General features: G+C 60.1%; 52 protein-coding genes, 2 tRNA genes and 1 pseudogene. 12 read left to right on the top strand and 43 right to left on the bottom strand.

All coding sequences use genetic code 11. The features are described from left to right. Positions 1-253: 253 nt before the first annotated feature. From DFK10_RS15055 to DFK10_RS15125, 15 genes are all read right to left on the bottom strand, one after another. Positions 254-424, bottom strand: coding sequence for a ParB N-terminal domain-containing protein (locus tag DFK10_RS15055; RefSeq protein ID WP_109389861.1), 171 nt, complete (start codon positions 422-424; stop codon positions 254-256). Between the two features lie 511 nt (positions 425-935). After that, positions 936-1361 carry a DUF6362 family protein gene (locus DFK10_RS15060; RefSeq protein WP_109389862.1) on the bottom strand — a complete coding sequence of 142 codons (426 nt, stop codon included), beginning with the start codon at positions 1359-1361 and terminating at the stop codon, positions 936-938. Beyond that, positions 1351-1563, bottom strand: coding sequence for a hypothetical protein (locus tag DFK10_RS15065; RefSeq protein WP_456238784.1), 213 nt, complete (start codon positions 1561-1563; stop codon positions 1351-1353). Before DFK10_RS15065 ends, DFK10_RS15060 begins: the two co-directional genes overlap by 11 nt. Continuing rightward, positions 1560-2096, bottom strand: coding sequence for a crossover junction endodeoxyribonuclease RuvC (locus tag DFK10_RS15070; RefSeq protein ID WP_109389863.1), 537 nt, complete (start codon positions 2094-2096; stop codon positions 1560-1562). The genes DFK10_RS15065 and DFK10_RS15070 overlap by 4 nt, the downstream gene beginning before the upstream one ends. Positions 2097-2564: 468 nt before the next feature. Beyond that, on the bottom strand, positions 2565-4973 hold the full coding sequence (locus tag DFK10_RS15075) for an AAA family ATPase (RefSeq protein ID WP_109389913.1): 2409 nt from the start codon (positions 4971-4973) through the stop codon (positions 2565-2567). After that, positions 4970-5737, bottom strand: coding sequence for a hypothetical protein (locus DFK10_RS15080; protein ID WP_109389864.1), 768 nt, complete (start codon positions 5735-5737; stop codon positions 4970-4972). Before DFK10_RS15080 ends, DFK10_RS15075 begins: the two co-directional genes overlap by 4 nt. Continuing rightward, positions 5737-5937, bottom strand: coding sequence for a DUF6511 domain-containing protein (locus tag DFK10_RS15085; protein WP_109389865.1), 201 nt, complete (start codon positions 5935-5937; stop codon positions 5737-5739). Before DFK10_RS15085 ends, DFK10_RS15080 begins: the two co-directional genes overlap by 1 nt. 224 nt (positions 5938-6161) lie before the next feature. Continuing rightward, complete coding sequence (locus DFK10_RS15090) at positions 6162-7853, bottom strand: DEAD/DEAH box helicase (protein ID WP_109389866.1); 1692 nt, start codon at positions 7851-7853, stop codon at positions 6162-6164. Positions 7854-7864: 11 nt separating this feature from the next. Continuing rightward, positions 7865-8527: a hypothetical protein gene (locus DFK10_RS15095; RefSeq protein ID WP_235866863.1), complete on the bottom strand. Its 663-nt coding sequence runs from the start codon at positions 8525-8527 to the stop codon at positions 7865-7867. A 13-nt stretch (positions 8528-8540) separates the two neighbouring features. Next, entirely contained in the window at positions 8541-9434 is an 894-nt protein-coding gene (locus DFK10_RS15100) for an ATP-binding protein (RefSeq protein ID WP_109389867.1), read from the bottom strand. Further along, positions 9431-9919 carry a hypothetical protein gene (locus tag DFK10_RS15105; RefSeq protein ID WP_109389868.1) on the bottom strand — a complete coding sequence of 163 codons (489 nt, stop codon included), beginning with the start codon at positions 9917-9919 and terminating at the stop codon, positions 9431-9433. The genes DFK10_RS15100 and DFK10_RS15105 overlap by 4 nt, the downstream gene beginning before the upstream one ends. 25 nt (positions 9920-9944) lie before the next feature. Then, positions 9945-10280, bottom strand: a complete 336-nt coding sequence (locus DFK10_RS15110; RefSeq protein WP_109389869.1) for a hypothetical protein — start codon at positions 10278-10280, stop codon at positions 9945-9947. Positions 10281-10308: 28 nt separating this feature from the next. Next, positions 10309-10902, bottom strand: a complete 594-nt coding sequence (locus DFK10_RS15115; RefSeq protein ID WP_109389870.1) for a sigma factor — start codon at positions 10900-10902, stop codon at positions 10309-10311. A 108-nt stretch (positions 10903-11010) separates the two neighbouring features. Further along, positions 11011-11952, bottom strand: a complete 942-nt coding sequence (locus DFK10_RS15120; RefSeq protein ID WP_109389871.1) for a hypothetical protein — start codon at positions 11950-11952, stop codon at positions 11011-11013. Further along, the gene (locus tag DFK10_RS15125) at positions 11918-13153 is read right to left on the bottom strand and encodes a hypothetical protein (RefSeq protein WP_109389872.1); all 1236 of its coding nucleotides are present in this window, start codon (positions 13151-13153) and stop codon (positions 11918-11920) included. The genes DFK10_RS15120 and DFK10_RS15125 overlap by 35 nt, the downstream gene beginning before the upstream one ends. A gap of 335 nt (positions 13154-13488) precedes the next feature. On the opposite strand from DFK10_RS15125, the gene DFK10_RS15135 reads away from it, so the two are divergent. The 5 genes from DFK10_RS15135 to DFK10_RS16770 all read left to right on the top strand — a co-directional run bounded on the left by DFK10_RS15135 (position 13489) and on the right by DFK10_RS16770 (position 17214). Beyond that, complete coding sequence (locus tag DFK10_RS15135; RefSeq protein WP_109389874.1) at positions 13489-13941, top strand: DUF2924 domain-containing protein; 453 nt, start codon at positions 13489-13491, stop codon at positions 13939-13941. Then, complete coding sequence (locus DFK10_RS15140; protein WP_109389875.1) at positions 13938-15254, top strand: recombinase family protein; 1317 nt, start codon at positions 13938-13940, stop codon at positions 15252-15254. Before DFK10_RS15135 ends, DFK10_RS15140 begins: the two co-directional genes overlap by 4 nt. After that, complete coding sequence (locus tag DFK10_RS15145) at positions 15251-15643, top strand: hypothetical protein (RefSeq protein ID WP_109389876.1); 393 nt, start codon at positions 15251-15253, stop codon at positions 15641-15643. The genes DFK10_RS15140 and DFK10_RS15145 overlap by 4 nt, the downstream gene beginning before the upstream one ends. 48 nt (positions 15644-15691) lie before the next feature. Next, entirely contained in the window at positions 15692-16579 is an 888-nt protein-coding gene (locus tag DFK10_RS15150) for a competence protein CoiA (protein ID WP_109389877.1), read from the top strand. Positions 16580-17070: 491 nt separating this feature from the next. Beyond that, positions 17071-17214: a hypothetical protein gene (locus DFK10_RS16770; protein WP_109389878.1), complete on the top strand. Its 144-nt coding sequence runs from the start codon at positions 17071-17073 to the stop codon at positions 17212-17214. A 1087-nt stretch (positions 17215-18301) separates the two neighbouring features. On the opposite strand, the gene DFK10_RS16545 is transcribed toward DFK10_RS16770, so the two are convergent. Beyond that, positions 18302-18457: a hypothetical protein gene (locus tag DFK10_RS16545; protein ID WP_217810179.1), complete on the bottom strand. Its 156-nt coding sequence runs from the start codon at positions 18455-18457 to the stop codon at positions 18302-18304. A gap of 425 nt (positions 18458-18882) precedes the next feature. Further along, positions 18883-20012, bottom strand: a protein-coding gene (locus DFK10_RS15165; RefSeq protein WP_408005598.1) for an IS3 family transposase whose coding sequence is annotated in 2 segments (ribosomal slippage) — positions 18883-19778 and positions 19778-20012 — 1131 coding nt in all. Because the reading frame shifts where the segments join, the coding sequence is not laid out codon by codon here. A gap of 111 nt (positions 20013-20123) precedes the next feature. On the opposite strand from DFK10_RS15165, the gene DFK10_RS15170 reads away from it, so the two are divergent. Then, on the top strand, positions 20124-21083 hold the full coding sequence (locus DFK10_RS15170; RefSeq protein WP_109389881.1) for an IS110 family RNA-guided transposase: 960 nt from the start codon (positions 20124-20126) through the stop codon (positions 21081-21083). 31 nt (positions 21084-21114) lie between these two features. On the opposite strand, the gene DFK10_RS15175 is transcribed toward DFK10_RS15170, so the two are convergent. From DFK10_RS15175 to DFK10_RS15210, 6 genes and pseudogenes are all read right to left on the bottom strand, one after another. Next, positions 21115-21507: a hypothetical protein gene (locus tag DFK10_RS15175; RefSeq protein ID WP_109389882.1), complete on the bottom strand. Its 393-nt coding sequence runs from the start codon at positions 21505-21507 to the stop codon at positions 21115-21117. 555 nt (positions 21508-22062) lie between these two features. Next, positions 22063-28083, bottom strand: coding sequence for a DEAD/DEAH box helicase (locus DFK10_RS15180; RefSeq protein WP_109389883.1), 6021 nt, complete (start codon positions 28081-28083; stop codon positions 22063-22065). Beyond that, the gene (locus DFK10_RS16340; RefSeq protein ID WP_146193281.1) at positions 28080-31220 is read right to left on the bottom strand and encodes an STY4851/ECs_5259 family protein; all 3141 of its coding nucleotides are present in this window, start codon (positions 31218-31220) and stop codon (positions 28080-28082) included. Before DFK10_RS16340 ends, DFK10_RS15180 begins: the two co-directional genes overlap by 4 nt. Positions 31221-31518: 298 nt before the next feature. Continuing rightward, positions 31519-32451: pseudogene (locus tag DFK10_RS15200) on the bottom strand (IS5 family transposase). 1033 nt (positions 32452-33484) lie between these two features. Further along, entirely contained in the window at positions 33485-33859 is a 375-nt protein-coding gene (locus DFK10_RS15205; RefSeq protein WP_109389887.1) for a hypothetical protein, read from the bottom strand. A 539-nt stretch (positions 33860-34398) separates the two neighbouring features. Beyond that, the gene (locus DFK10_RS15210; RefSeq protein ID WP_109389888.1) at positions 34399-34944 is read right to left on the bottom strand and encodes a YecA/YgfB family protein; all 546 of its coding nucleotides are present in this window, start codon (positions 34942-34944) and stop codon (positions 34399-34401) included. A gap of 439 nt (positions 34945-35383) precedes the next feature. Between DFK10_RS15210 and DFK10_RS16550 the strand changes: the two genes are divergently transcribed. Together DFK10_RS16550 and DFK10_RS15215 are read left to right on the top strand one after the other, a co-directional pair. Next, the gene (locus DFK10_RS16550; RefSeq protein WP_217810180.1) at positions 35384-35545 is read left to right on the top strand and encodes a hypothetical protein; all 162 of its coding nucleotides are present in this window, start codon (positions 35384-35386) and stop codon (positions 35543-35545) included. Between the two features lie 207 nt (positions 35546-35752). Beyond that, entirely contained in the window at positions 35753-36703 is a 951-nt protein-coding gene (locus DFK10_RS15215; protein ID WP_109389889.1) for an IS630 family transposase, read from the top strand. A gap of 103 nt (positions 36704-36806) precedes the next feature. Here DFK10_RS15215 and DFK10_RS15220 read toward each other — a convergent pair whose 3' ends face one another. The 13 genes from DFK10_RS15220 to DFK10_RS15285 all read right to left on the bottom strand — a co-directional run bounded on the left by DFK10_RS15220 (position 36807) and on the right by DFK10_RS15285 (position 46241). After that, entirely contained in the window at positions 36807-37472 is a 666-nt protein-coding gene (locus tag DFK10_RS15220) for a hypothetical protein (RefSeq protein WP_146193282.1), read from the bottom strand. Between the two features lie 502 nt (positions 37473-37974). Further along, positions 37975-38757: a hypothetical protein gene (locus DFK10_RS15230; RefSeq protein WP_109389892.1), complete on the bottom strand. Its 783-nt coding sequence runs from the start codon at positions 38755-38757 to the stop codon at positions 37975-37977. Between the two features lie 3 nt (positions 38758-38760). Continuing rightward, positions 38761-39051: a hypothetical protein gene (locus DFK10_RS15235; protein WP_109389893.1), complete on the bottom strand. Its 291-nt coding sequence runs from the start codon at positions 39049-39051 to the stop codon at positions 38761-38763. A 54-nt stretch (positions 39052-39105) separates the two neighbouring features. After that, complete coding sequence (locus tag DFK10_RS15240; RefSeq protein WP_109389894.1) at positions 39106-40221, bottom strand: phage tail fiber repeat family protein; 1116 nt, start codon at positions 40219-40221, stop codon at positions 39106-39108. Continuing rightward, a complete protein-coding gene (locus DFK10_RS15245) occupies positions 40221-40427 on the bottom strand; it encodes a hypothetical protein (RefSeq protein WP_109389895.1) in 207 nt (68 codons plus the stop codon). Before DFK10_RS15245 ends, DFK10_RS15240 begins: the two co-directional genes overlap by 1 nt. Further along, positions 40424-40777 carry a hypothetical protein gene (locus DFK10_RS15250; RefSeq protein ID WP_109389914.1) on the bottom strand — a complete coding sequence of 118 codons (354 nt, stop codon included), beginning with the start codon at positions 40775-40777 and terminating at the stop codon, positions 40424-40426. Before DFK10_RS15250 ends, DFK10_RS15245 begins: the two co-directional genes overlap by 4 nt. A 135-nt stretch (positions 40778-40912) precedes the next feature. Then, positions 40913-41173 carry a hypothetical protein gene (locus DFK10_RS16345; protein ID WP_146193283.1) on the bottom strand — a complete coding sequence of 87 codons (261 nt, stop codon included), beginning with the start codon at positions 41171-41173 and terminating at the stop codon, positions 40913-40915. Next, positions 41170-42102: a C40 family peptidase gene (locus DFK10_RS15260; protein WP_109389897.1), complete on the bottom strand. Its 933-nt coding sequence runs from the start codon at positions 42100-42102 to the stop codon at positions 41170-41172. Before DFK10_RS15260 ends, DFK10_RS16345 begins: the two co-directional genes overlap by 4 nt. A gap of 99 nt (positions 42103-42201) precedes the next feature. Beyond that, complete coding sequence (locus DFK10_RS15265) at positions 42202-42429, bottom strand: hypothetical protein (RefSeq protein WP_109389898.1); 228 nt, start codon at positions 42427-42429, stop codon at positions 42202-42204. 86 nt (positions 42430-42515) lie between these two features. Further along, on the bottom strand, positions 42516-42827 hold the full coding sequence (locus DFK10_RS15270; protein ID WP_109389899.1) for a phage holin family protein: 312 nt from the start codon (positions 42825-42827) through the stop codon (positions 42516-42518). A 38-nt stretch (positions 42828-42865) separates the two neighbouring features. Next, positions 42866-43096, bottom strand: coding sequence for a hypothetical protein (locus DFK10_RS15275; RefSeq protein ID WP_109389900.1), 231 nt, complete (start codon positions 43094-43096; stop codon positions 42866-42868). A gap of 97 nt (positions 43097-43193) precedes the next feature. Next, entirely contained in the window at positions 43194-45788 is a 2595-nt protein-coding gene (locus tag DFK10_RS15280) for a host specificity protein J (protein WP_109389901.1), read from the bottom strand. Between the two features lie 3 nt (positions 45789-45791). Beyond that, positions 45792-46241 (bottom strand): DUF6950 family protein, encoded by a 450-nt coding sequence (locus tag DFK10_RS15285; protein WP_109389902.1) that lies wholly within the window; start codon positions 46239-46241, stop codon positions 45792-45794. 27 nt (positions 46242-46268) lie between these two features. Between DFK10_RS15285 and DFK10_RS15290 the strand changes: the two genes are divergently transcribed. Next, complete coding sequence (locus tag DFK10_RS15290; RefSeq protein WP_109389903.1) at positions 46269-46496, top strand: AbrB/MazE/SpoVT family DNA-binding domain-containing protein; 228 nt, start codon at positions 46269-46271, stop codon at positions 46494-46496. A gap of 393 nt (positions 46497-46889) precedes the next feature. Here DFK10_RS15290 and DFK10_RS15300 read toward each other — a convergent pair whose 3' ends face one another. The 5 genes from DFK10_RS15300 to DFK10_RS15320 all read right to left on the bottom strand — a co-directional run bounded on the left by DFK10_RS15300 (position 46890) and on the right by DFK10_RS15320 (position 51215). After that, on the bottom strand, positions 46890-47441 hold the full coding sequence (locus tag DFK10_RS15300; protein WP_235866864.1) for a hypothetical protein: 552 nt from the start codon (positions 47439-47441) through the stop codon (positions 46890-46892). An 8-nt stretch (positions 47442-47449) separates the two neighbouring features. Continuing rightward, positions 47450-48049: a hypothetical protein gene (locus tag DFK10_RS15305; protein ID WP_109389905.1), complete on the bottom strand. Its 600-nt coding sequence runs from the start codon at positions 48047-48049 to the stop codon at positions 47450-47452. Beyond that, positions 48046-50514 (bottom strand): phage tail tape measure C-terminal domain-containing protein, encoded by a 2469-nt coding sequence (locus DFK10_RS15310; RefSeq protein WP_109389906.1) that lies wholly within the window; start codon positions 50512-50514, stop codon positions 48046-48048. The genes DFK10_RS15305 and DFK10_RS15310 overlap by 4 nt, the downstream gene beginning before the upstream one ends. Further along, on the bottom strand, positions 50507-50707 hold the full coding sequence (locus DFK10_RS15315) for a DUF7697 family protein (protein ID WP_109389907.1): 201 nt from the start codon (positions 50705-50707) through the stop codon (positions 50507-50509). Before DFK10_RS15315 ends, DFK10_RS15310 begins: the two co-directional genes overlap by 8 nt. Before the next feature lie 112 nt (positions 50708-50819). Beyond that, positions 50820-51215: a hypothetical protein gene (locus tag DFK10_RS15320; RefSeq protein ID WP_109389908.1), complete on the bottom strand. Its 396-nt coding sequence runs from the start codon at positions 51213-51215 to the stop codon at positions 50820-50822. 123 nt (positions 51216-51338) lie between these two features. Between DFK10_RS15320 and DFK10_RS15325 the strand changes: the two genes are divergently transcribed. Beyond that, positions 51339-51632, top strand: coding sequence for a hypothetical protein (locus tag DFK10_RS15325; protein ID WP_109389909.1), 294 nt, complete (start codon positions 51339-51341; stop codon positions 51630-51632). Between the two features lie 20 nt (positions 51633-51652). Here DFK10_RS15325 and DFK10_RS15330 read toward each other — a convergent pair whose 3' ends face one another. Both DFK10_RS15330 and DFK10_RS15335 read right to left on the bottom strand, forming a co-directional pair. Continuing rightward, a complete protein-coding gene (locus DFK10_RS15330; protein WP_109389910.1) occupies positions 51653-52594 on the bottom strand; it encodes a phage tail tube protein in 942 nt (313 codons plus the stop codon). Positions 52595-52625: 31 nt separating this feature from the next. Further along, complete coding sequence (locus tag DFK10_RS15335; protein ID WP_109389911.1) at positions 52626-53051, bottom strand: acyl-CoA transferase; 426 nt, start codon at positions 53049-53051, stop codon at positions 52626-52628. A gap of 43 nt (positions 53052-53094) precedes the next feature. On the opposite strand from DFK10_RS15335, the gene DFK10_RS15340 reads away from it, so the two are divergent. Both DFK10_RS15340 and DFK10_RS15345 read left to right on the top strand, forming a co-directional pair. Beyond that, a tRNA-Ile gene (locus DFK10_RS15340) sits at positions 53095-53171 on the top strand. A gap of 2 nt (positions 53172-53173) precedes the next feature. Then, positions 53174-53260 (top strand) — tRNA-Leu (locus DFK10_RS15345). Position 53261 lies beyond the last annotated feature (1 nt).

Genomic DNA, 53261 nt, shown 5'->3' on the forward strand with positions numbered 1-53261 from the left:
ACTGGAGGATGTGGTAGTCGTCTTCATGGTGTTGCTTCCTTTTTGGTTTGATCACCCCGAGCCTACGGCTCAGGGGAAGCAACGCCACCCTTTTTCAAAGTTTCAACATCCGTCGGGACATCCCCCGGTTACCGAAACTCGTTCCTGTAATGGCTCGACGGCAGCGCCAGGGCGCTAACCTAATCGTCGTTTTTTGCTCTCAGTACTACTGCCTGTTTACACCTCCAGGCACCAGAGTTCTAAGAGATTTAAATTAAAACGAAAGCATGTCTGCCAGCACAACCATCGCCTCGTCCACGACGATCGGCTGGCGCCAGCCAAACTCCTGGATCGAGGCCGCGACCGTTGCGATGGCCTCGGCGTTGTTCCGCGGGTTGCGCGCGTAGGGGATGATCTGCTCGAGCGGCAGGTCGGTGACGTCCATGGCGGTGTCCTTGGGAAGGCTTGATGCGCGAACCAGAGGTCCACGAAACAAAACGGCTCTGGCCCGAAAGCGAAATGGGTCTGCTGCGCGAAGCGAAATGGGGTCAGACCCCCGTTTCGGTTCAGGCGGGGTTTGTCAGGCCGTCAGGCCCTTGTTTCTTTGGGGTTGCGCGCAAAGCGAAACGAAACGGGTGTTTTTGCGGGTGTGACTGGGAAAGCCTCGCGCTGAGCCCCCCCATATACGTCTGCGAACAGGAAGGACCCGTTCAATATCAATGGGTAAGATGTCTCACAAAATCGACCAGAGACAGTTGCACCCTCCAAACTGGTCCACAGTCACAACCTTTTAATCCGGTCAAACCGACGCGGCCCGCTCAACCGCACTTCGATCATCTTATCGCTGTTATAGCCCCTCGAGCGGGATCTGTCACAGGTTTCCGTGTCTCACCAAAAAGCGTCCCGCCGGCACGAGAGGGGTTGACAGGGCGGCCACAAATTGGCCGCCCCAACGCTCACACCGTCTGACCAATGACATAGGCCATCGATCGTTTGCGCGGCACCGTTCGTCCATTCAACTTCCAGACGATCACAGCCAGCCCGTAGTCGTGTCGGCGGTTCGCTGTGGCCCGACTGATTCCGTGGTGCCAGGTGATCCGTTTCCACGGCTTGCGGTTGGCGCGCGCCCAGAGGATCTGGCCGATATCCTTGTCGACCCACCGCAGCCAGAGCATCGCCTCATCGGCTTGCGTGATCATCCGCGGCGATGGCAGCGGCTTTTTCATCCGTGGCTCCTGTCCCACCTGATCGGCAAAGGTGGAGAGGTATTCCGGCCAGGCGCTGACATAGCCCTGCGGGCGCACCGGCGGCATGGCGCGCATGACGTCGGCCGCGAGGTCCAGCCGGTCCGCGACCATGGCGCGGGTCCAGTTATCGGCCATTGCGCACCTCCCTCACGGCTGGAAGCTTGCCATAGAGCTTCTCGCCCAGTTGGCGGACGAGCTCACGCTCGGGCCAAGTGAGCCGCTCGTCATCGACCGAGACGGCGAGCACGCCCTGTTCGCGCCAGCCCTCGCGCTTGACCTGCTGGGGGTCGCGGCGGTGGCCGCCATAGCCTTTCGGTGTGAACTGCATCCCGGTCATGCCACACCTCCCTGCGTCTCGATCGCCCAGAGCAGGATGGCGATGGCATCGGCCTCGTTGTCGTCGGCGGGCGAGAACCCGCGGTCGCGCGCCGCGTCGATCATCGCCTGCTTGTTGGCGTTGCCGCGACCGGTTGCGTGACGCTTGATGGTGCCGACAGGCACGCCCTCGTAGGGCAGGCCGCGCAGCTCGGCCCACGCGGTCAGCGTGGCCATCAGACCGCCATAGACGTGGCTCGCGTCAGTGCCCGCGTGCCGGCGGACCTCCTCGAAGTAGATGGTGGCGATCGGCCCGGACAGCAGGTCGAGCTCGGTCAGCCAGTTGGTGAAGCGCAGGTAGCGCATGCCGCCACCGTCGAAGCGGCCGGGGCGGAAGCTGGCGGTGCCGCTGGTGATCAAGCCATCGAAGCCACGGATGGCCCAGCCGGTGGTGGTGCCCAGATCAAGGGCTAGGATGGTGCGCCCGGTCTCGGGCGGGATGCGCGTTTCAGGGGTTGCGCCGAGTGCGGCGCTGGACAGAGTCATCTCAGCCATGGGTGGTCTCCTTTTCTGGTTGGCTGCTCGGGTGGAAGACGACGGCGGTTGATGCTTGGCGGTACCGGCCGCCGTCGTCGGATTGAGAAGTGAGGGTTGAGAAAGGCCACGCGCGCGGAACCCCCTGGGGGTGGGAGTGGGAGAACACGCCTTGCGGCGTTCTCCCCCACCCCCGAAGGGGGTGGTTCACACCACCCAACTCATATGATGTGGTCAAGCCATTGACATGGCTTAATATTTTCAAGTTTCGGGCGCCCGAAACTGCCAGTTCAGCCCAAACTGGTTGCAGCGTATGGATTGCGGTTCCTGCGCAATTCTGCAGGGGCAGTTTCGGCAATGACCCGAAACTGGTTACAACTGGACAGTGCGTAGTTCTGCGGGCGGATGGCGAGGCAGTTTCGGCAACGCCCCCAATCTGGTTTAAACTGGCCTGCGCGAGATTCTGCGGGAAGCATTCGGCGGGAATGTTCATGACCGCTCCCCCTCAGGATAGACCCATTCGTTCGGGTTCTCGACCTCGAGAATGGCGCCGGTTTGCGCCGATTTGAAGTGGGTGGGCAGCACGGGCACGCTGATCGGGAATACCTCACCGGTATCCGGATCCACGTGCTCTCCCTCCATGGGCATGACCATGCCTTCGACACAGAGGAAGCCGAAGCGGGATCGCGACACCCCGTATCCATAGGGTGAACCGTCGCGCACGAACTTGATGAAACCCTTGGTGGTCTGCACACCAATCCGGTTGCGGATCGCGTCCTTTCCCCCGAGACCGGCCTTATTCTCGAAGGATTCAGCGAACTGGTTGATGGTATAGAGCCGCCCCTTGGCCGCTTCATCGAGGAGAAGGCCAAGGATGACATCCTGTTTGCGGACGCGTTCCGCATCGAACTTGGTCCCAGCCTCGGCCCTCACCAGCCGCTCGTTCATCGGGTTCAGTTCGACCCATTCGCCGCCGCGCTTGTCGATGAGCTTGGGCTCGAGTGCCGGGCCGTTGCGCAGCTCGATCTCCAGCTTGCGCTCCGAGGCATCCTCGTCGGGGCGGTGCAGGATCAGGCCGGAGGTGTAGAAGCCGCGCAGCGCACTGGCGCCCGACAGGGCCAGAAACGGGTCCTCCTTGACCTGGTGCTTGGACAGCTTGCGGGTGTGGTGGACCAGGATCACCCCGCAATCGGGATCGATATGATCGCGCAGCACCTCCACCCGGTCCTTGAGGAAGAACATCATGGCGGTGTTGTCGTTCTCCCCGCCGCCCTCGGGGCCACCGTCGAAGAGGTTGCGGATCGGATCGACGCAGATGATGTCTGGCGGCGCCTCCGGGAAGGCGGTCTGGATCGCCCGGGCAGCCTGCACGCTGCCCTCGTCGTCGAGCAGCAGCTTCAGTTTTGGGGTGGTGACGAATGTGTCGCGGGCCGCTTTCAGCATGTCCGGCGGCAGGGTGATCTGGCGCAGACGCTCGCGTAGGTAGTGATACTGGATCTCGGCCTGCAGATAAAAGATGCGTAGCGGCCGCGGCGGTGTGAAGCCGAGGAAGGGTTGACCGGCGGCCATGTGCACGAGCCAGGAAATCAGTAGATCGCTCTTGCCCACCTTCGGCGCGCCGCCCAGCACCAGCAGGCCACCGGGCGTGAGCACGCGCGGCGCGATGATATCCTCGGGCATAGGGCTGGCGTCGTCGAGCAGCGCGCCGAGGCTGAACGCGGGCAACTCGTCCGGTGATGGCGCGCCGCTGTCGAGCCGCACAAGCGGGGGGCCATTGTTTTCGACATGCAGAGCCCAGAGCCGCTCGGACTCGCGCTTGAGCCGTTCCACGGACCACGCAGGGCGCAGCATGGCGGCGTTGTAGCCACAGATGCCTTCCCAGCCCTCATCCTTCGACATGCGGCCCTCATGGACCATGCGGATAAAATGCCCGATGGCCGCCGAGGCCCCCTCGAAGCGCGACCAGTCATCGGCGGCGCCCTCGCGCACCGGGGTGACCAGCACATCGTCGACGGCAGGTTTGTCGGGATGGGCGAACTCGGGCTGCAGCGACACGCCCGGCGCGGGCGGCATCTCGGTGACCGCCTCGATCAACTCGTTCAGGTCGCGCTCGTGATCTTCGTTCAGCTCAACGATGCGGACCTGTGTCTTGAGGTTGTTCTTGTAGTAAACTGAGCCCGCCACCCGGATCGGTTGGTGCGCCGAGCGGAAATGCATGTCGCCGCCGGCCTTGGCCGCGATGTCGCCGCGCAGACGGGTCACACGGGCTATGTCGCTGCCCTCGGCGGGCTCGGTCAGTTTCCACCAGACATGGGCCTTGCGCTGGCCCTCGGGCGTCACACCGCCGCTCTCGACCACCATGGTGGGTGCGCCAAGATGGCGTTCGAGATGGGCGCGCTTGGCGGCGATATCGCCGGTATCGAGATCGACCACCACGGTCTGCATCTGCAGGATCTCTGCAGCGCGGGCCTGGCCGGGTTCAGCCACGGTGCCGGGGATCACATAGACCGCCGCCCCCTCGCGCGCGGCCCAGGTTGCGAAGGTGGCCATCTTGTCGGCCACAGCCTCGTTGGCCTCGATCCAGATGTTGTGCGGGCGCCCATCGATGCCCTGACCCTTGTCAATAAAGCTGCGCACCGGGATCAGCCCCTCCGAGTAGCCGAAGACCACCTCCATGAATTGCGCGATCTGCTCAGGGTCAGGCTCGTCGCCGAACACATCGATCTGCGGTGCCGCGTCGTTGAAATCGCGCCACGGGTTGAAATGGACCAGGTTTTCTTCGGGCGCGCTCTCGTCGCTGTCCATATTGCTCTCGTTTGGGCTGTCGTCATCCTTCGCCATGTCGGCCTCCTTTCGCGTGTCGTCTGTCTCGGGCGGGTCGTCGGGAGCGTCCGTCATGTCGGCATCCCCCAGCAGCGCTCCGCCCACGGACAAAAGCGGCACTCGAAGAAATCGCGGTTTTGCGCCACGCGGGGCAGCAACTCGCCCGCATCCGTGGTTTGCAGGATGCGCACGCCGCGATCGGACATGCGCTGCGCGAGGTCGGCGTCGAAGGACACAAGCTCATGGTGCAGCTCGGCCGTATCCTTGTTGATCGCGGTAAAGAGCGCGGGCGCAGCGGAAATGCCAGGCACCGAAGGCTCCATGTATGCCTGGTAGACCGCGATCTGAGCGGCGTAGACCGGCTTGGCCTTGGTCACGCCGTCCTTGACGCAGGCGCGCCAGTTCTTCGCGTTCATGGTTTTGCATTCCCAGAGCGCGGGCACGGCCAGGCCGAAGCCTTCGGGTCCGGCGGCCATGATGCCGTCGACATGGCCGCGGATACGGCCGCCCGCGACCGAAAAGCCAAACTGGCCACCGTCTGGCCGGTCGCCCTTGCGGGTATAGAGGTCAAACCCGGCCTGCCGCAGCCAGGCGACCGCCAGATCCTCGAGCACATGGCCGATGGCAAAGATGCGCAGCAGCTGGCCCGAGAACTCCTGGCCTTCGTCCTTCGGCGTGGCCGTGAACTCGAATTGCAGGGCGCGTTCGCAAGCCTGCCCGAGACGGGAGCCGCCGAGATAGTCGCGGGGCGTTCTTGCCGTATTCTCGGCGGTCAGGGCCGCATCGATGGTCTCGTTGACGCGCTCGCCGAAGCTGGGCCGGTGGTTGTAATCCAGCATCAGAAGGGGACCTCCGACTGGCTGGTGATCTCGCCCATGGCTTCACGAAATTCCTGCACCGCTGTTTCGATCAGCCAAAGCACCTGCACTTCCGTGAGCTCCGATAGACGGGTGTCCCAGCCATAGGTCTCCATCTGTCGCGCCACGGGCTTGAGGCTGGCGAGGATCGCCATGTGCTCCTCTTCGGTTATCTCTGCCATTTTCAGTCCTTTCTTGGCTTTGCGTGTGAAGGCCGACTGGCACGGCATCGAGCAGAACCAGCGGTATGTGCGCTTTGCGCGGGGTTGGTGGGGATCGAACCAGCCAAAACCGCGGGTGCGGGAGGTGCAGACCGCGCAGAGCGCGCCACGGGGGTGCCAGAGCTGGTCACGGCCCAATGGGTCCGCAGCCTCTGCGGGCGCGGGCGAGATTTGCGCGACATGGCTCACGCGGCCTCCCGCGCGGTCGGGGCCGCGCTCAGGATCAGCTGCCGGATCGCGCGCTTGTTGAACCCGAAAGTCATGAGGGCCGAGGCGCGGTAGCGCGTGAGCCCGAAATCGCTCCGCGCCTCGGGCGAGAGATATTTCAGCTGCTTTTCGGTGGCGGGCTGGATCAGCCATCCGCGCGTCTTGAAGGCGCTCTCGTCGGTCTCATGATCGTTGAGCCAGTCGTCGGCTTGCGCCAGGCACACGGACCGCTCGCCGATCCCTAGAAGTTGGGGCTGCGCACCGCGCGTGCCGCCGATGGCGTACCAGAGCCCGTCGAGCCAGAAGACGCCGCCCCAGGCCACAAATCCCGTGGCCAGCAGCGCATCCTCGGTGCCGAAGAGATCGACCCATGCGAAGCTGGATCGCTCGAGCAGGTCGATCTCGGTCATCAGGAAGTCCGAGAGCGCTCCGTTCGGGTTTCCATCGGATGTCGCGTCCTCGGGCTCCACCAGCGCCTCGCCGCAGATCGGGCATTCACAGGTGGCCAGCGGAATGTCGGCATGGCAGGACGGACAGGTCTTCGAGGGCGCCTCGCCGTTGCCTGTCTTGCCGTCGAGATGGACATCCTGTTCCAGCGTGCCGTGGGTCAGGCTCGACGAGCCGAAATCCAGCACCACGCAGTCTGTCTTGACCACGCCGGGATGGTCCGCCGGGTCGATCGTGCGCAAGCCGCGCCCGACCATCTGGATCATCGTTGACTTGTAAGAGCTGGGCCGCAGCAGCACGACACAGGATGTGGGCGGGTGGTCCCAGCCCTCGGTGAGCACGGCCACGTTTGTAATGACGCGGATCTCGCCCTTCGCGAAGGCGGAGAGGATATTACGGCGTTCTTCGCCAGGCAGGTCGCCATGGATCAGGCCGGTGGGGATGCCGGTGGCGTTGAAGGCCTCGGCGACATGGCCAGCATGGGCCACGGTCGAGCAGAACACCACCGTGGGCCGATCGGCGGCCTTCTCCTGCCAGTTGCGCACCACTTCGTCGGTGATCGGCGCGCGGTCCATGATCTCGGCCACCTCAGACATGTCGAAATCCGACGCCGTCTTGCGCACCGCATTGAGCTTGTCCTGCACGCCCACATCGATGACGAAGGTGCGCGGCGGCACCAGGTGGCCTGACGCGATCAGCTCGCCCAGCCGCACCTGGTCGGCGACATTGTCGAAGACCGCGCGCAGCCCCTTGCGATCGCCGCGATTGGGCGTGGCCGTGACCCCGAAGATCCGAGCCTCCGGGTTGGCGTCCCGGACGTGGTCGATGATGCGCCGGTAGCTGTCGGCGGCGGCATGATGCGCCTCATCGATGACCAGCAGGTCCAGCCTAGGCATGGCGGCCAGATTGGCCTCGCGCGCCAGCGTGGGCACCATGGCAAAAGTGACCTGGCCGCCCCAGGACTTGGTGCTGGCATCCAGCACCGAGGTGGTCACGTCCGGGTTGACCCGAGCGAACTTGTCGCGGTTCTGCGCGGTCAGCTCGTCGCGATGTGCGAGCACGCAGGCCTTGGCGGCGCTGCCGCCAATCCTTTCTCCGGTGACCGCCGAGAGCATGATCGTCTTGCCAGCACCGGTTGGCGCGATCCCGAGCGTGTTGTCTCGGGGGCCGAGCGCAGCCAGGCTGCGCTCGACGAAAAGTTTCTGACGGGGACGGAGGCGCATGGCGGTACCCCTCACTCCGCCCAGCTGGGACGGCCGGAAAAGCCGGGCCCGGCAGGCGTCTGGTCGGGCTGTGCGTCCTGAGCCGGCGTCTGGGGCTGTTGCGCCGGTGCGCCGGGTTGCGGTGCCGCGGGTGCAGATTGAGACGCATAGGCCGTCCGCGGTACCCTCGGCGCAGTTCCATGGCCCATGAGCTTCGCGTAATCGCGATGATCGGGCATGACCGCACTCTTGATCTCGTTGCGGTCCTCTCCGCTCGTGTCCTTGCCGACATCGATCCGGGCGAGAAACTCGATCCCGTCGAGATCGGCAAACCCGTTTATGCGCCGCGCGGCCTGCGCCTCTGGCGAATTGTCCTTGTCGGAAATCCCGCGCGACGAGTTCAGCATGCCCCGCACGAGGCTGCGGCCCATATTGGCCCAGTTCGGGCCGTTGGGGCTGTAGAGCCCGATCAGCGACCAGATCTTGCGCTTGGCATAGGGCCCTTCGAGCACCGTGTATTCGGCATCGAGATAAACCGCGCCGGTGGAGGACCGCTTGGCATAGCCGCCGGTCCAGCCCTGCGCGGCATCGTCGAACCCGCCGGGGCGGATTGTCATGCGCACCTTGGCCAGCGTGCCCTTGGGGATGACGTTGGTGTTGGTTTGCGCATCGTTGAAATCGTTCCAGAGAGACATTGGTGGGGTCCTTTCAGTTGGTGGGATTGGAGTTGGGGGCTGCCCGCGCCTTGGGCGGCGCCGGAAGCTCTGGGGCCTGGTAGGTCAGCCGGCGTTCTTCGGGCACGAGCGGGCCGCGGATCTTGTCCATCAGCCGACCCAGATGGGGCGCCTCGAGCATCTCGAGCCGCCCGGAGCGGTCCTTGGCCGGATAGCCCCAGGGGTTCAGCGTCTGGCAGACAAAGCCGCGCTGCAGGCTGCGGTCCTCGGCGTTGAACTCGGCCATAGTGATGACCTGGTCGACGATGCCCGGTAGTTCGAGCCCGGTCTTGGACCCGTCGATCTGCGGCTGGAATACCGGGCGATTGAAGTCGTCGAGTTTCTGGTCGAGGATCCCGACGAACCAGACATTCTTCGCCCGCGTGTGCTGCAGATGCGTGAGCCAGGCGATCATCTCGCGGCCGTGCAGGCCGTAGGCGCCACGCACATCCGGTTTGCCGGTCTTTTCCGAGTGGGCCTCGGGCTGGCCCTTGCACCAGCCAAAGCAGAGCCGCCCCGCCACAGTGATCGAGTCGATGAACACCGTGTCGTACTTTTCCAGCACGGCCCGGTTGCCGAACTTGGCGCAGACCGCGTCAAAATGCGCCTGGCTGTAGGGCTGCTCGCCGCGCAGCGCCGGGTTGGGCCCGCCGATGAACACTGCGAAATCCCGGCATTCCGCCCATGTCCGCGGGCGGATCACATCCACGCCCAGCCCTTCGATGGCCAGATCCCCGGCCTCCAGATCGAAAAACAGCGTGGTCGCGTTTTTCAGCGTCCAGAGCAGGCTGGTCTTGCCAATCCCTGAGGGGCCGAAAATCACACCCTTGATGCCGCGGGTTTCCGCCAGCCGCTCGTCGGCGGTGATGATGGGAAGCGCGTCGGTCATTGCGCGGCCTCGTTCGGCTCGAGAGTGACCTTGAGCGTGCCAACCTTGACCGTGCGCGCCGGCTTGAGCCCCTTGCGCCAAGCCTCGGGCAGCGCGCCGTATTTGCGCTCAGAGACTGTCAGCTTCGTGTCGATGAACTCGGCCGGGTCCTCGCCGCTGTGCGTGATCTTGGCGGCCATCTGCGTAAGTTTGTCCTGATCCCAGTCGACGCGCTTGGGCAGATCGGCCACCACGGTGTAGGCGCCATCGGCCAGCCTCACGGTGCCCGTGTCCTTGCCACAGGCGCTGCGGGCCTCTGCGGCCCGGGTGGCATAACGCGCCTCCAGCGCGGTGTTGAAACGCGCGGTTGCGGCGCGCAACTGCTTGTTGGCATGGGCCAGTTCGGCCTGCAGGCTGGCGAGCAACTCAACCGGCAGCTGCGCCAGCTCGCCGGCCGGCATGTTGAGCATGTCATCCACGCTCGGGGTATTTTCAGGGTAAGTCACAGGGTCTCCTTTCGAGGTGAATGAGTTACGCAGCATCAGCGAGTTGCTTCACGGCGTCGGCTGATCCGCGCGGCTTGGGACGGGCGATGGCGAGATAGGAAAACAGATCCGGCCCGAGGCGCTCCTGGACCAGATGGACCAGGCCCTGCGCTTCGGTCCAAAAGGCCCGCGAGCCCAAAAGGCTCAGCTCTTTGCGCTCATTGTCTCCAAGCTTGGAAAGCCCTGGAAAAGCGTCGAGCACCAGGAAGCCGCGATGGTATTCCAGCCGATCGCCTGGTAGGGCCTGAGCGACCCAGGCACAGAACTGAATTTCCGTGAGCGGTGCCTTGGGCCGGGTTGTGGTGATGGTTTCTGTGGTCATGATGCTGGCCTCCTCATCTTGTTTCTACTCACGCGGTCGCAAAATCGTCCCAGCACGGGCCAAGCCCATAGGCGGTGAGCACCGGACGGAGGGCTGCGATCCGGCGATAAAGCGTCGAGCGTTTGACGGCGCCGTGGGCGACCAGGTCAGAGGCGGGAAGACGCGACAAAGCACGGCAAAGGTGGCGATCATCATCCCGTAGGCGTGCCAGGGCACATGCGGCCGCAAGCCTCGCATTCAGCGTATCCACGCCGGTGGGGCGTTGGCCGTGCCAGCTGGCCAAGCCATCCTCTTCAAGCAACAGATCCTTCAGGGGCTCGCTGGAGCCAGCCATCGGAACATCAAGCGAGGACGTCCAGCCATCATGCGAGCGTCGCTCGCGCTGAACCCGGATCGCGATGCGCGACGACTGATTGCGCAGGACGATGTTTGCGAATGCACCGATACTGCCGCGGGTCGCGTCGAACGCAGGCAAGCGACAAATCAGATCCAGCAGCAGGTCCTGAGACAGGTCCTCGATATCCGCTGTCGACAGATGCAATTTGCGCTGAAGGCGGCGCGCCGAGCGGTTGGCCTCTTCAATCAGCGTGGCGACGTCGGCGGCGGAGAGTTTGGTGGGCATGGCTGGGGTCCTCGGAGCTTGATTGCGATTGCTCCGAGCTTGGCCGACCGGGCCCCACCCTTGGTGTGTTTGTGGTGTGTGTTTGGTGTGAGAAAAGTGGGCGCGGTCCTACCCGATGATCTCGATCTCCTCGCGAGCCAACGCCAAGCGATAGCCAATGCCCCGAACCGAAACGAATAATTCGTCCACCTGCGCCCGTGTCAGGCCGCAGCTCATCAGAGCACCGCGCAAATCACGCATGAGTTCTTTGGCCTCGCGGCCAGTGTCGATCTCGATTTCCTGCTTTTTCAACCTCGGGTCAGACCGCAAAGCTTGCTCGGCGAACAAGCGAAGCAGGGCTATCATTTGCAATGGCAAATCCAGAATCTGGCCGTCCAGCGTCGCGACTTGTCGCCCACGATCCATGACCAACCGGACGCGGTCGCGTGGCGGCAGCAAGGCGTCGAAGGAAATTTCTTCATCGCCTTTCTCGTTTGGCCGGACGATCTCATCGAGTTCGTGCACATCGATTTCCATGTCGCGCAGGCTGATGCCGCTGTTGGTGTCGATCTGCTCGCAAATCACGATCGGAGGCATGGCGCCCGCCATCGATTTCACAAGCATTGAAATCCCGGGAACAAAGACATCTTCGGGCGTCCGGCACATGAAAATGCGACGCCCGGTTCCTGAACGGCCCAGAAACCAGATCCCGGCGGCAATCTCCGCGGGACTGCCTTTCATCCGACCTGCGGCTGCAATCGCGGTGACAAGCTTGTCCGCATCGACGCGATACCTCTTCAGATCGCAGGGTTCGAGCAGAACGTCCTGACTGGAATCGAGCGGGCAGCAGGCTATCAGGCGGCCGTCGATTTCCTCGACCAAACGGACCTCGTAGCCACAGTCGCAATGCGCGCAGGTGCCCCAGGTATCGACTTTCCGGTCCTCGATCAGGATGCGCGCCTTGAGCAGCCTGGCAACCTCGGCCGCTGGAAACCGGCGCAAGAGACGACCGGAAACTTCGGGGCGCACGCCGGTCTTACTGAGCCGCGTCCACAACCAGATCCAGATCATGATCTTTCTCCAGCCCGTTGCGCGCGATCAGAGTATGGATGGATTTCTCGAACCGCGTGCGGCGGAAGGCCAACGTGCCGGGCGGCTTTAGCCGAACAGTCGATTGGGCCGGTTTCTTCTTGCCCACGTTGAAGAACACCCGAAAGGTGATTTCTCCAAGCCGCCAGCCGCGCCTGAATTGCACCTCGCTGTCGGCAAAGTTCCGCAAGGCACCACTCGCGTCCTTGATGACCCAGCTGCGCAGGTGCCGTGACACCTGCGCGTCGTCATCCCATTCAAACAGATCCGCGACCGCAGAAATGATCGTCACGCTGTGGATGGTTTCATCGTAGAGGTGGTCAAACACAAAGTGAGGACCGCCCTCGGAAATCGGCTCGAGCGTGTATAGGTCACGCGCATGCTCACCGGCAAAAAAGCCGGGTCGCCCCAGGACATGGGTCGCAAAAAGTTCGGCCAAAGCGGTCTGCTGGGATTTCAGGACGCTGCCGATCAACAGCCGCCCCTCCGTCGCATTATATCGCAGGGCCGCGTATTTGATGGCGCGCACCGTGATGATTTCTTCGCGATCGTCGGCAACGACGGGCGTGGTTTTCACCGGGGCACCGTGGCTCAGGACCAGATTGAATTCATCGTCTTCATCGTAAGGTGCGAGGCGACAGTACCCACCTTGAAGGTCCTGCGAAAACAACGCCGCCGCGGCCGCCTCAAAGCTGGCCGCCGCGTGCTCTGTCAGATCCGCCGGCACATCGCGTTCGGGCCCACGAAACTCTGCCATCGCCGTCGGTGCCCGCAACGCCATTTGATCGGCGGCGACCTCGAAAACCGCATGATGGTGCAGATAAACATACAGCGCGACATGCTTGGGGTCATGGCCGACTGGTGCGTCCTCTGACGCATCCACACCTATGTCGGTGAAGAGTATGATGTTGTGGCGCCGCGCCGCGTTGAGGATAGCATTCAGGCCGTGCGAGGTACCAACCTCAGCAATGCGATGCAGGTCAGCGACCAAGCCCTGAGACCATTCGCTGACAGGTTGCTCAAAATACTCGGCCAGAAGGCCCCTGACGTCCGTCGTCGCGTTGTCGAACGCGATTGGCTGACTGCCACCGGGGAAGTGGCGGTCGAACAACTGCCGCATCAATGTCGGCTCGATAGTCTTAATGAAGCGCGGGTTCACGAATTTCTTCAGATTGCCAGCCATGGCGAATCCTTTCTCTAAACGGCTAAGATGTTCATGATACGTTCCTGCAACAATAGGTCAATCCGCGCGTGGCGCTGGGACGATTTTCGCCGGGCATGAGTAGAAACAGGGTGAGAGAGCAGCCCGAGATATCCAATGAAATCGCCCAACCCCGTATCCCCCGACCTGATGACACCCCGTGAGCGGCGTGCCGAAATCTGCCAGATCCTGGCCTTGGGTTTCGTTCGAATGAACTCACGGCGACGCGGTCAACCCTCTGACAGAAATAGAGAAAGTTCTCTACACTTTCCGCCCGAGTGGAGCGTTCATGCGGACCCAACTCACAAGGAGGTTCCATGACCAAAGACGATCCGATCTACGCCCGTGTCGCCGCCCTGAAGATCAAGACGCCGACGGAGTTGCGCGAGCTATGGCGTGACCTGATGGGCACCGAGCCGCCCCCCTTCACTCGACGGTATCTGGAGACCCGCCTCGGCTACCGTATCCAGGAGCTCGCCTACGGCGGCCTGAAACCCGAGACCGTCAAGCGCCTTGAAAAACTCGGCGAGCAGCTTGACGGCGGTGACTACATGAAACGCCGCATCCGCACCGATCTCAAACCCATTACCGGCACCCGCCTGGTTCGCGAGTGGCAGGGGGTCGAATACGTCGTGACCGTCACCACCGATGGCTACGAATGGGAGGGGCGGCCGTACCAATCTCTCTCCTCCATCGCGCGCGCCATCACCGGGACGCGCTGGAGCGGCCCGGTGTTTTTCGGCCTTAACAACTACAGGAGGCGCAAATGAGCAAACCGGCCCCGAGAAAACTTCGCTGCGCCATCTACACGCGCAAATCCAGCGAAGAAGGTCTTGAGCAGGCGTTCAACAGTCTGCATGCGCAGCGTGAAGCCTGCGAAGCCTACATCGCCAGCCAACGCTCCGAGGGTTGGGTGACCGTGCGCGAGCAATATAATGACGGCGGCGTTTCCGGCGGCACGCTGGAGCGGCCGGGGCTTCAGCAACTGCTGTCAGATATCAAGGATGGTCTGGTTGACGTCGTGGTCGTCTACAAGATCGACCGGCTATCGCGATCGCTTCCCGATTTCGCAAAGATGGTCGACATCTTCGACAGCAACGACGTGACCTTCATTTCGGTGACCCAGTCCTTCAACACGACAACCTCGATGGGCCGCCTGACGCTGAACATCCTGCTCAGCTTCGCACAGTTCGAGCGGGAGGTGACCGCCGAGCGCATCCGCGACAAGGTGGCCGCATCGAAGAAGAAAGGCATGTGGATGGGCGGCGTGTCACCTTACGGCTTCTACGTCGAAAACCGGAGGTTGCTGATCCACGAGGAACGCGCCGCCAATGTGCGCTGGATTTTTTCCCGTTTCATCAAGGTGGGCTCCTGTACAATCGTGGCGCGGGATCTGGAAAAACGCGGGATCCGAACGCCGAAGGGCAATCTTATCGATAAGAAATACCTCTATCGCATGCTGAGAAATCGCGCCTACATCGGAGAAGTTGTCCACAAGGACGAAAGCTACCCTGGCAAGCACAAGGCGATCATCGACCGAAAAACGTGGGACAAGGTTCAGGCCATCATCAAAGAAAACCCACGCATACGCGCCGCGCGGACTCGTAACAGTGTACCGGCCTTGCTGAGCGGACTTCTCCATGGGCCAGATGGCGCCGCTTTCTCGCCCACCTACACCAAGAAGGGCGGCAGGCTCTATCGGTACTATGTCAGCCAAACCATCCTCAAGCATGGCGCGCGCACATGTCCTGTCGGCCGTGTGCCTGCAGGAGAAATCGAAGCCTCCGTCGTGACGCAATTGCGGACGGTTTTCCGGCAACCGGAAATCGTCGCTGGCACATGGCGAGCCGCGCAACGAGACCCCAGCGCAGCAAACGAGCAAGACGTGCGCCGTGCCTTGGAGCAGCTGGATCCGGTCTGGGATGAGTTGTTTCCGGCTGAACAGGCGCGCATTGCATCGCTTCTGATCGAACGCGTCGATGTCACCGAGACCGAGCTGAACGTGCGCTTGCGCATAGATGGCCTCGCCGATCTGGCTGAGGAATTGCAGCCACAAGATCACGATGAGGAGGACGCTGCATGAAAGGCAAAAAGAGCGTGCCCGAAACCATCACGCTGACCGTTCCCTTCAAGGTGAAGAAGCGCAGCGGGCGCAAGCAGATCATCCTGCCGGATTTCGCCTCGCCACCGCCCAAGCTCGACAACGCGCTGATCAAGGCGCTGGCGCGGGCACATCGCTGGAAAAGGTTGGTCGATGAAGGTGAGTTCGCGTCTATCGCGGACTTGGCCGCGCACGAAGGAATCGCCTCCTCCTACCTGATCCGCGTGATGCGACTGACCAATCTGGCGCCCGACATCATAGAGGCCATCCTGGATGGCAAGAACCCGAACAAGAGCCTCAAGGAATTGCTGGACCCCATGACCCCCCTGTGGGGCGAGCAACGCTGGGAGCTGGGCTACAGCAACGGGTAGCTCTTGCCGTAAGGCGGTGCTCGTGGTTCCTTTTATGTGAGAGGAACCATGCTGATCGCCGACCTGAATGGATCAAGAATTGATGCCGACATGGCTCGGCGCAGCGGGGCATATCGTTGTCCGGTCTGTAAAGACGAGGTCATTCTGCGCCGTGGACGCAAGGTTGTAGCCCACTTCGCGCACAGGCCCCGGGCATCCTGCATAGCCCGTACAGGCGAAACACGCGCGCATCTCGAGGCCAAGCGTGTTCTGCTGGACGCCCTCCGTGCGCGCGGCCTTCAGGTCGAAGCGGAATATGCAACCACAGAGGTCGCCGAGGACCGTCGTGCCGATATTATGGTGTGGTCACCCAGCTCGAAAACGCCTGTAGCGATCGAGTTGCAGCACTCCCGGATCAACGTGCCTGACCTTGAAAAACGTGCCCAGTCGTTTGTACGCAGTGGTATTGCTCAGCTTTGGGTGCCGTTTCTCGACCCCGGCATTCTGGACGCCGCTGACCAAATCGCGCCTGACATTTTGAAAGTCGATCGCTACCCCATCCAGCTTCACGTCCTTTGGATGTACGGCATGGTTGGTGAGGACGGTCTCTGGATGTATCAGCCGCGCGCACGCGCCTTCTGGCGGGCCACCCTGACCGACCACATGCTAATGTCCAAGGAGGCCCTCTGGTACGAGATGGGCGCGGTGAAACGTTACCGTCAGGGCGGGACGCGGCGGTCTCGGCGCTTCCGCACCCTATACCTTCAGGGGCCATGGCCTGCTGACGCCCTTCGCCTGAACCTATTCCACCGCAGCGCCGACAGTAGTGAATGGTTCAATTGGCCAGAGGGACGGCTGGCGACATTCGTCCCGGTCGCTGAAACCGAATGCGAAGAAAATCGCGATTATTATCAGAGCACTAAGAGCAGAGATGCCCCTTCAGAATCCAGGCGATAGTTCGCTGGAAGTGGCAACAGAAAAGGCCGCGACTAGCGGCTAAAGCAGCCGGCAACCAGAACTTACTTAATCATTTTCAATGACTTACGGGCAACGTAGCGCGATTCTATGGTTACCGACGGCGGAGAATATGGGCCCTTAGAGAGAACCGGCTGGACCTCAATCGCTACCTTGGGTCACGGGCACAGTTGATACAACCTTTGAATATAAGGGAAAAATCCGGCCGGCGGAGGAACAGGAGAACGGTTTTTCTTTGGTCAGTGGCGGAGGGAACGGGTCTGGCCGCGAACCCTCTCTACCCTCTAAGTCATTGTAATCATTTATGCCACGCTGAGTTCGTCAAGTAACCGGATCTCTTGGGTCCCGTAACGAACTATCTTACCGCTCGGATAACGGCCTTCAAAAACTCTCAGGTCGGCTCCCTCTCGGTTTCGTAAAGCTAAGCAAATCCGTCCTGAACGATAACTTTAGAAAGTGTCACTTTTGCAAATATGAGATCGCAGTGTTGCGACACATTGAGTGCAGCCTCACAATCGGCAGCAAACTGCTTGAGCGCCGCCACTAAGTCATCGCTCTCCATAGAATTCACATTAGCCGCGATGTCAGATTTGTCTCGTGCCTGCAAACGGCGATAGGCTATCTTGTGAGTTAGAATCTCTGCAGAGGACTCGAGAGTCACTTATTTGCCATTGATCTCCTCAGCGCACTCCGCACGCGATCACCTACTCAAGCCAGTCCTCTCTGTTCGCGCCCTGACGCACTGAATGCAAGCGACGCCTTTCTTGTCTCTTTGCGTAATGAATTCGCATGCTCTCCAACACTTCGCCGGCGTAGGTTCCATCCAATACTGGAAAAAGGTCCTCATGGACGCAATCTCCCCAGCGACTCCAGAGCATAAAGAGCATCCACATTACTCCATTTGCGTCCGTTTGAACCCCGCAGTACCGAAGCCCATCTGTGACCTCCTCGGCGCGCTCCCATGTCATGTTATCGAGAATTCTGATGATCGAAGCACTACCTGATGCGGGCGCTCCTGTAAGAATTTCAATCATCTGATAACAGCCGCAAGTAGTGCAGCCAAGACGCATGCACCACCGCTCTCGCACCCCGCGAGCAAGCTCGTCATCCAGCCATTTCTTGTTTTTTGGAATCATCATTTCACTGCCAATCTCCCAGCAAAACAGGTAGACACAGCAGCAAGTGCCCTGCAGAGGCCGCTGCTGTTTGGGAACAAAATGCCAAGACATCACGACACCGCATGTATTACGCTTACCGCCTAGTCATTGAAAAATCGATAAAAAATTCACAGGGCCGAAGTCAAACTTTTACAATTAGTAGCGGTATGCTCAACGGAGGGATAGAACAACACACACCTACTTAGAAACAGGACCCATTGATCAGTTACTTTGCTTGTGATTCACGGCTCGAGAAACGAGCCGTGAACACGTCTGATCTCTTCTAGCTGATCGAGGCGCAGATGGCGCATCTTGAGCCATTCTTACAAAATTCCCGCTATCACGATCCTGATCTTCTCTTCGGCAGAATACTGTTTGCGTTTCTTACGGTGGATGCCTCTGACCAGCTTGTCAGCCGCGTCTTTCGATGTTCCGGATTTCTTGCTGATCTTCGCTCAATAATGGCTGCGACGAACCAGAAATCCTTCGTTGCGAAAACCTCAGATCTGTCCCAAAGGCGCTGACGTCAGACATCTATATCGGACTATCATTTTGTTTCCCGCCCCTGTTTAAGTTCAACATTTTTCATAACTCTTCTTGCCTCTTCAAGCTCGCTACTTAGGTCGCAAACATTCTGCATCGCTTCGTGGTTTTGCTTGTTCATAAACTCAAGCTCAGTTGCAAACCAAGCGGTCGAGGGCATGAGAAGACCTCTGCTCAACATGACATAGCAGCGCACACAAAGCTGATTATCCTCTTGGGCGCTGCCTCCACAGCCTCTTACCAAGCAAGTATTTCGTCTTTTAGTTGGCATCTCTGTTCACCTCGGGTCGACTTGAACTGTTGCCCTTAGGTGGACTTCGTATCCGAAAGTGTCCAGCCATCAATTATACTTGTTGAAGTGGCACCAGCTTTTCGGACTACCGTTTTTCAGCTTTGCTAAGGTGTATCGAGTTTAAGTTTTATCCTGCGTGTCGCTCTTCTAAGCCCGCCCAATACGGGTCGTCCGGCGTCTGCCGATCAAGCGCGGAATAGTGCTTTGTAGTGTTGTAGAAAGCCATCCAATTCTTGACGACGGGCCGGGCCCGGATGGACCTGTCACACTTTCGTGCCGCTCCGATTGCTCACTTATGCAGCCTTTGCTTCGAAGGCCAAGGGGCTTTTCCAGCCGAGGGCTGAATGTCTGCGTCGCGGATTGTAGAAGCCATTGATGTATTCAAAGATGGCGATCTCAGCGTCGCGACGTGTTCGCCAGGACCGTTGCCAGAGCATCTCAGCCTTGATCGTCTTGAAGAAGGTTTCGACCGCCGCATTATCATAACAATTGCCGGTTCCGCTCATTGATGCCTGGAAGCCGTGCTGGCGCAGGAGCTTCTGGTAGTCGTGGGAGCAATATTGGCTGCCGCGGTCTGTATGATGAATGCAGCCCCTGGGCGGCCGCCTGAACGCGATGGCCATGTTCAAGGCCCTGATCGCCAGATCACGTTTCATCCGGTTGCTGGCGGCCCAGCCGATGACGCGCCTTGAATGCAGGTCCAAGATCACAGCGAGATAAAGCCACCCTTCACGGGTCCACACATAGCTAATGTCGCCCGCCCATTTCTGGTTGGGACGATCCGCTGAGAACTCCCGGTTCAACAGATTGGGCGCGATGTTGAAGCTGTGGTTGCTGTCCGTCGTCGCCTTGAATTTCTTGTTCCGCTTCACCTCAATACCATTCTCGCTCATCAGCCTGCCGACACGGCGATGCCCCACTTCAAGGCCCAGCTCCTTCAGTTCCTCTGTCATGCGTGGGCGACCATAGCTTCCAAGAGACAGGGCAAACTGCTCGCGAATGTGCGCGAGGACCACCAAGTCTTTTCGCTGGCTTTGGCTGAGCGGACGATTGCGGTAGGCGCGGTACCCTCGTGGGCTGACATCCATAATCTGGCACAGTCGCTCGACAGGGAGCATGTCCGCGTTCTTTGCAATGAAAGCAAACCTCATTTGCTTCGCTCCGCAAAGAACTGGGTGGCCTTTTTTAACACCTCCCTCTCCTCCCGAAGCAAACGGTTCTCTTTGCGCAGCTCCGCGACCTCGCGTTCAAGATCAGATTGGGCGGCAGGCTTCTCTGGATTGCGCCGATCCTGCTGGATCCAACGGCTCAGCGTCGAGAAGCCAACACCAAAATCGGCTGCTACCTGTTTACGCGGCAGACCGCTCGTTAAAGCAACACGCACTGCCTCTGCGCGGAATTCTGGGGTCGGGTTCGATGCCATGATGTCTCTCCTTTGTGGCAAAATACCAAGTCAAAGGAGCGGTACAATTCCGCGGCAGGTCCAAACAGTTGCATGTGGCCAAGTCGGACCACGGATCATAAGGAAGAGAATATGGATACGGTATCACAGAATTGGATCATTGGCATAGACGTCAGCCGCGATTGGCTGGACATTCATTGCCTGCCGGATGGCAAGCGGCTGCGGTTGCCAAACACGGTTGAAGGACATGCGCGGTTTGTTGATCTGGCAAAACCAGTCTCCGCACTGGTTTGCTTTGAGGCCACTGGTGGACAGGAATGGCGTCTTTGGTCCGCCCTCGACGCCGCCGGGATCGCGACGCGGCAATTGCCGCCAGCACAAATCAAAGCCTTCGCGGTCAGCCGGGGCACGCGGGCGAAAACCGACAGGATCGATGCAGAACTCATTGCGCGGTTCATGGCCTTTCGGCCCGATGCCGGGCGCAATCTTCCACATGAAAAGGTACGTCTTCTCAGAGCCTTGACGTCAAAGCGCGGGCAACTCGTTGAAACGCGCAAACGGCTCTTGGCGCAGATCAAAGCGCATGGAAAACTGGGATCGGCCGATATGTTTGAAGCCATGGATGCTGAGTTGAAAGACCTGCTGGATCGCCAGATTGCAGAGCTTGAGGTTCAGATCGAAGAAATCATCGCCACAGATGAGAGCCTTGCCAGGAGTGCCGGCATCTTGCGTTCCGTTCCCGGGATCGGTCCGGTTGCCAGCACGATGCTGATCGCTGAAATGCCGGAACTTGGTCAGATCACCGGCGAGCAAGCAGCCGCGCTCACAGGCCTTGCGCCAATTGCACACGACAGTGGAGCCATGCGTGGTAAGCGGGCAATCGGAGGCGGACGACGACTTCTCAGACATGTGCTGTTCCAGGCTGCTCTCGTTGCCAGCCACCACAATCCAATCCTGAAAACCTTCGCCGATCGACTTCGCGACGCCGGAAAACCACACAAAGTCATTGTCATTGCTGTCGCCAGAAAACTCGTCACAATCGTGAATGCGCTCATCAAATCAGGGCAGAAATGGTCTGCTCAGCCCGTCTGAGAAATACAGTTGCTAAGTTATGACAATGCCATTATAACAAATCACCAAATTTCCCGTAGTCTTCATCGTTATAGGCAAAAACGGTGTGCGACACTTCCAGTGACGGCGGCCCCACGACCTGCTCAAAAATCACAACGTCTGGAAGTTTGGAGACTATAGCCAGTATATCAGGCCAATCGTCTTCATCGTGCGGGTTCGAGACAGTGATATAATCGTCCCCCCGTGTCACTTCAAAACCGGCCTCTTCAACTAGTCTTTGCGTCCGCTCAGACATGCAAAATGTAAAATCGCTTGAAGTTAAAAGTTGCAGATGCCCACAGCCTTTTACCCCCCAGTCACCGCCTTCATTATGCGTCGCAGCAATGCCACAGAAAGGACAGTGGAGCGGGATGTCGTAGTATGTCGTTATCTCAATAGTGGGCATTTCTTTCTCCCTAGATAGATTTCAAGTCACTGACACTTTTCGGCTTTGCACTTTCGAAAAGCAAAAGGCCGTTCGCACCTCAGAACAGTCTCTCTCTCGAAGTGTACGTATTTCTGACTGCCTCATGAATTTCTCACGCCATGTTTCGCCAAAAAACCTGATATCACTGCGACTTCCGATGCCAAAGCGCGGATTTGCCAGAAGCTCAGCCATCGGTTGCCTCCGATGACATCAATTTTGGCTCGCTACCGTCTGAAATGAAAAACCCGGAGTACAGTTCACCGATCTCCACAAAGGCTGAACATTAACTCTCAGTATAGGGAGGTGGTCGCCACCGCGCAATCGTGACGTTCATCCCGTGTTGCCGCGTGGCCTCAACAGGCCACAACCTACACCGTTCATCTGACCAGAACACAGAGGATTTACTCACCTTCCATGAGACATGGCTCAATACAACACGCGCGACGGCCAGTCCAAAACCAATGCAGAGGGCTAGTATTACCATGGCCACGATGAAGCCAATAAATACATCCATGCGCTCACCCTCCGCAAAGTTTAGATGTTAAAATTATAGGCAATTGGCGCCCCCTCCTCCGTGTAGCTTGTCAGCTCGCCCTTTTGATTGGCCAGCATTTTGGCCTGCTGCATCGGTGTACCCTCAAAATCATGGCGCACGGATCCTTGGGCGCGCCAAGCGCCAAAGCCTTGATCCAGTAACATTACAAATTTGCGCCCATCATTCAGTTCACCAGATAGCGCTCGGTGGTGCGGCAGATCGTTTTTTCGCTCCAGCAACAGCGTCACACCGGGAAGGAGAGCTTGAAGAACATCGATGCGCTGGGCGTCGGATGCAAAGTTGTCCCAGATCATCCGAGGCTCGAACGGCAGGTGTTCGGCTTTCGCCATATGAACAGAAACCTCGGCGTCCTTCATACCCGGGGTTGCGCGCAATACGCTTGAAAGCATGCTGATCGCCAGAGGAGTCATGAGGTATCTGTCAGAGTAAGTAAGTGACTTGAGGCCGACCTCTTTCAAGGCGTTCACCTCAAGCGGCGCGTTAGCCGCCACAAAATTCCAGAACCTCTTACCAAATCCCGGGATGGCCCCGTCCAATGCGCGTTTAGGCCAGAATAGTTTAGTGTTTCCACTTCCAAGCTCCATCAGTTTTTCAACCGACAAGCCATTCGACTCCGGCAAGGTCGGTACGTCGCCCATCACGACTGGAGTCTGCGCCCCAGCGCCCCAGTCTTCGCCAGGGATGGCTTCTTCAGCAGCAATCGCGACAAAGGCGGACGTCTCCTCGCCCTGTTTCAATGTTGCAAGGACCGGGTATCCTTCAGCTAGAGGCATTTCGTCTGCCATCAGAATTTTGGCAAATGCGGCAAATCGATGAATAGACAGCCGACAGCTCAGATCAAAATCCGCAGATGACAGTAAAGAGCGCGGAAAATGCATGCGAACTTCAACACCAGCCCCATGCAACCTTGGCAACCATGACGACAATATCCAGCCCTGCAGATCCCAGTCCTTTGGCGCGCCGTGCATCCAAATATCCAATGCATCTAGGCGATTATTCCTCAGCGCACGGTCAATGAATACAGAAACCGCCTGTCCGGCAAATTGCGTGTCACTTCCCAGAACGCGATATTCAGCGGGCAAATCGAGGTAGTCCTGCAGGCCACGGGCCAACGTCAACGCTCCTGCGCGATCCATCCGAACATCTCTTTGATTGATGTCTGGACGCAAGATACAAGATGGGCATCCGTGCTTGCATGCGTCCGGGCAATCAAGCAGTTCCACAGCTCTTGAAAGAGCCTGTGTGAAGGTTTCAGTTTCACCCATTCTCGCAGATAGACCCGCCCCACCTGCGGCGCGATCAAAGAGGTAAACCGACAGACGTTTATCCCCACTGAGCCCACGGGACGGTCCAGTTTCGAGGCCCACTTCTGCGGCCTCAACGCCCAAACGCTCAACAAGGGCTTCACGTAAGGCGGCTGCAAGTGCTTTTCCTGTTTGCTCAGACGTGTCGCCTGGGAGTTGCCACTCCCAAATGTCAGTGTGAGTGATCTGTGCGAGGTGTATCGCTTTCTGGATACGGTTTGGATTGTCTGACCCTGGGCACAGCCCATCTCGCGTCAGCTTCATATCAGAGCGCCGCTGCAGAGGTTTATGTTTCAAAATGCTCTTTGGCATCTCTGCAACGGCGCCGTGTTCCGGCGCATCCAATGGGGCTGCGCGCCCACAATCCAGACAAATGGCAAAACCACCGTCTTTTTGACCTGAGGCCAAAGTTGTCAACTGCCCCAATGGATCAACCCGCATGCGACCTGCCTGCTCTTGGGGAAGCGCAATCCAATCACCCCACTGTGCCGATAAGCTTACATCATCAACGGCTGTTCGATTAATCAGTTCATAGCCAGTATGAGCTTGTTTTGCGGAAAGGAAACCCGCCGGGCGAAGCACACGCTTAGTTGTCAGTTTCTCAGTACCACATTGAGGACAAGCTTCAGGTCGTACCGTACTTACACCGAAGGCGTGGCAGTCCGAGCAGGACCAAAACTCACGCAGGTCTTCAAGATTGCTGGCATCCGCTCGCGCTTGCCAGGCCGGCAGTATCCCTTCAGACTCAAATACCTGACCATCGATGACAACCTCATTGCCAGGCGCATATTCCCGAAGGGCTTGGTGTAGCTCGCGGGAGGCCCCACCAGCACGCTGGAAGGAGGTCGACACGTCTGAAGTACGCGGCGCAGAGAGAAGAGAGGTGAAGCTGACAACGTCTGTCGGAAATCCATATGCAGGTGTAAAACCACGGCGGGCAAATTCACCAAGCATAAACTCTCCAGCCAGGCGCTTGGCGCGCAGTTTGAACGCCGCGACAACGTCATTGTCCCTCGCCCCCAACATTCCATCAAAAAGAGCTTCATATTCTTCGCGCCATTTACCTACGAGGCGCTGGAAGCCATCTGAAGCTTGAGCGATCAGAGCAGAAACGGGACGAGTGCTAAGTGTGGTGCCTTTGACAAGGGCCTGCAACTGCGCATGACGAAAGTTCGACTTTGCCCATTCGCCTCGCAAATCATCAAGGAAGCGATCTGCATCCGAGAAATCTGTGAAGGCTGTTTCAAAGGTTTCGTTGACCCCCATGAACGCACCGATGGATGACTTGACGCTCACACCACCTTGCTCGGCAAACCACTGCGACAGCAGCCCTGCATTCACATGGCGCTGGATTAATGCAGCGCTGTCAAACCAAACTTTGGGTGCAACGATCGGTCTTTCTAAGAAGTCGATAGGTCTGTGGAACGCCTGATAATCCAATGGTAAATCCCGACAGAACGTCATCGAAAATGCCCAAGGCTCGCGTCGCCGCCCTGCCCGGCCGACACGCTGACGGTAATTCGAGAGCGCTGGCGGCACATTTGCGTTGACCACCAGCTGAACGGCCGGGATGTCGACCCCCATTTCCATTGTTGTAGAGCAATTCAGGAGGTTGATCTTGCCCTCACCAAAAGCATCTTCATAGCGCGCTAGGACAGGCCGTGGGATTTGCGCAGAATGCTCTTGGGCGCGAATATATCGCGGGTATTCCGCAATGCGATCATGGAGAGCGCTCCACAGGCCAACTTTTCGGAGATCTTGAACGTTTGCATCGTTACGCAACCACTCACGCAGTTCATTTCTTTCTGTAGAGAGCGACCCGCCCCCTTTAGCGATAGGCAGAGCAGGATATTGCACTTCGGACATCATTCGCGCCGGTGCATAGGGCGATCGCCCTGCAATATTGTAGCCAAATGGGCGCCTTGTGACCGGACAGAGCCATCCCGTCTCCAGTCGTTCAAGGGCAGCCCGATCGAAACTGAGACGCCATCCACCAGCTCCAGTATTCTTGCCAGCCTTTGAAATTATCAAAGACCACAGATCGCTCAGAATTGCCGAGACACGATCTTCAATAACAGGGTCACCCTTCTCTCCTCCGGCCAACGCATAAACAAGCTTCACCAAGCGATTGCGGTCATTGAACGCCGTCGGCCATCGCCGATCGTGTTTGTGCATGTCTTCATTTGGTGTATCCGGCGCAACCATCGATTGAAGCACACCCGCTTTGGGCGCGACGGGGCCGACCATCCAAGGTGGCATTTCAACTGCGAGGTTTTGCCTGAACCCGAAGTCGATAGCGGCGTATGCCAATCCGATCCAGCCTTCGCGCGTGATCCCTGCGGCATTGACCGGGTCCGGTAAAGGCATGGATCGGGCTTTTGCTTCTAGCTCAGGAAACACAAGGCGGACCAGTCCCATTGTCTCAGGGTTGTTTTGAACACGCGGCCGACGCATCAACTCGCGGAAGAGCATCATCTCTGCGAGGTTCTTAGGGTCTTCTTGGAAGAATTTATCAATCCAGCGGTTTTTCCAAATATCACCGACAAATCCTTTGAGGTCAGGCTGCTCTGCAAACCCTGCAACTAGCTCTTTCCACGGAACAGCGCTTGAGCCACCTTGAAGTTCAGCGAGTTTCGCTTTCAAGGGAGCTTTCATGTCCTCGACAATAGGGCTGTCTGGGAGTTTTCCTAATTCAGCCAGCTGCGCTTCGAGTTTTTGGACTTCAACAGGTTTACCAGACTGAACTTCGTTCACCCGGTGCCACAGGTATGACCGCGTTAAGGTGCGCTCCGCTTCTTGCTGTAGTTTTGCGGCGAGACGAGCAACTCCTTGTCGACTGTCAGAAAACGTGATTGCGCGCCTTCCCCCCGACGGTAACCCCTTCTCTTCCATTGGCTGTGTCAGCGTTTCCAGCAACGAAGGGATGGACGTTGCGAGGAAAAAGGCTGGGCCGAACCGAAACCCCATGAGTCGCGCTTTTGCGGCACCGTCACAGCACTCACGATCGCTCGCTTTTTCAATCAGGTGAAAATTCCAAGCAGGCGTGTCCTCTGGTGGTTGATTGTCGAAGATTTTGCCATCCTTGGACAACCAGACGGACTGACCAGGAACAATCCATGCGGTCCCTTTTTCGAAGGTAACGTCCGCATCGTCATCTGGCTCCACATCTAGCAAATAATCATCAAGGTCCTCTTGGTCTGGAGGATCCAGTCTTGGCTGCGCCCCGCCGACCAGCTGTCCTTGCAGATGTACGGTGCCACATTCTGTACAGGAGACAACCTCATACACAGGTGCCCCACAGGCGCATCTTGGCGTCGCTGTCAGATGGATCGCACCATAGGGCCATTCTGCGTCATTTGTCGCGAGTTCAGGATCGCAATGGTCGCAATCTGGGTTGGTACAAGCCCAAATTCCACCCTGCGCCCGATGAAACAAATGCGCCCGCCATGGTAGAAGCTTCTTGTCATCCTTTTCCGCGAGCGCCACAACATCGAGAAGTTGCTGGGCCTCCGTGCTCTTATTGGGATCATCCAATAGAAGCTGGGCTATCGCTCTCAATGAAAGCGCTCCAGACGCCATTTTTGTGCGGAGTTTCAGCACACGGGGATGATCAGCCAATTCGCGCCACAGTCCACCGTAATCTTCCGTCTCCGCAAGCTGGTTAAGCTTCAGCAAGTCGAATGGGCGGGCCGCACCTGGGGCGGGCAAAACCGGATCCGTCGCTACCCCCTCCACAACGGTCACCTGATCAGACGCCCGACCAGACAATGCCGAAGCAAAGTCTTTAAGCTTACCCGCAGCGTCCTTCTCACCCCCTATCGTTGCCGAGGTGGCCATCAATCTGACATCTTCCGCTTCGACACCAAAGGCTGCGCGAACACGCCTAAGGAGAAGGGCCATTTCCGCGGCCTGAGACCCAATATAGCTATGCGCTTCGTCAAGCACGATCCAGCGCAGCGCACCTTGCGACTTCTCCAACATGCCGCGGTCCTGCCCGCGCAGAAGCATGTATTCCAGCATTGTAATGTTGGTCACCAAGATCTCCGGGGGCTCTTCCCGGATTTTCTTGCGGCTGCGCAGTTCCACATCATCTGATGGTGGTTGGGCTTGGTTTTCCCGCTCTACGGTATCACCATTGAACAGAGCAAAACGGACACGTCCCCCCAGCTTGCGGGCCCACGCCGACAAACGATCACGCTGACTTTCGATAAGCGCATTCAGCGGATAGAGAAGAATAGCCTGGATGCCGCCCCCAGGGCGCGGTGGTCGTGAAATAATATCCTGCAAAATCGGGATCATGAAAGACTCGGTCTTGCCGGAGCCAGTGCCCGCAGTCACCAAAACAGAGTGTTTATCTTCCAAGCTTGCACGCCATGCGGCCTGTTGGTGCAAATATGGCAACAGATCCCTGCCCATTTCATAATCACCCGCGTTTGCGAGTGCATCAACGATGTCTGGACTTAATAAGGTCCCTTCCATATCGCCCAAGGTTTGGGCGGCTGGTTTCCAGTTTCGCGCTATCTCATACACCGGATCCGCCAACACAGAGCCCGGGGCCCCAGCGTCTTGGGACAACTTCCGCGAAAGAACTTGGTTTAGGCCCGGATGTGACGTGTTGGCTCGGGCCACCATGGCTTGTGCTGAGCGCTGGGCAACAGCTTGGAGAGCCTCATTTAGACGAGAGCTATGGGTCATGATTGGGTCTCCATCGTCATCATAATCGCTGCCGGCAATGCCTCATCAAACCAGACAGGATCTACCGCTCGAAGAGCAAACAGTTGTAAGAATTCGTTCATAGATGGCTTTGGTTCCAATCCACACACCGCCTCTGCAACTTTCACAGGGGCGTCTAACAAAGGGCGCACTTGCTCAGAGAGTTGAGGGGCAATCACACTATGGCCCGCTCGGATGGAACCCGTCCCAAAAGGTAACGTGTCAAATCTTCGTGCCGCTTCTTGTGCCGCAGCCTCTAATTTTTTCACTGGGTCTGGAACAGCCAACGGAACAGGAGCGTCAGTCTCATTGAGCGCAATCGGTAGCATTTCCAGTTCAGCAAGAGCGACGCCGATATGCGCTTTGAGCTCTGGTCTCAGGAGTACAACCTGCCCTGCTTGCCTCGCTATTGTTTGGCCGATCAAGTCCTTGATTTGGCTTTCGTTAAACGTTTTGTGTTCACGCATGATATAGCTGAAGTACTGCTTTGCGTGACTGATACCCGTCTTCCATGCTTTCATGGGAATTGCTGGCCACCAAAATGGCGCTTCGGCTTCTAATTCAAGAACTTCTGCAATCTCTCTCTTGGGCTTTCTGAACAACAATGCCACAGCAGCTTCAGGACAATCACCCAACGCGGTTACTTGATCGAGGCTGCTTGCATCGCCGCCCGTGCGAACATTGGATATGAGGGTCCAAAAATCGTCCCACATTGAATCATCAGGATCTGAAAGCGCCCTTTGCCAGGCCAACTTGTATGTACCAATTCGATCTTCCCGTTTTGAAAACGGCCGCGGCCTCGGCGTCCAAACACTGGGGCGCATCACGCCGCGCTGATCTGATTTTCCCTGGATAAACCATAACCCGTCTTCTTCGCCAAGCCATCCAGCCAGATCGACACGAGATACCGCATCAAGGTGAGAGACTTCGGTTGGGTTTTCAAGATTGACGGCATGCAAAATACAGGTACCATGCCCCAGATGAAGGAATGGACCGACAACCTCGCTCGTCCAGTCATAGGTCCGCAAATTTAAACGCGCGGTTTGCTCATTTAATACCGCTCTGATGTTTATCCGTGCGTCTGGTCCAGCTAACGACAAAAGTTGACGCGCCATGTCTGCATGGATGTTCAACCGCGTGCTATCTGACGCGGCAAATGATACAGCCGAACCACCGTCCCCCAGTCGCAACCGAATACTGCCGCCACGCATCGGAAAAATGGCTCGCCAACCATCCAAGTTATGCACGGACACATCGTGATCTTTTACCAACCTATTGCCTGATGGCATGACGATTTCCGCACGCTCTGACGGCCAAGGCGCGGACAATTCAATCGACTTGCCACTTGCCGGCTCACTAAAGCGAAGCTGCACCAAGCCGACATCCGCCTCGGAAACGGAAATCGAAAGGTCCGCCTCTCCAGCTTGAGACACCGCCTGCTCGTCCGAAATATTCCCCGCGAGCAGCGCAACATGCCAACTCTGGGGCACGCCTGACACATAAACGTGCAAGGTGCCTGGGCCTGTTTCTCGCATCCGGATGTTCAGCTGAGCAGGAAAAACAATTGCACGAATTCTTCCGAGCGCGACGCCATCTTCTAGCCACTCAAAGATCTCCGCACCGAGCCTATGGGACACAGGAGTACGGTAAAGGGCATCGCCAAGGTCACGCATGGGCACATTGCCTTCTGCCCCCATGACAATCGGTTTGCCGAGAAACGCTTGCCCCGTCGATACTGTCCAACGTGACAGAGTTTCCCCTATCGCAATCATGCTTATGTGCTCCGCCTCGGCATCCTGTCCCGTGGCAATCCGAAACATTTGTGAGCCCAAATTAACCGAACCCGAACCACTTAAGCCTTGAATCACACCTCCAGGGGCGTTTTTTGGCTCGCCAAGGACCACACCATCCTCAGCCTCGGGGTTCTCTTCTCCAGAGTGTAAGATCCAGATCGACTGTTCTTTGGTCTTTCCTCGTCCAGAAATCGGGATGAGTTCGTTTGGGTGTTCCTCGCCTGACCGACTGGCGCGCCAAAGGGATGCGCTCTCATCAGGGGCCGGCAAACCAGGGTCAAGGGTGACATCCCCCTGCCCTACCCCGTCTACATAAGCCGAGGCGATAATGGCTTGCGAAGGATCTAACGCTAGAACGGCGTCCCCTCTCCCGCCCTGACGTGACAAACGCCACCCTTGCGGTTCTGGGATGGCAAGGAAACAGCTTCCACCATCGAGCAATATCCGGAGGCGAAGGTCTCTACTCACATGAGGCAAGAAGCTATGAGGCAGGAAACTTTCATCGGAAACCTTAGCAATTCCAACCCATCCTGATCCGCTTTCTGATCGCCGTAAAAGCCTTTGCACGAGAGCTTGTTCAGGTTTGGATTTGCCTCGTTCAGCCCTCAAGACGGGTCTAATGAGAGATTCAACTGCAAGGCTAGAAAGCCGCAACGGCAATTTTTGCATCCAGTTTGGATGATGCTCATCAAGCCAGCGCAGCAAGTTCACATCGGAGATTTTTTCGGGAAGCCAACCACGAATCTCAACCAGCGCTAAAGCAAGATCAGCGAGCAGCCGCTTGGTATCCTCATTTTGAAAGGCCTGGGGAAAGGCTCCCAGGTGCCGAGCTGCGAGAGCTGGAGCAGTCCGCGTCCCAAGAATTCCTTCAGCTTCTACCTGCTGCACCAACTGCAGAACCATATGCTGATAGCGCCCCGGATCCGCCATGAGCGCATCAGGCAAACCACCTTCTGCCATCAATGTGTAGAGGTACTGGTGTATACCATTTTCAGATACACGCAAAGGGCGCTGCCAGCTCTGGAGCCCTTCATCGGTTAACTTACGTGCAAAAGACTGTTCAAAATCTTCAGGTCCAATACCGATCGAATTGAATACTGGTGTCCACGAAATACTCCCACCTGAAAAGGTCCTGCGTATAAACTCAGACGCATAAATAACAAAGCCAGCCGCCGTGCTCTTGAGGACTTGGCCCATATCAATACGCAAAGTCAGCAGGCTCTGCAGTTTCTGAAATTCTTCATCGGTTACGTTATAGGCATGAAGCGTGCGACCATCAGCCTCTTCCAATTCGTTGCGCGCAAGTATGTCCCTTACGATCTTCATGTAGACTGCCCTTCTATTCTAGGTGTTGTACGGTCCCCTCCTCAAATAGCGAACCGCGCCTGGCACCCGCCATCCCCTTTCAAATTTCACGTAGGTGACGTAAAAACCTGTCGCCATTCGGCGTTCCTGCATGCGATGACCCAAGGAAAACTGATCGCGCGGAGGGCTTGGAAAATATCGAGGCCACGGTCTAAGACAATTCTTCAACCCGTATCGGTCACAATATCCCGGGTGTCAATCTTCATGGCTCTGTTTCACAAATCGGGGTTTGAACGGACGTCCCCTGCCCCGGACGGACTTATCCTGCGGGATCTGTGATTGGTATGCCAAGGGCGGTGTAGCGATTGAGCACTGCGATCCGGACTTGGAGCGCCGTAACCTGCCGGTCGAAGTCTCGCGCCATGAGGCCTTGGCCGAGTAGTTTGACGCAGTTCATCTTTGTCTCTGCGCGGCTCCGGCGGTGGTAGCCGGTCAATTTTCTCCATAAGGCGCGATCGAGATATTTGCAGGCCCTCACGGCTTCAGTCCGCGCGATGGCGTCCGCTGTCGTTGGCTTCCAAAGCTGCGCATTCTTGCGCGGCGGGATGATGGCAGCGGCGCCGCGAGCGGCAATCACATTGTGGCATCTGCGCGTGTCATAGGCCCCATCAGCGGTGATGGCGGCGATCTCCTGCTCCGGTGGGATCTGTTCCAGCAGGTCATGGAGCATCGGGGCATCTCCGACATTGCTTGTGGGGACGCCAACCGCGCGGATCTCCAGTGTTTCCTCGTCCATGCCAAGATGAAGCTTACGCCACAGGCGCTTCTTTGGCCCGCCATGCTTGCGCGCGTTCCACTCTCCTTCACCCTCGGCCTTGATCCCGGTGACATCGATCAGCGGGTGGAGAGGTCCTGATCCGCCACGGTACGGGATGGCGACGTTTAGTGTCTTCTGACGGCGGCACAGGGTGCTGAAGTCCGGGACTTTCCAGTCCAACTCGGCCAGACGAAAAAGGCTTTCGACGAACCCGGTGGTTTGCCGGAGGGGCATGTCGAACAGCACCTTCATCGTCTGGCAAACCTGGATCGCTGCGTCGCTGACCTCGGGCTAACGCCCCCGCTCGCCTGTCGGAGCCGCCTGCCACGACATCTCGGGATCAAACCAGAGTGATAGCGAACTGCGGTGCTTCAGCGCCGTGTTGTACGACTGCAAGTTCCTGGTCTTGTACTTCGTAGGGCACCAACTGCTCATGCACCGTTTCTACCCCACTGGATTCAAACAGTGAATCCCTCATACCGTTTGTGCAACAAAGCCCCGGTGGCATTTAGGCGCCAGCTACTCGACTTGTCTGATGACATGGCAACTAGGGTTGATATTCAGTTCTATTCAGACGCCTGTGACGCCCATCTGAAGGCGGTATCCGACGCACCATAGTTCACTGAGCTCCGGTCAATTTAGAGTTTCTCGCATAGCTTCTTGCCTTTGCTATGGAGGCCCAGAGTCGGATACCGCAATGAAAGCCTTGTCGCGGGTCCAAAAGGTTTGCCAGCGTTCGTCCCAGACAGCAATTTCGTAGCAGGGTGTCGCGCCAGAGCCGGGTTCTGCTTCAGGTGTTTGACACCTGAAACCGTGCACGCCGTATACGAGTGCCTGACGTGCACCGGCTGGTGCCGGCACCTTTATTGCTTGTGGCCGAAACGCTGCGCGTCTTCGAAAGATCTGGTCGCCGGTCACGATATAAAACCCACAACCGCCCGTACCACACCATGGGAAGCCAACACCTTCGCACCCAAACTCGAGGTAGACGACTGTCGCAGCGTGGTCCTCTGCGCCGAATGGCAATTCATAGACGGCACTTTGTGGAACTCTCAGACGCCCAGAGCTGGAAGCCTGCTGACTGCTAAGCTCGGCGCAGGCCATCTCATAATTGGACAAGATCGCTTGGACAGCCGCTTCAGTCTCGCTGTCCCTCGGGTTGGCAACCGCTGAAGACGTGACCAGAAGCGAGAGCGCCGAAGCACCAAGCAGACGTTGTATGGCGCGGTAGGAACCCAGACAAAGCACCCTGCGCCCAGTGATACGATAAGGTTGGCTCAAAGCGCGCAAGATCATTATCAGCCTCAGTTTCCAACAAGGGCGGGTGGCGTTGGCTACGCCGTGACTGGTTTGACTGGCAAGACTCTTCATATGGCTGATCGCCTTTTTGCCCGCCAGTCGGCGCCAACAACGTTCCAACAATCTCTTTGATCCGCGTCGCTGACGGCTCATCTAAATTGTAGTAGGCTTAATCAGAGAACATCGAGCAGTCGGCTTCTGGTGACCCGGATCCAATCAACCTGATGCTTGCCTTGATGACAACTTTCTCGATTTCGTAGTCCGACATAGTCCGATCGCCACAGGCGAATGCGATAGCTGCCATTGGGTTAGGAGAGGTACCGGTTCCCTCAATTAGCGAGTTGGCAACGAGGATCTCGGCGTCTGGGCTGCCCCGACCTGCCCACTGTACGGCATAGGCAAACCCTTGATCTCTTAAACCGAGCTGGTTCAACTCGTCATAGTATTTTTTGCTAAAGCTGTCATTTGCCAACGCCGTTTTGGGTATGACTGCAATTAAAGCTATGGCAACGTAAGGTGTAATGCGAGCTAGCAATCTTATCATGTCCCTTAAGTTTTAGTCAGCCTACAACATCAGAGCCCATGAGCAAGGTCTCTTCGGGATGCGTGGGAGTTAATATGGTTTGCTGGCCGGGTGGGGCACCGCCAGAAGTCGTGGTTGCGACGTACAGCGCGTCTGGCGCAGAGACCGAACATAGCACGGCGCCACGAACCCGATATATGTTGGCTTGTGCCGTGCTTTGTACCTTAACCCAAAAATTACCCCTACGGTCTAAGGACGGGCTGTGGTGCTAAAAGGATGGAACCGGTCGGGACAGTTTTGCTCTAAGTTGGCAGGGCTAGGGCCCGAAAGCAGCGGGTAAAGCCGATATGTTCAGGCCTCTAGTTACGAGGACTGGTCCGCCACACCCTCGATTACGATTCCTGAATCTGCGGCGCGCAGACCTTGGGCCAACGCTCTTGTTCCGCTGAACCCACGAGAGCTTACCTGCACATCCACGCAATGTGTCGGATTCCGTCACCCGTGTTGTTTTCAGTTTGAGTTACCTAGGGACCCTGTCGCATATGGCGTATCAATGCGCGTTAGCGGGGTCGGCTCTTCCAGAATAAAAAGATCTTTACCACAGTATCCGGGATCCGTTCTGCAGCGTCGTCGAGCGCTGCGTCGAGGTCCTCGTGCGCGATGCCGATGACCGAGTGGCCATTCTCATCCAATATATGGCTCATGATGGGCTGTATGAGGTGTCCGTTTTCTCCACTTTCCGTCAGCCGAAGCCAGTTTTTGGGCCGGAGCGCAACGGCTTGCATGAACCCCTCGCACCAATCCATAGCGATCAAGTGACCTTCGGGTGCCTGCCAGAATATCGGCTCAGCCACCGGGTCCTCGCGTTCCAGATTCGACCGGATCTGCCGCAGGCGCGTTTCGACGCTTTCGACGACCCAACCGGCCAGCGCCTCGGCTTCGGTGCCAAATACAACCTTCAGCCACTCTGAAGTGGGAACGAAGACCCGTCCACATGCCAGACCGTGCAGGAAGCCATCCATATCCGATAGCATCATGCAGCCCTCAGGGCTGCTGTCGGACATCAGGTAGGCGTCCAGTGCGTCCAAATCGAGCACGTCATCCATGTGCTACCCTCTCCCAACCCTGTTTTTCCAGAAGCGCTAAACCCGCGTTGGTTTTAAAGGGCATGAGACCTTGGCGCAACAGATCGGCACCACCCTTCGGGCGGCAGCCGATTGCGGCTTTCTTCGGCTTGTAGCGGCACCTAATCTTGAGCACGTGACTAGGTTTCACACGCTCCAACTTCCCCCTGATCAGCGCGCTCTGAACACGTGATCAGGGGGCTTTTCTCCTTGGCTGCGCATACAAAACTTCCGTTGCATTGACCCGGCGTTAGCTGACCTTAATCTGAAGAGTGTTCGAATGTTTTGAACACTTCCTTCAACTTGTCCCTGTCGCTCCCTGTAAGGCGATGGGGGCCTTTTTGTTTGGCGAGTTATCGTACGAAGCGACGAGCGGCGCTCGCCGGGTTGCCGGGGCGACCATAGAGATGATTGCCGCAAAATGAGCGACGGTGATGCAGGTTTCCCGAACCTTACGGAAATTTGTCGACGTAACCGCCTGCCCTATCTGACCTCTCAAAGAGAGGTGCTACTGTGTCATATTTTCGCGTCGATGAGCCTGTATGCGCAACCTGTTCCGGCTGGCTGGGCGGCAGGACAGTGATCGAGAATGCAGTGGCTGTGCAGAGCATAAAAGCGTTTCAGGACGAAGGTTTGTGCAAGGCCAAGCATAGCTTTGTAGCCGCGACGTTTCACTGCCCGTCTCATACATTTTTGACCCGTGACCGTTACAGCGTTGCCTTTGACGATTGAATCGCGGGGATTCCCACGGGCTCGATTTTGTGATTCATCCTTTTTGGGAGGATGTTTTATGGCCAATGTACTTTCGATGGACCTGCGGGTTCGCTTCAAGCAATTGATGGATCAGGGTCTTTGCGCAGCGGCGGCGGGGAGGATGCTGCTTGTGAGCCCCGCTACCGCGGCTCGCTGGGGCAAGAAGGTTCGCGATGGGGCTTCTCTTGAGCCGCGTCCGTCGGGTCCACGCAAAGGAAGTGGCCGGCTTGAGCCCTTCATGCCGTTCTTCCTGGAACTGATCGAACAGGATCCCGACATCACGCTTGCCGAGCTGCAGGCCGCCCTGCTGGCGGCCCATGATGTGACAGCCTCGACCAGTGGGATCGACGCGCTCCTTCGCCGCCACGGTTACTCATATAAAAAAGGCCTGATCGCCGAAGAAGGCCGCAAGCCCGAGGTGCGAAAGGCGCGACATGACTGGGCACGGCGCCAAAAAGTCATGCGCGAGCAACCGCATCAGCTGATCTTTCTCGATGAGACGGGTACCAATACCAAAATGACACGCGAGTACGGACGCAGCCTACGCGGCGAGCGTCTCAAGGGCACAGCGCCGTTCCGGCGGTGGGGCAACCAGACCCTGATCCCGGGGCTGTCTTGTGATGGGATCGTGGCTCCTTGGGTGATCTCCGGCGCCATGGACCAAGATGCCTTTGACACGTACGTCGAAAAGGTCCTGATCCCCGAGCTGGAACCCGGCTCCGTCGTCATCCTCGACAACCTTGCAACCCACAAGAGCGATGCCGCCGCACAGATGCTCAAATCCCATGGCTGCTGGTTCCTGTTCCTGCCTGCCTATAGCCCCGATCTAAACCCCATCGAGATGGCCTTCTCGAAGCTGAAGGCTCATCTCCGACGCATTGGCGCAAGGACCTTTGATCAGCTCATCCAAGCCATCGGCAAAATCTGTGATCTCTTCACGCCAGACGAATGCTGGAACTTCTTCGAAGCCGCCGGATACACCTCATGAATAAGTGGAAACGCTGTAACCTGCGTGATCTAAGGCGCTTTCAAGCATTACCCTACGGCCGCTGAGAGCCGTGATGCAGTTACCCAAGACAGCTTTGGGCCCTTCACCCGCCCTTATCAACGGCGACCCAAACTCCAAACGCCCCACTTTCATCCGTAATCTTCTGCTCGATCCGCGCCGCGCGCGCCGTGGCCTCTATCGCCTCCAGAACTTGCGCCTGCGCGGCATCGAAGCTGACCGCCTCAGCCGCACTATCGGTCCGATGGTTCAACCCGGTGGCGCTGTCATGCCAGACAAAGGCGTCATAGACCGCGAGATCATCACGCGCGGGATCCACCACCTCCCAGGTCTCCGCCCCGCCTTCCTCAGACCTTACCCCATTGATCACGCGGGCAGCGGCATGCTGCTTGCGCAATTCAGCGTAGCGGCGCCGATCATGATCGTGGGCGGCCTCCAGCGTCTCATGAAGCTGCCCATCGGACGTGCGGAACAGGTCCTTTTCGATATGATCACCGAAGTATGTGATGGCCTCCAGGCGCGAGGCGAGTGCGCGCATCCATGCCACCCACCCGGCGTAGTCGCTATGGTCCGTGCCCGCGTAGTTGGCGTCGATCCAGCTCTGTCCGGCCTCCTGGTGGTCCAGCAGGGTTTGAAGGGCATCTGCGTAATCAATGACCTCGACGTTATTGGCTGCAAACCAGGCGCCAATATAGGCGTTGGCCCCTTTGCAAACGCCCAGGTCTCTCAACATCTGCATGGAGACTTTCATCCGACTGCTCCATAGGCTCTGTCTGAACCGCCAAGCCAGGTGACGGCGTGCCCGTTTGTCTGGATTGCCTTGCCGCCCGCGGCGCCGGGATTGCCGCCTTGTTGCGCCGTAAAGTCATCGAAGGTCTGCCTGCCTGCCCCACCTGCGGCGCCCCATCCGCCCCCGCCGCCAGAGAACGGCGTCTGGGATTCCACCGGATTGTCTCCGCCAACGTCTCTGACATAGATGGTGAAGGCATCGCCTTCACCGGGGTGCCCCGGCCCACCGCCGGGTGCCGCAAATTTCGTATCAAGTGGAGACCCGAAGGGCGGAGAGGGACGCCGATCCGGCGCGCCCGACACCACAAGGGGATCTTCATCGGTGCGGGGCGTGGTCAGGATAAGCTCCCCAATCCCCGTTGCCATCCCCGGTAAAATACGTCCCCCACCCTGACCTGACAGGCCGCCTATTTTGAACGGCCCTGACGTGCCGCCACCGCCACCATCACCCATATTCTGTCCTCCTAAACTCCTCTGGCCTCTTCGGCCCCAATGCCGCTTGCGCCACCAGCACCACCATGGCTGGGTAGGTTGGCACCGGCCCAATTGTTCGACCCTGTTGCCACGGATCCCGGCTGACCAATGGCCCCGCCAGCCCCAAAGTCGCCCAGGACAAGGTTGTCTGTGTCGCCATAAGGCATGGGACCGCCACGTCCCCCGCCGGCACCACCGCCACCGGGGCTGTGCATGGCGGTGGGCAAGAGCCCGAGCCGCGCCGACCCGGTACAGGCCGCCCCCCCGCCGCCTCCACCGCCAATATATCCGTTGCTGTTGTCGATGATGATGGGTTGGGTCAGCGTTATCGCCGGCCCGCCCACCGTTGGTGCGACATAACTGGTGCGGTCGGTGAGCTGATAGCCCCCGTCGCCGCCTTTGCCCATAATGAAGCCATGATTCACCAGAGTGAGCCCGTCCGGGAAGGCCCCGCCGGTGTCCAGCGCGGCAACTGTCGTATTGTCTGACCAAATGTAAACGCCGGTCGCGATCGTCACCTCGACCTTGCTTGTACCATCCCAGCCTTGCCCTCGCAGGTAGGCGTGCAGGTCCAGCTCCTGCTGATGGCTGGTAATGGTGTGGGTGAACTGGGCAGATTTGCCACGCAGGGCGCTGAGCCCGATCGTACCATTGGCAACACCCGCGAGTCCGCGCAGGCCTGCGTCCCCCAGCGAGATGGTCGCGCCAGCGGCACGGCCCAGCTCGGTGTTCACCTGGCTCAGCGAGATCGGTCCCGTCGATGGAAGCGCCATGGATCACGGGCTCCCAAAGGCAGTGACATCGCCGAGTACGGTCAGATTGCCGGAGCCGTCCAGCGTCATCACATCCGTACCATTATAGCGGAAGGTTAGGCTTGCGCCCGCGGCATGGGCGGTAAAGGCCCCCCACCGGGCCCCGACCTCGACGATCTCCTCACTGCCGTCGACGCGCTTGAGGAAGAGCTTGCCGTCCCGGGTATTGATCGCGAGCTCGCCCAGGTCTAGCTGGGCCGGCGTTGGCACCTTGGTGGCGATGGTGGATCGTTTCAGGCGGATTGTGCTGGCCATGGGACCTCCTCGCATTCAGCCATATTTGGGACAGGGTGATGGATCGGCCGGCTCTCAGAAGGTGCCGCCATCAAGGGCGATGCCGGTGATGCTGCCGCCGGTGATGGCCACAGTGTTCGCAGCCTGCGTGGCCATGGTGCCGAGGCCAAGATTGGACCGCGCGCTGGCCGCATTCGTCAGATCCGAGAGGTTCGCGGACTTTTCAGGCTTGTCAGCCAGCCCGTTGGTAACGCTTGCCGCGAAGTTGGGATCGTCGCCAAGGGCCGAGGCCAGCTCGTTGAGCGTGTCAAGCGCCCCCGGGGCGGCATCGACCAGGGCCGCGATGGCGGCCTGTACGAAGGCGGTGCTAGCGATCTGCGTAGTGTTGGTGCTCGGCGAGGCCGTGGGCGCGGTGGGCGTGCCAGTGAGTGCTGGAGAGGCCGTCGGGGCCTTCGCATCCAGCGTGCCCTGCAAGCCCGTAACCTCCGAGATTGGGTGCCCGTGGCCGCTCGGCGCAAAACTGGCAGGCTTGCCCGTCACGCCGGCCCAGGGCACGATGTCAGCCGCCTCAGCCGCATCGACCTTGCCGTCATTGTCCGTGTCGTAGGTGGCCTTGGCCATATCGCCCGCCCCGAACGAGGCGATCTCGTTTTGCACGAACTCGGTGGTTGCGAGCTTGGTCGAGCTGTCGTTCCCCGCCGGGGTCGGCGCGGTCGGGGTGCCCGTGAAGCTCGGCGAGACCAGCGGCGCCGTGCTGTTCAGCGCGGCTTGCAAGCCGGTGATATCCGCGACGTCGTGGCCGTGCCCGCTGTCGGACTTGCCATCGAGTGCCGTTTGCAGACCGCTGACCTGTCCGATCGCGTGGCTGTGCGCGCTGTTAGCCTTGCCGGCAAGCCCCGCATCGAGCTGCGACTTACGCACAAGATCGGTGCTCGCGGCCGCGTCCTGCGAGGACTTGGGGGCCGATGAGAAGGTCTTGGCGCCTGCTATGGTCTGCGCGTTGGTGATGTCAACGAACCCGCCCCGGCCGGCGAGAGGCACGATCGAGGTCGCAGTGCCGCTCCCGTCATCGCCCTTGCCGATATAAAGCGTGTCGTCGACCTCGTTATGGGCGACCTCGCCGGATTTGAGGGCGGCAGGCGCACCGGCATTGCCAGCCTGGCGGCGTTTGAACTGGATCGTATTGGCCATCAGAAGAAGCCTCCGTTGATGGGGGTGTTGGTGGGCAGGATGGTAATGCCGGGTTCACCTTGCGCGCCGCGCTCACCTTGCGGGCCGGGTTGGCCCTCCGGGCCCGGCTGGCCACTCAGGCGGATCCGCAGCGGCCCGGTGACCACCCGAACCTTGATCGGGGCGGTGATGGTGATGGGCCCGGTTTGCGAGACGGCACCGCTCATAGGGCAAGCCCGCGCGTCACCGGCTGGGTGACCGGGAGATCCAAGAGAAAGCCCAGATGCAGATCCGGCGTGAGATCGGTGCGCACGAGGTCCAGAACGATACGCCCGGGCGCAAGGCATGCGCTTTGCTCGGGGCTCAGCGCCAACTCAAGCACCGTGTCGCTGATCCGCAGGATCCCCTGATTGGCGCTGGTGAGTGTGGCCAGAACATCTGTCGCCCCTGCGCGCGCACGGATTTGCCCCGCATAGCTGGCTTTCTCAGGAAAAACCGGCACCTCCGCTTCAATCTGCAGCCGCCACGCGTAGCCGATCAACACGGCTGGGCCTTCTGTTAGCGTGGTGGTGGTCATGGCCGCCACCCGCAGAGCCGTGCGCCGATCTCGTTATGGGCCACAATTTGGGCGAGCGTTGCGTCACTCAGCACGTCCTGACGGGATGGCCGGAACGGCTCAGCCCAATCACAGGCCTCGTAAGACCGACCGGGATCAATCCCGCATCCAGCGGTCAGCCCGGCGCTCAAGATCAGCGCGGCCAGCGTTTTGCTGCACGTCATGACGAATGTCCTTTGCAGTTTGCATGGCGCGGATGCGCGCCTCGGCGCGGCGGATGGCAAACTCGGTCTCCGCCTGAACACGGCCGTGCCGGATCAGTAGCCAGGCCGTACTCACGAGCGCGGCGGCGAGCGCCAGATAAAGTACCGCGCAGCGGCCCCACCCGGACAGAAGGGACGTCAGCTGGGCCCTCATGGGGTGCGCCCTGTCCGGTGATCAGCGATCCGCGCGCGGCGGGCCTTCACAGCAAAGAGAATGACACCGATAAACACGGCTACCCCGATCCACGGCATGGCCACGGTCAGCCACGCCTCGAGGCCTGTGAGCGCAAAGATCCGAGAGGCCGTCTCACGGGCCTGTTCAGCCTCACGTAAGGCCGGGGCAACCTGAGCGCTCAAGGAACCAAGCGCCCCAAGCGTGCCCAGCCCAATCTGCGCATTGGCCGCCGTAACGATCCGGCTTTCCGACGGAACGCCTTCTACCCGCTCTGGCGCCTCCTGGCGTGGGGAGGCCGTCTCCAGCGCCTCTTCCAGCGCCACATCAATGACGGGCACAAGCGGCAGGGCCTGATCATCGCGGAACGCAAGGATCGCAGCACGGCTGCGTGGGCCAATGATGCCGTCAATCATACCGACCTCGTGGTATCCGAGCGCCTTCAGGCGGGCCTGAACCGCCCGCGCCGACATCGTCACTGAGTGCGCCACAGCCCCAGCCCGCCGCACCCCCAGGAGCTTGGAGACCGGGTAACGTTTTATGGTCACCGCATCAGACTGATTGCCGCCAAGCCCCCAGACCGAGGCCCCCTCAATCCGGTCGATAAAAAATACATGCCCCTGCCAGCTCGACGCACCGCGCGGGATCACCCCGATATCACCGGGCTGCGCCTCCGTGAGCTCCACCGGAATGCCCCAGTCGAGATAAGACCGCGCCGTGAGCTGGCGCGTCGAGCGGATCCCGGCCGTCTCCAGGCAATGACCGACGAAGGCCGCGCACCAGGCCACGCTGTCATGCTCCACCCAGTCATGGCCAACCGATGCATACATCTCCATGACAAGAGGGTTGTTGGCAGGGCCCGGGCCCTCGGTGGTGCCAATATATCCGCGGGCAATCTCAAAAGGTGTCATGATGCTCTCCCATGCAAAAAGCCGCCCAAAAGGGCGGCTGTGGTGGTCTTAAAATAGTGGCTGAGCCCGACGGGCTTGGCGGGCCAGTCCGCACTTGCCTTAGGCGGCTGTGCGCAAATAGGCTTTGGCTTGCTCGACCCAATCATCGACGGCGGCGGCTTGGGACGGGCCAATGCCAACAACGCCGAAGAGTTGAACTTCAAAGAGCCCAGAGGCCGGCTGCAGCTCGGGCCAGAATCCACCTTGGGACAAAACAGCCGAGCGTAGCACCACGACAGGATCATCGGCCTCGGGCAACTGGGCTAGAACCTCAGCGATATCGGTCATTACAAAGCCTCTCCCCTTATTCATTCCGTGCGCTCTAGATGGCGACAGTCAGCTGGACATCAAGAGACGAGCCGCACAGGTGCGACCTACTGCTTACGACACATCCAAGCCGTCATCAGGGCTTCTGCGCCGCGCGGGCCCAGATAGGCCAGCGTGGCCACCAGCCCCGTGCGCACCGGCTGGCCAAGCTCAAGATAGCTGGCGACGGCCTCGCCAATGATTGCCATCCCGATGGCCACGGGGATTTCCCACAAGAGCTCCTTGCCAAAAAACCGCCGCCGGCCCAGCTTCACCTCGCCGGAGTGATACATCAGCCGCCCCGTGAAGGCGCCGATCAGCGTCGTTACCGCCCCACCAAACAGGCTGTTCAAGGTTTCTAAAAAGCCCGGCTCGATCATGGGCGCCTCCCGTGGTCCTATACAGTTCTTGGTCTCGATCAGTATTCCCCGCCATCAAGCAGTGGCTCGAAGGCGGCATCGGCCAGATCGCGCAGCATGAGCGTCGGCGGTGTGGTGCTTGTGTCCAGCCACAGCATGCCGGGCGCGGTGGCAGTGGGCGCGACCTCGCCGCTGCTGGTTGAGCGCAAGGCCGCAAAGATGGCGTTCATCTGCGCGCGTACGGCCGCCCCGTCATCGTTGATGATCACAAAGCTTTGGGCTTGGGTCATAAGTCGATTTCCCGTTTACAATTCAGCCGCAGGGCCTTCGCCTTTGCGGAACAGCCGACAGGCCGCCACAGGACGCCCTGCCTGCCAAGGCCGGCCTTCAAACCACCTCATCCGCGATCAAGCGCAATTCCGAGACGATCGGTGTAAAGGCCGGATCACGCGTCCTCAGCCAGGCGCGCGCCTCAACCGCATGGGCCTCAATCTCGCTGTTGTCGATCCGCCCCCATGGCCCCCAGAACGGGTTGGCCCCCGCCGGGTCATCATCAGTTTCTCGGACCTCGAGCACCACGTCGATATCAGCCCCCTGGGAGCCGTCAAAGTCAGCCCAGCTGTCGATGGGAGTCATTCGATCATCGATGTAGTCGGACAGGGCCGAGGCCCCGACCAAGATATCCGAGCGCAACCGCACCCGCTTCACGCCACCAAAATCTAGGTGCCCGTCGAACTGGTAAAGCCCTTCGGTAGCCAGCACCACAGGACTGCCCGCAGCATCGGTCCCGGTCTTGAGCTGCAAGGTCCCGGCCGTAACCTCGAGATTGGTCTTGGCCCCGGCAAACCCGGGCTCGGCGGCCAATGTGTTCAGCTGCGCAAAGCTCAGGATCTGCACGCCCTTGGTCGTGACCGTGCTGACCGGCCCGATGCGCCCCTCGCTGTCTTCGGCGCGCAAGAGGTAGGTTCCGGGCTTGAGCGGCACGACCGCAATCGCCTCACCGCCCGAGACCTGGTCCATAAGCGTGGAGTTCGCCCAGGTGGCGAGGCTCGCCTTGCTGTGGCGGATAATGACATTGCCGCCCACGCGCACATCCACATCGCCCGCGCGCTGCCATTTCAGGACGGCAAGACCACCCGCTGACTGGATCGTCAACCCGGTCAATGCCGCCGGTGGCGCCGTCAGCCCAACAATCTCCAAGGCGCCCTCCCGCCAGGCCGACGACACCCCCAGAATCGAGATCGCCTTGATCCGCACCTCCCATTGGCCCGGCTGGATGTCGCGCAACTCCATCACCGTGCCCGAGGTGCGGCCGCGATCCAGCCAGGCGCCGCCCTCCCGGCGGGTCTCAACCTGATAGGTCTCGACAAAGCCCGAGGCCGCGGGCGCCCAGGCAATCCGGGCCAGGACTTTCACAGCCGAGCCATCCCGCGTCACGTAAAGCTCTTCCGTGATCTGCGGTGCCCCCGGTGGCGCGATGTCGAAAGCCGAGGGCAAGGTCGTGCGCGGGGCGGCTGCATAGATCTGTTCTTCCGAGACGTCCCAGTCGTAAATGAGCGGGGAGGTTTCTTGCAAGGAGAGCTCTGGTGCCAGACGCGGCCCCCCTCCGGCCTGGCTCAGATCCAACCGCACCGCGTCAACCGCAAAGGGCTTGCCCTCCGGCAGACCTGCACCACCAAAGCCCCAACGGTCATAGCGCAGATAGGTGGTCTCGCCGGCCGCCACGCGCCAGGCCTTCAGCTTGCCGGCCAGGGTCAGGCGCATCTGCCGCCGCGCCCGCTCCAGCTCGATCTTGGCCAGCCGCTGTGCCATGGACGCCGAGATCGTAAAGGGCAGAGAGATATCCCGCCAGACCCGCTCGCCATTGTCCTCCAACCGGTAGGCCTCGCTGGCATAGGCCGGGAAGTCATCCGGCTGCCAGCTGTTCTCAGGGCTCACGAACTGGCCGCGCACCGCGTTGAAGTTCGACGCCCGGCTTTGCCGCGTGGTCAGGGTCAGCCCGCCCTCGCGGACATCATCGGCTGTGAGCGTCGTTTCCGGCACCCGGTAAGCCCCCGCCCGCAACCGCCATTGGCCCGCCTGCCAGATGCAGCGCCCCGCCATGGCCGTCAGCATCGACTCGATAATGGGCTGGGGCGTTTGCGACAGCGAGACCACACCATTGCAGGTATAGCGCGGCTCGCTCCCACCTGTGGCCACGGGCACCGCCTCATCGCAGATATTGGCCGCCTCGATCAGACTGTCCGGTGAGATCCCGTCAGGCTCCCCGATTGCAGCGCCGATCCCGTAGATCGGATGCGCCATGTAATCGGCCACACAGAGCGCCGCATTCTCGGTGTAGATCTGCGCGCCGGTCCGGGGATCAAGGATGTCGTCCTTGCCCTCCAGATCCACGGTGATGTTCGGAATGCCCACCGGAAAAACATCCGCGTCATAGCTGAGCCGCAGATAGAGCGCTGCACACCCCGCAAGCCGGTGTGCGGCCGTCCAATGCTCCGGCGCCGCCGCGATGAGCCCCGCAAAGGCGGTCTGGTCCGCCGCACCGAGGCGCTTTTCAACAGTAACCTTTCCGGCCCAACGGCCTTGAGCGATCCCCGACGCGTCAACCGCCTCTTCGCCCTCAAAGTAAATGGCGCCAATGGATTTGACACGGTGGGCGGCCAGCACCACCACCAGGTGCAGATCCTTGTCCTTCGCACCCGTGGAATGCAAAAACACAATCACGCCGCCCTTGCGGGCGCGCCCGCAAACCATCTCGCGCGGCATCACCGGCTCGCGCACCGTCACCATGCGGGCCTGAAGCTCCATCTGGCCCAGCGAGGGCGTGGGCATCATCGCCTGCGCGGCAGCCGAGAGCAGCATCGAGCCGCCAAAATTGGCCGCAAAGCCGATGAGCCCACCCGCCGCAAAGGCCGCCGATAGACCACCGGCAGCCACCGCAGCCCCGCCAAGGGCCACGGCACCAAGAACCACTGGTGGCATGGGTCACGTCCTCCAGGCCAGACGACAGCTTGCAAGAGACAGGCGCACCAGACCCTCTGGCGCCACAAAGGCCGCCTTGGCGCCGATCACGACCCCAAACGCCTCCGGCGCGCCACCCAGAACCAGATCGCCCCGTTGAGCAAGCCGCACATCAGCAAGAGGGTCACCCAACAAGGCGCGCCCGCCCTCTTCAAGGCCGGCCCAGCCAAGCCGGCGCAGCACTCGCCCGCAGCCGACCCGTGTGCGATACCGTCCCCGCCACAGGGCGGCATGGTCCGGGCCGTTTGTGAGGTCACGGTGCAGATCAAAGGCCCAGGTCGCGCAGTCGTGCTGGCCCCAGGCAAAAGGCTGGGCCTGCGCACGGGTTATAGCGGTGGCGAGGACCTGCTCCCAGTTCCTGACCCGCAGCGGCGCCTTGCGGCGTGGCTCGCCCGGATATACATTCAATCCCATGTCTATCCACCTTAGGGGAGGTTCATCATGCAAGTCGCCAAGTGGGGCAACTCCCTCGCCGTCCGCTTACCCGCCGACTTGGTGCGCAAGCTCGATCTCAAGGCCCGCGATGAGATCGAGCTGCAGGCCACCGAGACCGGCCTGACCGTCCTGCGTCAGCCCAACCCCGACGAGGTACTGGCCGCACTGGCAGAGTTTCGGGGGCGGCTGCGCGCAGATCAGCGGCTCTCACGCGACGACGCTCATGCGCGCTGAGTTCTTCGACACCAACATGATCCACTACCTGCTCGACCAGGGCTCCAAGGCCGACAGGGCCACCGCGCTCATCGCTCAAGGGGGGGCTGATCAGCGTGCAGGTACTCAACGAGGCGCTGGTCAATTGCCTGCGCAAAGCCGGGATGGACTGGTCCGAATCGGGCCGATTTCTGGCCCATGTGCGGTATTTCTGCTAGGTCTGTGATCTGAGCGCACAGACCCATGACATCGGCCGTGCCCTCGGCGCGCGCTACAAGCTCTCGGTCTATGGCGCCATGATCGTGGCCGTCGCCCTCGAGGCTGGCTGCACCACGCTTTACTCCGAGGACATGCAGCACGGTCTGCTCATTGAAGACCAGCTGCGGATCGATAACCCGTTTCGACCGACCCAATTCATCCCCCCCGCCCCCAGGTGATTTCCCGATCTTGGATCGCCGTCACATGCTCAAAGCCGCGATCACCTGGATGCAGGGCCTGCTGGCTTTCATGGGTATAGCGCCAGTTGCGCGGCACGCTGAGATCAATGAGACGGTTTTCATAGCTGATCGTGATCCGGCAGCTCTGCCCATCCTCCTGCAACTCGGGCACATCAAGACGGCCCGTAAAGGCCTGCACGGGATCGGTAATCACTGCGCGGTCCTCCGTAAGTAGCGCCAGCCAGATGCGTCCCGCCTGACCCTGGCGCGCCTCATCGATCGCAAGCCCCACCAGATCCAGCGGCACGCCTGAGAGCGAGACCGTCGTGCCAGAGGCCACAACGTCCGAGGTTTCTTCAAGCGGGCCAAGCCCAAGAAGCGCGCCGACGCCGGTCCAGGTCTTGCCGTCCCAGTCCGTCGGCCCCGGACCGGTCCAGATCCGCACCATGCCCGACGGGAATGCGCCTTCAAAAAAGATCGCAGGCTGCAGATCCGCAATCTCCAGCGCCGCGGCCACGGAGGTTGTCATATCCCGGCTCATAGCGCCTCGCGGGCTGATAGGGCGAAGCGGTGACGCGCCACGCGCGTAATGCGCGTCGACACGGCACTTTTGGGGCGCAGCAGCACCTGCGGCCGGTTCACCTCCAAAGGGGTGTGGGCCGGCAGCGCGCGGCGGATCGCTGGAAAGAGCGTCAGCGTCGCCATGCCATTGATATCCGCCGTCGCGTCAAAGGCAATCTGGTGGAGCCGCGTCTCGCGCGCCGTGCCGATGGAGACAAAGTCGCCCGAGGCCAGGGCCGCCGCCCCCGGTGGCCAACCTTGCGTTTGCACCACATTGCCCCCCGAGACGGGTATCGCCAGTGTGATCGGTTGCGCGAGGTTCTTGGGCGCAATCGATGGATCGGTAAAGAGCAGCAGGCCCCGGCCAGAGCCAAGGGCCGTCAGGGCGGCCGAGACCGAGCGCGCCAGCGGTCCCGATTGTGCGGCGAACTCGATCTCATATTCCCACCATTCCCCGCCCCAGTCCTGCACCTCCACCGTTCCAGTAAAGGGCGACGGCGTTTGACTGGTGGCGGTCACCAAGCGCCGCTCAAGGCCCGCCACCCAGGTGCGCGGCAGCTCCACAATGACGCTCATGCCATCCGCCCCCGCCGCATCGCATTGCCAACAGCGGCCACCGCCATGCGCTCGAACTCAGGCTGAGCGTTGCTCAGCACCATTGCGATCTGCTCGGCCACACCCATTTGCGCCCCCCGCGCATCGACACTGAGGTGGACAGCCACCGGCGGTGTGCCAGTCGCCCCGCGGGCAAGCTCGGCCCGCGACAAGACCCGCTCACCCCGCTGCAGGATGGTGGGCACTTCATCAGGCTGCAACCCGGCCCAACCCCCAGTATGCATGCGCGGCGCATGGGCAAAGACGGCTGCGGGCACAGTGCGCCTATGGCCGGAGAGCCCCACCATGCCACCAGTATGGGAGACCACCGCCGTGACGGCCTCTGCGCCGCCAAAAATACCCCCGAGCGCATTTGCAATCGGCCCAAGGACCGCCCGGCGGAACTGCAGCACCGCAAGATCCGCCAGGATCGCACGCACCAGCCCCTTGAAGTCGAGCTTGCCGGTTTCGACAAAGCTGCGGAACGCGCTTTCGGCGCCAGAGAAGGCACTGGTCAGCGTCTCACCCAGATCCTTGCCCCAGTCGAGCGCGTCCGTGGCGTAGGACTTCAGGGCCTCCGAGACGGCGCGCCAGCCAGTCACGATCTTTTCGGCCGCCCCGCCATTGGCGCCGCGTACACCACCACCCGTAACGGCCTCTCCAGTCTGGGCCATAGCGCCTGCCAGACGATCCGCGGCGTCCGTAGCCTCATCAAGCGCTGCCGCACCGTCGGCGCCGGTGCCCGCAACCGCATCGCGCAGCGCCGCCCAGGAGGTCAGCGGGGCCGTGGCGCTCGTCGCGAGGTCCGTGGCGGCCTGACGATAGGTATTGGCCGTGCGCAGCGCCTCGGCGGCGATCCCGTCAAGCCCCAGATCTGGCGCGGTGAGCGGCTGGTCCTCAAATGCCCGGCGGAACGCCTCTGCAGCTGCATTACCCGCCTCCGCCGAGGCCTCGGCATAGGGGTTCAGGATATCGCCCAGATCAAGCGCGCCTATTTCACCAAAGGTGCTCTCGATCCCAACCGCCGCCAGTGCAGCGCGGATCTTGCCGGTAAAGGCATCGATCCGGGCGATCGCGCCGTTCAGCATCGCCTCGATCCCATCGAGCATCCGGTTGGCCGCCGAGAAGACCAGATCCCCGATCACACCCGGCAGCCGCGCCCAGATCTCCCGCACCGCCAAGAGCGCGCCTTCAAAGGTATTCGCCGTAGCATTGCCAAAGGCAACCACGCTTTCAATTGCCCCCGCCATGCTGGAGGCCGCATCAGCTTTGAGATCATAAAACATCGCCGTGGTACGCGCGCCCACGGCCGAGGCCCCCATCTTGATCCGGTCCCAGACCTCAACGGCGACATCCTTCAAAAGACGCATCGCCACGCCAAAGCCGCCCGCGCCGGAGGCCAGCCGCGTGAACCAATAGACCAGCTCGCCTGCACCCACGATCAGCGCGCCGATGCCCGTGCGGATGAGGGCGCCCTTGAGCACCACAAGCGTGGTTGCCAACCCCCGCACCGAAAGCGCCGCCGCCGCCATCGCGGCTAACCAGCGGCCAGCGAGGAAGCTGGCGAAGGTGCCGGCATAGATCGCGAGCCGGTCAAGATTGGCCAGAACCGCATCAAAGGCCCGGCTGATCGGACTGGTGGAAGAGGCCAGGACGACAAAAGTCTTGGCCACAGCCTCCAAAGACGGGGCCAGCGCCACGGCAACCCGGTTGCGCACCCCCGTAAACACCTGACCGATGCTGACCAGCGCCAGTTCAGACCGGCGCATGGCAGCAATGGCATCTGCGTCGAGCACTGCCCCAAGCGCCTGTGCTTGTGCCCCAAGCCGCGTCATCTCCGCGCCGCCGTTCTGCAAGAGCGGAATGAGACGCGTCGCATCCGAGGCCATCGCCTCGAGATAAAAGGTCATCTCTTGGCTGTTGACACCCGCGCGCTCCAAACTCTCGACATAAAGCTGCAGCGCCTCAGGACCGGACAGTCGGGCAAACTGATCGGCCGTTAGCCCCACACGCGGCGCGATGTTCTCAAAGAAGTCGGCCATCGGGCCGCCCCCCGTTTGCAGAAAGTCTCCAACCCTGTCGTTCACGTCCTTGAGGATGTCCGCGAGTTTTTCCTGTTCAATCCCCACCGTGGCCGAGGCCGCCGACCAGCGCTGGAAGACCTCAGGGTTGGCATTGGCCACCCGGGAGAGCTGATCAATCTCATTGGCGGCCGCAATGGTCGAGCGCGTCATCGCCACCGTAGCCCCAGCCAGGGCGGCGGCCGCAACCCTGGCCACGCCCCGCGCCCGCCGCGCAAAAGCCGCCATGCGCGCATTGGCCTGGTCCAATTCGTGTCCCAAACGCCCCATGCCCCGCGACCCAGCCTGGCCCACGCCCTCAAGCTCGGCTCGCACCTGCCGACCGCCCGTCGCCGACAAGCGGACAGAGACCTTTTTCTCAACCATGGTCGTGTTCAATCTCTTCGTTTGTCTTGCGCACCATCACAGCCTCGATGTGCGGCAGAAGTTCAGCGATGATGCGGGGTGACAGCCCGAGAGCGGCGCCGAGCTGCAGCGCCGGCCCCATATTCCAGCCAATGACCGCGCCGCCATTTGCGCCGGCAGCCACGCGCACCTGCCCGCCGAGCCGCTGGACCAAGTCCCAGACCTGCCAACCCTCGAAGGTGTGCGGCGCATTGAGACGGTAGGGGCAGTCCGGGCACGCCCCCACGCACGCCGCGCAATAGGCACCGCCCCCGCTGAACTCCCAGTCAGCGAGCGCGGTCAGGCGTTTTTTTTTCCTGCTCCAGGATCAGCGCCCCGGCGATGTAGTCGGTCTGGAACGCCTCGAAGATCGGCCAGAGCTCAAGAAGAGCGTCGATGCCCTCAGGCGTCAGCGGCAGAGGCTTGCCCTCCGCGTCGCCAACGCCCTCCCAGTCTTTGACAACGATGCGCGCCACGGCCTTGGCTACGATGACGGCGATCTGATCATCGTGGCCAGGATCGGTGGCCCTGTCGAGGTCCGCGTCGTCACCTGCTATTGTCCTCACGCTTGGGTCACTACGCGCTGCCATCATCACGGCCGTGGTCAACGGCTCCACAAACAGCCGCACGCCATGGCCAAGATCAAGCCAGTGCGGCTCAGTGGAAAGGTTGAGTTTGAGCATGTCTTGAGGTCTCCATCATTCATTGGCACAAAAAGCGAAACGGTCACGCAGCGAAGCATGCTGAGGATCTGTTCCCCCCTGGGGTCACGCCTGATCCGCGACCAAACGAGAGGAACGCGCCAAATGGCTGAGGATCCCAAGTGGCGACAGATTTTGGAACTTTCTGTGGCTTTGGAGATCACCAAGTCTGAGCGCGCGAGCCTCAAGGAGCAGGTGGCCCTGCTTCAGGACCAATTGCGCAAGGCCACGCAGCGCGCTGAAAGAGCTGAAGAGCGCCTGCACGACACCACCGTTATGATGGCCACCATAAGCCGTGAGGCGATCACAGCCCCAGGCCGGTCCGTGGCCACCGAAGTGACGATCAACGGCAGACCCGTCCTGCGCCTGAGCAATCCAATCTCTCATATTGAACACTGAGCGATCCGCTCCCGGCGCCATCAATAAGCCTCTCGATCGTTGATAAGGGCCACCGTGCACATGTGGCCCTCATTTGGATCGCTGGCCGCCTGCCAGTCGAACGTGGCCTGCACGCCCTGTGGGCCGGAGATCTCAACACGCGGCCGTGGCAGATAGACGGCATGGGCGGCCAGCGTCAGGCTCTCGCCAGTGGCCAACGTGTAGGTAAATTCGAGCGCGCAGGCCTCACCATTGATCGCTTGTTGCACCAGTGTCTGGTCCGCGAAGCGCACAACGATATTGCCCGTGAGCGCCGCGATCGACGGGTCCGCCCCGTCGATCTTGCCATCGGCCCGGATCGTTTCGATGCGATCGAGATTGTTGGCATAGGTGATGTCCGCCGAGACCACGTTGCCGATATCGGCCCCGTTGCGTGTGACGGCGCCGTTAAAATGCCCAAAGCGTTGCAGGGTGATAGGTGCCGGGACGCCTGCGGCGCTTACAGTGTCAACCTCTTCGCCCTGTGCCACAAGGCTGACCGTGGCGGTCAGCAAACCGGACCGTGCCATCTGCCAACTCAGACTATCGACCATGCAGCCGGAATACATGGCATAGCGCGGCACCTCCGGCATACCGGTCTCGACCGAGAAGCTCGGCAGCGCCCAGTTCCCGGAGGTAAATGTATGGGTATAGGGCGCCTCGGCCCCTGTCGTGCTGGGCGCCCCGAACCCCGCCTTCAGCCAGAACCCGAAGGCGTCGGCATCAATCGGCACCACAACATTGCCATCCGCCGTCACCGCATCCTTGATCGGCGCCTGCGGATCCCGGCCATAGCCCAAGAGTTCTGAGGTCTGCAGTGGCTGCTCCGACCCAAGCGTTGTGCTGGCGAAGGGCATCTTTGTGTAGCCGCTCGCAGGCGGCGTGCCATAGGTGGTCTCGAACGCCAGCGCCATCTGCGCCCGCGCCCCTTGGGCTCGTGCCATTGTCTCTCTCCGTCAACGTCAGGTTTTGTCGTCAGGCCAGCGGATCGCTGGTCGCGTAATGCAGTATGATGGGCACGACGGCGGCCTTTAGGCTTGCCGCACCCTCAACCGGCAGGTCGACCGGCTCAGGCGCCTCGGTCTCAACCCAATCGCACAGACCACCAAGTGTGCGATCCGCCACGATGACCGCCCCGATCGAGGCAATGAGCTCCGCAAAACGCGCGTCGCGGCTCTTGGCATCCTGCACTACCACCTCCAGCTCAGCGCGGTGCTGGTAATGATACCGCAGCGGCGACAGCGTCACGCCCGGTTCGCCTGGATCCCCATCGCGCAAAATGATCAGGCCCGATGGCGGTACGCGTTCAGGCAAAACCTCGCCGCGCAGCACCGGCACATGTGGGATCGTGCGCAAGAGATCCGCCAGGGCGGTGAGGATGGTTTCGCGGGTGGTGGGCATCGACTTGTTTTTCCGAACAGAATGCGGCAACTAGCCCCCGAGTGGGCCTGTAGCTCAATTGGTTAGAGCAGAGCGCTCATAACGCTTTGGTTGCGGGTTCAAGTCCTGCCGGGCCTACCAAAGCCCACGTGGTGGAATGGTAGACACACGAGACTTAAAATCTCCTGGCCAGATTGGCCGTGCCGGTTCGAGTCCGGCCGTGGGTACCAA

Origin of the sequence: Salibaculum griseiflavum (assembly GCF_003129565.1) — a bacterium.
GTDB lineage: Bacteria > Pseudomonadota > Alphaproteobacteria > Rhodobacterales > Rhodobacteraceae > Salibaculum > Salibaculum griseiflavum.

Bases quoted from the DNA above. Each gene is read 5' to 3' on its own strand.
- DFK10_RS15175 (WP_109389882.1), bottom strand. From the start codon at position 21,507: ATGCCCACTATTGAGATAACGACATACTACGACATCCCGCTCCACTGT.
- DFK10_RS15080 (WP_109389864.1), bottom strand. From the start codon at position 5,737: ATGCTGGATTACAACCACCGGCCCAGCTTCGGCGAGCGCGTCAACGAG.
- DFK10_RS16550 (WP_217810180.1), top strand. From the start codon at position 35,384: ATGAGCGACGGTGATGCAGGTTTCCCGAACCTTACGGAAATTTGTCGA.
- DFK10_RS15135 (WP_109389874.1), top strand. From the start codon at position 13,489: ATGACCAAAGACGATCCGATCTACGCCCGTGTCGCCGCCCTGAAGATC.
- DFK10_RS15060 (WP_109389862.1), bottom strand. From the start codon at position 1,361: ATGGCCGATAACTGGACCCGCGCCATGGTCGCGGACCGGCTGGACCTC.
- DFK10_RS15150 (WP_109389877.1), top strand. From the start codon at position 15,692: ATGCTGATCGCCGACCTGAATGGATCAAGAATTGATGCCGACATGGCT.
- DFK10_RS15290 (WP_109389903.1), top strand. From the start codon at position 46,269: ATGCAAGTCGCCAAGTGGGGCAACTCCCTCGCCGTCCGCTTACCCGCC.
- DFK10_RS15205 (WP_109389887.1), bottom strand. From the start codon at position 33,859: ATGATAAGATTGCTAGCTCGCATTACACCTTACGTTGCCATAGCTTTA.
- DFK10_RS16545 (WP_217810179.1), bottom strand. From the start codon at position 18,457: ATGCCCTCGACCGCTTGGTTTGCAACTGAGCTTGAGTTTATGAACAAG.
- DFK10_RS15320 (WP_109389908.1), bottom strand. From the start codon at position 51,215: ATGCTCAAACTCAACCTTTCCACTGAGCCGCACTGGCTTGATCTTGGC.
- DFK10_RS15300 (WP_235866864.1), bottom strand. From the start codon at position 47,441: ATGACAACCTCCGTGGCCGCGGCGCTGGAGATTGCGGATCTGCAGCCT.
- DFK10_RS15145 (WP_109389876.1), top strand. From the start codon at position 15,251: ATGAAAGGCAAAAAGAGCGTGCCCGAAACCATCACGCTGACCGTTCCC.
- DFK10_RS15120 (WP_109389871.1), bottom strand. From the start codon at position 11,952: ATGATCTGGATCTGGTTGTGGACGCGGCTCAGTAAGACCGGCGTGCGC.
- DFK10_RS15330 (WP_109389910.1), bottom strand. From the start codon at position 52,594: ATGGCACGAGCCCAAGGGGCGCGGGCGCAGATGGCGCTGGCGTTCGAG.
- DFK10_RS15240 (WP_109389894.1), bottom strand. From the start codon at position 40,221: ATGGCCAATACGATCCAGTTCAAACGCCGCCAGGCTGGCAATGCCGGT.
- DFK10_RS15335 (WP_109389911.1), bottom strand. From the start codon at position 53,051: ATGCCCACCACCCGCGAAACCATCCTCACCGCCCTGGCGGATCTCTTG.
- DFK10_RS15310 (WP_109389906.1), bottom strand. From the start codon at position 50,514: ATGGTTGAGAAAAAGGTCTCTGTCCGCTTGTCGGCGACGGGCGGTCGG.
- DFK10_RS15075 (WP_109389913.1), bottom strand. From the start codon at position 4,973: ATGACGGACGCTCCCGACGACCCGCCCGAGACAGACGACACGCGAAAG.
- DFK10_RS15115 (WP_109389870.1), bottom strand. From the start codon at position 10,902: ATGCCCACCAAACTCTCCGCCGCCGACGTCGCCACGCTGATTGAAGAG.
- DFK10_RS15090 (WP_109389866.1), bottom strand. From the start codon at position 7,853: ATGCGCCTCCGTCCCCGTCAGAAACTTTTCGTCGAGCGCAGCCTGGCT.
- DFK10_RS15250 (WP_109389914.1), bottom strand. From the start codon at position 40,777: ATGACCACCACCACGCTAACAGAAGGCCCAGCCGTGTTGATCGGCTAC.
- DFK10_RS15245 (WP_109389895.1), bottom strand. From the start codon at position 40,427: ATGAGCGGTGCCGTCTCGCAAACCGGGCCCATCACCATCACCGCCCCG.
- DFK10_RS15235 (WP_109389893.1), bottom strand. From the start codon at position 39,051: ATGGCCAGCACAATCCGCCTGAAACGATCCACCATCGCCACCAAGGTG.
- DFK10_RS15270 (WP_109389899.1), bottom strand. From the start codon at position 42,827: ATGATCGAGCCGGGCTTTTTAGAAACCTTGAACAGCCTGTTTGGTGGG.
- DFK10_RS15070 (WP_109389863.1), bottom strand. From the start codon at position 2,096: ATGGCTGAGATGACTCTGTCCAGCGCCGCACTCGGCGCAACCCCTGAA.
- DFK10_RS15230 (WP_109389892.1), bottom strand. From the start codon at position 38,757: ATGGCGCTTCCATCGACGGGACCGATCTCGCTGAGCCAGGTGAACACC.
- DFK10_RS16770 (WP_109389878.1), top strand. From the start codon at position 17,071: ATGAGATCGCAGTGTTGCGACACATTGAGTGCAGCCTCACAATCGGCA.
- DFK10_RS15325 (WP_109389909.1), top strand. From the start codon at position 51,339: ATGGCTGAGGATCCCAAGTGGCGACAGATTTTGGAACTTTCTGTGGCT.
- DFK10_RS16340 (WP_146193281.1), bottom strand. From the start codon at position 31,220: ATGAAGATCGTAAGGGACATACTTGCGCGCAACGAATTGGAAGAGGCT.
- DFK10_RS15180 (WP_109389883.1), bottom strand. From the start codon at position 28,083: ATGACCCATAGCTCTCGTCTAAATGAGGCTCTCCAAGCTGTTGCCCAG.
- DFK10_RS15215 (WP_109389889.1), top strand. From the start codon at position 35,753: ATGGCCAATGTACTTTCGATGGACCTGCGGGTTCGCTTCAAGCAATTG.
- DFK10_RS15110 (WP_109389869.1), bottom strand. From the start codon at position 10,280: ATGACCACAGAAACCATCACCACAACCCGGCCCAAGGCACCGCTCACG.
- DFK10_RS15210 (WP_109389888.1), bottom strand. From the start codon at position 34,944: ATGGATGACGTGCTCGATTTGGACGCACTGGACGCCTACCTGATGTCC.
- DFK10_RS15260 (WP_109389897.1), bottom strand. From the start codon at position 42,102: ATGACACCTTTTGAGATTGCCCGCGGATATATTGGCACCACCGAGGGC.
- DFK10_RS15125 (WP_109389872.1), bottom strand. From the start codon at position 13,153: ATGGCTGGCAATCTGAAGAAATTCGTGAACCCGCGCTTCATTAAGACT.
- DFK10_RS15140 (WP_109389875.1), top strand. From the start codon at position 13,938: ATGAGCAAACCGGCCCCGAGAAAACTTCGCTGCGCCATCTACACGCGC.
- DFK10_RS16345 (WP_146193283.1), bottom strand. From the start codon at position 41,173: ATGAGGGCCCAGCTGACGTCCCTTCTGTCCGGGTGGGGCCGCTGCGCG.
- DFK10_RS15055 (WP_109389861.1), bottom strand. From the start codon at position 424: ATGGACGTCACCGACCTGCCGCTCGAGCAGATCATCCCCTACGCGCGC.
- DFK10_RS15085 (WP_109389865.1), bottom strand. From the start codon at position 5,937: ATGGCAGAGATAACCGAAGAGGAGCACATGGCGATCCTCGCCAGCCTC.
- DFK10_RS15065 (WP_456238784.1), bottom strand. From the start codon at position 1,563: ATGACCGGGATGCAGTTCACACCGAAAGGCTATGGCGGCCACCGCCGC.
- DFK10_RS15305 (WP_109389905.1), bottom strand. From the start codon at position 48,049: ATGAGCGTCATTGTGGAGCTGCCGCGCACCTGGGTGGCGGGCCTTGAG.
- DFK10_RS15285 (WP_109389902.1), bottom strand. From the start codon at position 46,241: ATGGGATTGAATGTATATCCGGGCGAGCCACGCCGCAAGGCGCCGCTG.
- DFK10_RS15265 (WP_109389898.1), bottom strand. From the start codon at position 42,429: ATGACCGATATCGCTGAGGTTCTAGCCCAGTTGCCCGAGGCCGATGAT.
- DFK10_RS15100 (WP_109389867.1), bottom strand. From the start codon at position 9,434: ATGACCGACGCGCTTCCCATCATCACCGCCGACGAGCGGCTGGCGGAA.
- DFK10_RS15275 (WP_109389900.1), bottom strand. From the start codon at position 43,096: ATGACCCAAGCCCAAAGCTTTGTGATCATCAACGATGACGGGGCGGCC.
- DFK10_RS15280 (WP_109389901.1), bottom strand. From the start codon at position 45,788: ATGCCACCAGTGGTTCTTGGTGCCGTGGCCCTTGGCGGGGCTGCGGTG.
- DFK10_RS15095 (WP_235866863.1), bottom strand. From the start codon at position 8,527: ATGTCTCTCTGGAACGATTTCAACGATGCGCAAACCAACACCAACGTC.
- DFK10_RS15220 (WP_146193282.1), bottom strand. From the start codon at position 37,472: ATGAAAGTCTCCATGCAGATGTTGAGAGACCTGGGCGTTTGCAAAGGG.
- DFK10_RS15170 (WP_109389881.1), top strand. From the start codon at position 20,124: ATGGATACGGTATCACAGAATTGGATCATTGGCATAGACGTCAGCCGC.